We start from the raw sequence: 45,261 nt of genomic DNA, 5'->3' as shown, positions 1-45,261 counted from the left end.
CTGAACGCCTCCTGGGTACCGAGCCATCCAATGGAACCGATTCGTCCATGAAAACTGTCACCATCCACACCCTGCGCGACCTCAAATCCCGGGGAGAAAAGTTTCCGGTCATCACCGCCTATGACGCCTCCTTTTCCCGCTTGATCGAACAAGTCGGTATCGAAGTGGTGTTGGTGGGGGATTCCCTGGGCAATGTTATTCAGGGTCAGGACAGCACCGTACCGGTGACCATGGACGACATGGCCTACCATGTCAGCGCCGTGCGCCGCGGCAACAGCAAGTCCCTGATCATCGCCGACCTGCCGTTTATGGCCTACGCCAGCGAAGAACAAGCGATGATGAATGCTGCCGAGCTGATGCAGGCCGGTGCGCACATGGTGAAACTGGAAGGTGGCGCCTGGCTCGAACACACCGTTTGCCTGCTTGCCGAACGCGGTATTCCGGTATGCGGACATCTGGGACTGACCCCACAATCTGTCAACAAACTGGGCGGCTACAAGGTTCAGGGCCGGGATGAACAGGCAGCGGAAATGATGCTGAAGGATGCCAAATTGCTGGAGCAGTCGGGTATCGACCTGCTGGTGCTGGAATGTGTACCAGCCGCCCTGGCGAAACAGATTTCAGAGGAATTGTCCGTGCCGGTAATCGGCATCGGCGCCGGTGCCGATACCGACGCCCAGGTTCTGGTAATTTACGACATGCTCGGCCTGTCTCCCAAAGTGCCGAAGTTCTCACGTAACTTCCTGGCGGAAACCGGCAGTCTCGAAGGAGCCCTCAATGCCTACGCCGCAGCGGTCCGCGACGGCTCATTCCCGGGACCTGAACACGGCTTCTAGGTCCACAGCAGCGGCCACAGGAGAACACTCCCCGTCGCCACCAGAAATACCAGTGCAGCGCACAGCATCATGCGTTTGGGGTTGGGGCCAATTCGCTGGATATAGACAATCGCCAGCGCCGAAGAGAATGCAAACGGCTTGGCAAGCGTCACCGCCTGCGGCCCCAGCCAACTTCCCAGCACCAATAGCCCCAGCGACAACGACCACAGTAGCGAAGCAGCACGATAGGTGCTGTCGGCGCCGTGGCGCACCGCGAAGGAGCGCTTGCCCGCCTGGCGGTCCGTTACAATTTGTGGCGGCTGGTGGGAAAACAGCAGTGCCGTGGCAAACGCCGAAAATGCCAAGGTACCCAGCAATGCAATTAGGCCCGGCGGTTGCCCACTGACAAACCATAACCCGCTGAATACCCCGCCGTAACAGACTGCCGTAGCCCACTCCCCGGCGGGGCTATAAGAAAGCGGTCGCTTCCCGACGTTATACAACACCCCCAACACCGCCAGGGGCAGGGCAAACCCGAGAATCCACAGCTGCTGAAACAGTAACAGCATCAGCAGCCCCAAAGCGCCGCCGACGGACAGGCTGATCACGCCATGATAGAAGGCTGTGCGCACACTGCCCCCGTGGGCACGCACCCAGGAATCGTACTTTTCGGTATCGGCACCCAACTGCCAATCTTTCGCATCGTTGAGCAGATTAATGCCATGTTGCAACAGCACCACAGCCAGAGTCGCCGGCCACAGCGCCTCGTGATTGACCGACGTCTGCGCCAGCAACCACACCGCCACACCGGGCAAAATGGACACCAGGTAGATGGCAGGGTTGAGCGCCTGCCACCACCGGGTTGGAGAAGGGTCCGCAACGACTACCGTCAAGGCGCGAACCCTACGGGAAGGCAAAAATGAATCAGACTGAGACCTGAGACTGGGATTGCTGCTGGGTACGGAAATTAACCAGGGCCGCTTCGAACCACAGCGCGTGCTCGCGCTCAGAGTCGATCACCTTCTGGTAAACCTCGGCGGTATCGGCATCATTAGCCGCCAGCGCCTGGTCACGGAAACGGGGATAGATATCGCGGTCTTCACGCTCTTCCACGCGAATCGCCACTTCCAGTGCTTTCTCCACCACACCTTCAGGGTTCATAGCAATCAGCTCATCGCAATTGGCACGAATGGTCTCCAGAGCATCGATAGCCCGCTGGGTATCTTCGCCACGCTGGGGCACACCAATATCACTGTACAGCGCCCGCAGCCACACGGCGTGCAGCTTTTCTTCGCCCGCCACTTTTCGAAACAGGGTCGCCAATTCAGGATAGCCCGCAGAACTCGCCCAGCGGGCAAACTCCGGGTACATCACTCGGTTCTCGTATTCCTCCACGTCCACAAACGATTCAGCCGTTTTGGCCATATCGTCAGATTGGCACGCTGCCGCAAAGCATTGAAAAATCATCTCTTCCGTAATGTCTGCTTTGGCCATTTCTTTCCTCCGGAAAATGGTTGGGTTTGAACAAGGGTAAATCAAGGCTGTTACGTTAACGTGTAACAGCGTATTGAAAAAGTGCTTTTTCGACTCCCGATCCTAGACAGGGAAAAGTTGCGGAACATCACCTTCTTTCCACACCGGATACTTGGCCATCGCCGCCAAAAACAGGTCAGAAAGCAGTAGCCTTTGCAGCCACGCTTGCAAGTGGGGGTATGGCGCACTGTCGAACCAGCCCTTGTCCACAAAGGCGAACTGGCGGACAAAGGGAAAGATCGCCACATCGGCAAAACACAATGTATCCCGCAGCAGGTAGGCGTGTTGCTGCAAGCGTGTTTCCAGCCTCTGCAAAAATAGATCGCCTTGGCTACGGTAGTACTCGGCAGAATATTCCGGATGGCGGTCCGCATACTTATAGCGGTCCAGCCACGGTTTGAACTCAACATCATTCTGACGCACCAGTTCGTCAATCTGCTCCACCAGCGAATCGTCCCAGCAACTATCGGGGTCATTTTGTGCCAACGCCCAGCGCATCACATCATAGCTTTCGTCCAGCACCGTACCATCTTCCAGCACCAGCACCGGCACCGTGCCTTTTGCCGAGGCTTCCAACATCGCGGCGGGTTTGTCCTTAAGCAGCACCTCCCGCAGTTCGACCTGAATTTCGGCATAGCAGAGCGCCATCCGGGCACGGATGGCATAAGGACAACGGCGAAAAGAGTAGAGAACAGTAAACATAATATAGAGAAATCAGATATGAAATTAATCTTCTGACTTTAAATATCCTTCATATTTTTTGATATACCAGCATAAAAACGGCGTACCGAAGATAACAAACCACCCGATAGAGAGAACGAAACCAGCAAATGCTTCCAGGCTGCTTTGAAATATGGCCAATACCAAAAGAAACAGGCTACCAGCAAACCAAAACAAAAAGAGGAACAAAATACGATCAAGCATTATCAACTCGGCGGACTCTTTACTCCATCGATCATCGCCAGAACATTCAATGTTAAACATGGCAGCCTTTCTTACTTTGTATAGTTTTTTAATCATGTATATTTTTTCGACTTGAAATCAAAGTTCCTTTTTCTCAATACCTTCCTTTTGAAACCATTCTTCTTTATCTGGCAGGCCTCCATCGTTCTCTTGTCGATAATGAATCGTTAGCTGCTCGTCGGGATCAATCGCTCTCCTAGCTCTAAATCTGAGAATTTTATTTTTATCATCCGCCTCGTAAATCAAGTTAGGCCTGTCGCTATGGTTATAGATACTTCCATACCCTAGAGCAATAGCTATTCCAGCATCAGTTCCTGTCATCATGCCCCACCTAAATACACGATTCTTGAACTCCTTAGGAACATCGGGATATTTCTCTTCCAATATAAAAACCGGTGCTTCTTCAACAAGCTCTCCTTTGAAAAAGGCTCTTATGGCAAAAACACCTCTCCCAACTTCTGGATCGACCATTCCAACATAAACGTGCGGGGGCTTGATCTTCTTCATTCTCTGCAAGAATCCATCTAGTTAACAACCAAAAAACGAACTAAAACTTCATCAAAACCACTGAACATAAAAACCTCTTTAACTCTTATCACAACCGGATATTCTCTGGACAATAAACACCGCAACCCCAACCTCCACCAAACTCCATGGCACCGCTATCTTTAACAATTCAAACGGCAGCACATTCATATTTCCCACCACCAGCCACATCAGTACGAAGCCCATCAGCCAGCCGATTGATAGCGTTTCCATAAAGCTCAATTTGCTACGCAGGTAAACGAGGCAACCGGCAAACAGGAAGCCCCACAATCCCCAGATGGCGCCATTGAGCGGATCAGATGGAAATTCAAGCCCTAGGGATGCGTATTTATCTAACCAATATTGTTTGAAGAGAAATTCGTTGCGGACAAATTCTGAAAAATTCACCCAAATTCCTGACACCAAAACGGCGAGCGCGAACTTTTTCATGTTCATATCTCTTTTTTATTTCTAGCTGTTTTACTTTTATTCCGGCCTGACAAAGTGTTTGCGGGCGGCTTCCACTTCTTTCCTGATGGCGCAACCCTCGGTATGGTCGTTGATCAAGCCCATTGCCTGCATAAAGGCATACACGGTGGTCGGGCCGACAAATTTCCAGCCAAGTTTTTTTAATGTTTTGGAAAGTGCCACGGATTCTTCCGAGGTGGACTGTGTTTGTGGTGCCGGCAGTGTTTCTATGTCCGGTTCAAAGCGCCAGAAGAAAGCAGCCAGGGAGCCCTCGGATGCAGCCATCTCTCTGGCCCGCTGGGCGTTGTTGATCACCGACTGAATCTTACCGCGATGGCGAACGATGCCCTTGTCCTGCAACAGGCGCTCCACATCCAGCTCGGTGAATTCAGCGACTTTGTGAAAATCAAAGTGCTGGAACGCGGCGCGGAAGTTTTCCCGCTTGGCGAGTATGGTTCGCCAGCTCAAGCCAGACTGAAAACCTTCGAGACAAATTTTTTCAAACAGGCGAACGTCGTCGGCAACCGGGAAGCCCCACTCCCGATCGTGATATTCAACATATTCCTCAGTGGCGGCACACCAGGCACAACGCGGTTTGCCATCGGGGCCAATAAAGTTTGCAGACATCTCTAATTCCTTTTTCCTAACGGGTATCGAGACATCCTCAACGTACTGTCTCAGGACCTCTACCCGAACGCCGTGCGACGCCGAAACAGAGGGCACACTCAAGACTAGAGCATCCGGGTATCAAAGCAAGTCATAACCCCTATAATGCCGGTTCATCCAATTCATTTTAATTTGAGGGCTACCCATGAGTCTTTTGCCCTGTGTGGAAGTTGAACCCGCACAACCTGCCACCGCTGCGGTGATCTGGCTACACGGCCTCGGTGCCAATGGCCACGACTTTGAACCCATCGTTCCTGAGCTGCGACTGCCCGCGGACTTGCCGGTACGCTTCGTATTTCCCCACGCGCCGCAACTGCCGGTGACCATCAACGGCGGCTATGTGATGCCTGCCTGGTACGACATCCTGGAAATGAGCCTGGAGCGCAAAGTCGATGAAAAGCAATTAAAGGCCTCCGCCCGCTGTGTGCATGACCTGATCGACCGCGAGATTCAGCGCGGCATCGACAGCAATCGCATTGTGATCGCTGGATTTTCCCAAGGCGGCGCGGTCGGTTTTGAGGCAGCACTGAGCTATCCCAAACCGCTGGCAGGACTGTTGGCAATGTCGACTTACTTCGCCACCGCCAATTCCGTCCAAGTTAATCCGGCCAATGCCAAACTGCCGATTCAGATTTTCCACGGCAGCTACGATGACGTGGTACCGGAATTCCACGGCCAGAACAGTGTGAAGGTACTCACTGATAAAGGCTTCGAGCCTGGCTATCAGACCTTCCCCATGGACCACTCGGTATGCATGGAGGAGATCACCGCCATTTCCGACTGGTTGCAAAAGCTACTGAAGTAACCCATGAACAATAGCCCGAAGTATCCATTTTCCAATCCACCCGAACAGGGCCAACCACAGCAAGTAGCCGACGGCGTCTACTGGCTACGGATGCCGCTGCCGTTCCGCCTCGATCACATCAACCTGTGGCTGCTGGAAGAGGACGATGGTTGGACGATTGTCGATACTGGACTGGCCTCCGATGACACCACCGAACTGTGGCTGAAGCTGTGCCCGATGCTTTCCGAGGAGAAACCGATCAAGCGCCTCATCGGCACCCATATGCACCCGGACCATATCGGCCTAGCGGCCTGGCTTTGCAAACACAGCGGTGCGGAATTCTGGATGTCGCGCGGCGAGTACATGCACTGCCGCATCCTGTTGGAAGACAGTACCCGGCAAGCGCCGGACGAGGCCGTCAATTTCTATCACGCCGCCGGTTTCAACGACGAACAGCTTAACTACTACCGCTCAAAATTTGGCGCCTTCGGCAATATGATTCGCGGCATGCCGAGCATCTACCACCGGCTGCGGGACGGCCAGATTTTTACCATCAACAACCGCGAGTGGCACATTGTGATGGGGGAAGGCCATTCACCGGAGCACGCCTGCCTGCACTGTCCGGAACTGGGGCTACTGATTTCCGGCGACCAGTTGCTGCCCACTATTTCATCCAATGTCAGCGTCTGGCCCATCGAGCCCGCTGGCAACCCATTGCAGGACTGGATCGATTCCTGCCACAAACTACGGAACCTGCTGCCAGAAGATACCTTGGTGTTGCCTTCCCACGGCTTGCCGTTCACGGGAGCGCTGCCAAGACTGCAAAGCCTGATCAACGAACACGAGCGGGATTTGCAGACTGTGTTGGATAACTGCGGTGAGGCAAAGCGGGTGGTGGACCTGTTCCCGCTGATTTTCAAATCATCAATACCCCATTCCATGCTGACGCTCGCCACCGGTGAGAGCTATGCAAACCTGCACTGCCTGATGGCACGGGGTCAGATCAAAATGGAAAAAGATGCCGACGGAGTAAACTGGTATCGGCGTAGCTGAAGCCGTCAGCGCCCGCTCACCAGTGCGATTTGTCGATGGTGGAGTCGCCCCAGCAATAGTTGGGCTGCAATAGCGCCAATCAATGCCATCATCATGTCCCACTGGGCATCCCAGACATCCCCTTGGGTGCCAAGGAACTCGATGGAGCCATCCCCACCGATCAGCGCCGTCCACCACTCAATCAACTCATAGAAAGCACTGAATGCCAGACAAAAACAGGTGGTAAGGAAAAACAGCCAACCTCTGCGAGTGACGGCATCGGCACGCCAGAGAATTTCACGGACCAGAATGGCCGGCACAAAGCCTTGGGCCAGGTGACCTATGCGGTCGTAATGATTACGTGAGAAATCAAACCAATCCGCCATCCAGAAGCCCAGCGGCACCCGGGCATAGGTGTAATGGGCGCCCACCACCAGAATGACGGCGTGCACAAAGATCAGGTAGTAGGCGAGCCGGGTCAACGGGAAGCGATTGCGGGTACAGGCCAGCAGGGGAATAGCCACCACCACGGGAATGGCCTCAAGCCACCAGGTGGCGCGATCGAAAGGGCCAATCCAGGACCAGGCCATAACGGCCAGTAACAATACCAGTAGAGCCAACAGCTCACGGTTGGATGCCATCAGCTGCCCCAGCGCGGCAACAGGTTCTGCTCAATATCCAGATGATCGAGAATGCGTGCCACCACGAAATCCACCAGGTCGTCGATGGTGCGGGGGTTCTGGTAAAAGCCCGGCATGGCGGGCAACACGGTCACCCCCAGTCGCGCCAGCTTGAGCATGTTTTCCAGGTGAATCTCCGACAGCGGGGTCTCCCTGGGCACCACAATCAGCTGCTGTTTTTCCTTGATGGCGACATCCGCTGCCCGCTCGATGAGGTTATTGCTGGCGCCACAAGCTATCGCAGAGAGCGTGCCACCGCTGGCGGGACAGATGACCATGGACGACGGTGCCGAGGAACCGGAAGCCACCGGGGAAAACCAGTCGCGGGAACTGTTCACGATGATCTGGCCCGGTTCTGCATCAAAGTTGAGGGTGAGAAATTCCTCAAGAATGTCATCGTCGGGCAATTCCAGATCGGTTTCCGTATCCACCACGATACGGGCTGCCTCTGAGACCAAGAACTGTACCTGGCAGTTAGCCTGCACCAGACACTCCAGCAGACGCAACCCATACTGGGCACCGGATGCCCCGGTCATGGCCAGGGTGATGGAACGGTCAAAATCAGCCACGGGATTTTCCCTCCAGCAGGTCTACCAATCGACGGTGGAATCCACTGAAACCGCCATTGCTCATGATCACCACATGGCCATTCTCACCGGCTTGCTCAAGGGTTCGCAGCAGCAGGCGGTCAATACTATGTACCACTTCTGAAGGAACAGCGCTGCGATCAACCACATCCTGCAACGACCACTCTATGTTGTCCGGCTGGAACCAGAACACCTTGTCAGCATCCATCACGGACTCGGCAAGCTGGTTTTTATGCACACCGAGTTTCATGGTGTTGGAGCGAGGTTCAATGACCGCAATGATCTTTTCGTCCCCAACGCGCTTGCGCAAACCCGCCAGGGTTGTGGCAATGGCCGTAGGGTGGTGGGCAAAATCATCGTAGACACGAATGCCGTTCACGGCGGCGATCTGCTCCATCCGCCGCTTCACCCCCTGGAATTCACTCAGTGCCTCGCAGGCTACTTCTGGGGTGACTCCCACATGCCGCGCCGCCGCAATGGCCGCGAGCCCATTAAACATATTGTGCTCACCCGTCTGATCCCAGCTGACAATACCCCGTTGCTGGCCCTGAAAACTGACACTGTATACGGAACTGTCCTCTTCCAGAGGCTGGGCTTCCCAACTGCTGGCGAGCCCTAACGGCTGATATTCCGACCAGTGCCCCATTGCCAGCACTTCCTGCAAATGGGCATCGGCAAAGGGTGCCACGATCAGGCCATGGCCAGGAATGGTGCGCACAAAGTGGTGGAACTGGGTCTGAATGGCTTTCAGGTCGGGGAAAATATCCGCGTGGTCGAATTCCAGATTGTTGAGAATGGCGGTGCGAGGACGGTAGTGGACAAACTTGGAGCGTTTGTCAAAAAATGCGCTGTCGTACTCGTCGGCCTCAACCACAAAAAAAGGCGAACCCCCAAGGCGGGCAGAAACACCGAAATTGTTGGGCACACCACCGATCAGAAAACCCGGCTCCATGCCTGCCCACTCCAGAATCCAGGCCAGCATACTTGACGTAGTGGTCTTGCCATGGGTACCGGAAACAGCCAGCACCCAACGATCGCGCAGGAAAAAATCACCCAGCCACTGGGGGCCGGAAGTATAGGGAATAGCGTTGTCGAGTACGTATTCCACAGCGGGATTCCCCCGGGATAGTGCGTTGCCGATCACCACCAGGTCCGGCGGCGGATCGAGCTGTTCTGTGCCATACCCTTCGGTGAGTTCAATACCGGCATTTTCCAGCTGGGTACTCATGGGTGGATAGACATTGGCGTCACATCCGGAAACCTCATGACCCGCAGCTTTCGCCAGCTGTGCCAGCGATCCCATGAACGTGCCACAAATACCCAGAATATGAATATGCATTGTTACTTCCCTACTCGCTTTCTTTATTTGTCTTACTCGGCGGTACTCGCCCTTTTATCGCACACAACATAGCCTAAATTGGCGTCACTGCATATCCGGTGCCTCCTACAACGGGAATTTGGCCATAAAAAATGAAATCCCCGCCGCTTTCCAGTATTATTCGCGGCTGCTGAAATGGGCGGTACGACGAGGATATCCATGCCAAAAAAGAACGCGTTTTACGCCCAGTCTGGTGGCGTTACGGCAGTCATTAACGCCAGCGCCTGCGGGGTGATTGAAACGGCTCGCCAACACAGTGACCTTATCGGCAAGGTCTATGCTGGCCACAACGGCATTATCGGCGCCCTGCGTGAAGACATGATCGACACCAGCCACGAGTCAGATGCCACTATTGCAGCTCTGCGCCACACACCTTCCGGGGCTTTTGGCTCCTGCCGCTACAAACTCAAAAGCCTGGAAGAAAACCGCGCCGAATACGAACGTCTGATTGAAGTATTCAAGGCCCACGACATCGGCTACTTCTTTTATAACGGCGGCGGCGACTCGGCCGACACCTGCCTGAAAGTCTCGCAACTTTCCGAGAAAATGGGCTACCCGATTCAGGCCATACATATTCCCAAAACCGTCGACAACGACCTCCCCTTTACCGACAACTGTCCTGGCTTTGGCTCAGTAGCCAAATATGTGGCCGTGTCCACCAAGGAAGCCAGCTTGGATGTCGCCTCCATGTGCGAGTCATCCACCAAGGTATTCATTCTGGAAGTGATGGGCCGCCACGCCGGCTGGATTGCCGCGGCCAGCGCTCTCGCCGCTGAAGAGACCGGTGAACCACCGCACATCATCCTGTTTCCGGAAGTCCCATTTAACGAGAAAGAATTCCTCGCCCTCGTGGACGAAACCGTCAAAGAAAAAGGCTTCTGTGTAATCGTCGCCTCAGAGGGCGCACAGTACAATGATGGCACCCTGATCGCCGGCTCTGCCCATACCGATGCCTTCGGCCACAAACAACTGGGCGGCGTGGCCCCCACGCTGGCGGCGCTGATCAAACATGAGCTGGGTTACAAGTACCACTGGGCTCTGTCGGACTATCTGCAGCGCTCTGCACGTCATATCGCCTCCGCCACCGATGTCGAACAAGCCTACGCGGTCGGCAAAGCTGCGGTGGAGTATGCCCTGGCAGGGAAAAACTCCGTGATGGTCACCATCGAGCGCCACAATGGCAACGGCTACCGCTGGGAGCTTGGGGAGGCCCCACTGGACCAGGTGGCCAATATTGAAAAGAAAATGCCCAGCGACTTTATCAGCCGCGACGGCTTTGGCATTACTCAGCTGGCCCGGGATTATCTAAGCCCTCTGATAGCCGGTGAGGATTATCCACCCTACAAAAATGGCGTACCGCAATATGCCAAACTAGCCAAGGTAGTGGTGGCGAAAAAGCTCAACACACCGTTTGACATCTAAAGGGTGGTAAAGACAATTGTCATTCGCGTCTCTGGCCGACTGAAACTGCACATGGATCTATGGATACGTGAAAATAAAGGAGTCTGTTGTGACTGTCAGTAAACGTTCTTTTTTTATCTGTCTCATCCTCGCGGCGACCAGCCTCATCAATCCAGCAATCGCCGCTGAGAAACCCTGCGTAGCCATCGCACCACCCAAGGCCCAACTGGGACAGGGTGCAACCGGTCAGGATGTGTCCGCGCCGGTACAAAACATGCTTATCTCCTATCTGAGCGGCCCGATGCTGGAGGTGGTCAACCTGCAATCCAGACTGCCGGCGCAGCTGGAAGCCGAAGCGAAACAATCCGGCTGCTCATACATGCTGTCCACCGATGTTGAGTACAAGAAGAAAAAGAGCTGGGGCAAGGCGCTGTCCATTGGCGCCGGAGTGATTTCTTCAGCACTACCCTATGCGGGTGTCGGCGGTGGCGTAGGCACCTTTGTGGCCGCAACAACAGCAGCAAACGTGGCTAATACCGCAGCCAATGTGCAGATGCAGCAGGAATCCATGGAAAAACTGACGGCGGCCCAGGGCACCATCCGCAAGGGGGATTCAATCGCTCTCAGTTACAACCTGAAAAGTATCTCCAACGGTAAAAAAGTTATCGGCAATGATCTGCAAACCAAGGCAGAGCAGGATGGTCAGGACTTACTGATTCCGATGATCGAGCAAACCGCCACAGAAGTGTTCAACAAACTGACCCAGTAACACCGAAATATTCGATCAACCCTAAAAGGGCGCTATCTTGTTGGATGGCGCCTTTTTTATTCTGGATTTTTATTCTGGGCTTCAGCCCTCCAGCAAAAACGTCACCGGCCCGTCGTTGCACAGGCTGACCTGCATATCGGCGCCAAAAATGCCCGACGCAACATCCGGGTAGAGGTGCTCTACCCGGTTGATGAAATAATTGTAGAGTTTCTCGGCCTGCTCGGGAGCCGCGGCAGACGTAAAACTGGGACGCAGCCCCTTGCGGGTATTGGCTGCCAGGGTAAATTGCGACACCACCAGCAGTCCACCACCCACCTGCTCCACATTCAGGTTCATCCGGCCCTGCTCATCGGGGAAAATTCTGTACTGCAACACCTTGTCCTGAAGACGGTCGACATTTTCTTCCGTGTCGCCCACCTGGATGCCCAGCAGCAATAAAATACCGTGACCGATCTCCCCAACCTTGTCGCCGTTGACTTCCACATGGGCATAGCTGACACGCTGAATCAAACCCAACATCTACTCACCACCCTATTCTTTTTTATTCACCACGTTGACCGGCTGACCGGCCTGAAAGGCCCGTAAATTATCGGCAGCCTGCTGCACCAGCCGCTGCCGGGACTCCCGTGCTACCCAGGCACTGTGAGGTGTAACAATCAGGTTTGGCAGTTCAGGGTTCAGCAGGGGGTTGCCATTAACCGGGGGCTCCTCAGTGAGCACATCCACACCGGCTCCGGCAATCTCACCATCCTCCAGCGCCTCGGCCAGGGCCGTCTCATCCACCAAGCCACCGCGGGCACAATTAATCAACAGGGCCTGGGATTTCATCATCGCCAGTTGGCGGCGACCGATCAGCCCCCGGGTCTCGTCGGTCAACGGACAGTGCAGGCTCAATACATCCACTTCCCGCAACAGTGTTTCCAGCGGTACCCGGCCAGGCTGGTCACCGTGTCGCCACGGCAGGGATGCCACATTGACCTGCATCCCAAATGCCCGGCCAATCTCTGCCACGGCCTTGCCCAGTTGGCCATAGCCAATAATACCCAGAGTTTTCCCCGCCAACTCCGTCACCGGGTAATCCATCAGGCAGAAGCGGCCGCTGCTGGACCAGCTGCCATCCAGTGCGGCCACATTGTAGTCCGGCAAACGGGTAACCAGTGCCAGAATCATCGCCCAGGTGTGCTGCACCACTGACCCGGTGCCGTAATTAGTGACGTTGCTGACAACCACACCCCGGGCGGTGGCCGCTTCAAGATCAACCACGTTGGTGCCCGTGGCCAGTACGCCGATATATCTCAGCCCTGGAGCTGAATCCATCTCCTTGGCACCAATGATGACCTTATTGGTCAACACTACGTCAGCATTGGCCAGGCGTGCGTCAACCTGCTCGGGATCGCTGGTCTCATAAACGTTCCACTGCAGCGGCTGACCGGTGAGGGGTGCCAGGCTGACATCATCGTTTCCCAGCGTATCTGCATCGAGAATGACCGCTTTCATCTTGGCTGCCCGGAGGTTATCTTGACCATGCTTTTTACTTTCCACCCTGATACCCGGAGTGTACCCGATGTCCGCAAAACCGCGCATTGTGATCGTCTACTGCCCGCGCTGCCATTGGTTGTTACGTTCTGCCTGGCTCGCGCAGGAACTGTTGACCACGTTTATGGATGACCTGGCAGAGGTTACTCTGGGGCCCTCTGAAACCGGTGGCGCTTTTGAGGTTTTTCTCGACGAACAATCCATCTGGGAGCGCGTTCGCGATGGCGGCTTTCCCGACGCCAAAGAGTTAAAACAGCGAGTACGTGACGTGATTGACCCGGAACGCTCTCTGGGCCACAACGACCGATAGGGCCTGTTAATAATCGTGGGGGTATCACTGCTGGGAGTCATTTTTGCTTCCAGCAAGGCAAAATGAGAGACGCTAGTGATTCTAAATGAACGAATTTCAACGCAGTTGGGGACTAAAATGGCCCCAGCCCTCCGGGTTGAGTCAAAAAAAGCGCTAACCCCACGAGTATTAACAAGCCCCCATAATTCCATCGCCGACAGTGCACGCAATTTGCCCAGTTCTGGCATAATACGGCGCTTTCGCCCACTCCATAGAATAAGAAGGAAATAGTCGGATGTCTGAGAGGCTTCTGGGAATCTACGAAAAACTGGTTTTGCGCCATCCGCTGGCAGCAATTATCTTCATCATTCTGCTGGCCGTTGGCATGGCGTTCGGGCTACCCAATTTCAAATTGGATGCTTCTGCCGACTCCCTGACCCTGGAGCACGACACCGCCCTCGATTACTTCCGGGAAACCCTGCAGCACTATGGCAGCAGCGACTTTCTGGTGGTGACCTACACCCCAAATGAAGGTGACCTGTTTGATGACGCCTCACTGAACACACTGGCTCAAATGAGCGATGAATTGAAAACCATCAGTGGCGTCGCCAACGTCACCTCGATTCTCGATGTACCGCTACTTTACAGCCCCAAGGTCACCGTATCCCAGCTCAAGGAAGAACCCCGCACACTTAGAAACCCGGACACCGACCGCGATCTAGCCCGCAAGGAATTCCTGGAAAGCCCGATTTACCGCAAACTGATTCTCAGCCCCGACGGCCAGACCACCGCATTGATGGCCACCATGGAACTGGATCGGCAATACCTCACGCTGGTTCGTCAACGGGATTCCCTGCGTCTCAAGCGGGACACCGAGGGCCTCACCGCCGAAGAGGAAGTTGAACTGGAACGGGTGAGTAAAGAGTTTTTAGACTACCGCACAGCACGGGCAGTGGAAGAGCACCAGCGGGTAGCGGAAATCCGTGAAAAAATGGCCCAATTCAAGGACCGCGCACAAATCTTTCTGGGTGGCCCCAGCATGATCACCGCGGACATGATCGAATTTATCAAAAGTGACCTGAGGGTGTTTGGTACCGGCATTGTGCTGTTCATCATCGCCACCCTGGCCATTATTTTCCTCCAGATACGCTGGGTTGTTCTACCGTTGCTGACCTGTGTGCTGTCGGTGGAAATCATGCTCGGCTACCTCAGCTGGATCGATTGGCGCCTGACCGTCATCTCCTCGAATTTTGTCGCGCTGTTGCTGATTATCACCCTGGCCCTAACGATCCACTTGATCGTGCGCTACCGCGAACTGCAGACGGATAATCCCGAGCAAAGCCAGCTGGAACTGGTACGCGGCACCGTGTCCTATATGGCTCGCCCCTGCCTGTACACCGTACTCACCACCGGCGTTGCCTTTGTATCGCTGGTGGTCAGCGATATCCGCCCGGTCATCGACTTTGGCTGGATGATGACCATGGGTATTGCCCTGGCATTGACCCTGGCATTTATCGTGATTCCCGCCGGCATGATGCTGATTGGCAAGGGTAAAAATAATGACAAGGGCGACAACTCCGCCGCCTATACCATGATTTTTGCCCGCTTTACCGAAAACCACGGCAAGCTGGTGCTGACACTGGCATTACTGGCCGGCGTCATCAGCTGCTGGGGCATTTCCCAACTGCAGGTGGAAAACCGCTTTATCGATTACTTCCGCTCCGACACCGAGATCTATCAGGGTCTGTCCGTTATTGATGAAAAACTGGGTGGCACCACGCCCCTGGATATCATCCTCGATGCACCTCCGGTTCCGCCCATGCCCACCGTAACTGAAGACGATCCGTTTGCGGAGGAAGACCCCTTTGCGGCCGATGATCCGTTCGCCGCGGATGATCCATTTGCCTCTGACGACCCCTTTGGTGATGAGAGCCCAACAAGTAATGATGACAAGCCCAACAGCTACTGGTTTACCGGCGTGGGCCTGCAGGATCTTTCAAAGATTCACAATTACCTGGATTCCCTGCCGGAAGTGGGCAAGGTCAGCTCGCTGGTGACCATTGCCGATGTCGCTGAAGACCTGATGGAACACAAGCTTAACGACCTGGAACTGGCGTTTGTGCGCAGAAGCCTGTCACCCGAAAACGCGGCACTGTTATTTGACCCCTATATCGATGACGAATTGAATCAGGCACGCATCACCTTGCGCATCAAGGAAACCGGCAGTGAGCTGAAACGTCCCGAGCTGTTGGCCAACATCCGCAGCTACATCGTCGATGAAGTGGGCCTGCAGGACGACCAGGTACATTTCACCAGCCTGCTGGTGCTTTACAACAACATGCTGCAAAGCCTGTTCCGCTCACAGATCCTCACTCTCGGTGCGGTATTCCTGGGCATCATGGTGATGTTCATGGTGCTGTTCCGCTCCATTTCCATCTCGCTGATTGCCATGCTGCCCAACATGCTGGCAGCCACCGTAGTACTGGGAGGCATGGGCCTGGCGCGTATCCCGCTGGACATGATGACCATCACCATCGCTGCCATCACCGTGGGTATCGGAGTGGATAACTCCATTCACTACATCACTCGCTTCAAGCGGGAATTCGCTGTCGACAGGGATTACCTGGCCGCTATGCATCGCGCCCATGGCAGTATTGGTCGCGCACTGTTCTATACCGCCATTACCATCATCGTCGGCTTTTCCATTCTGTCGTTGTCGAACTTTATTCCCTCGGTCTACTTTGGCCTGCTCACCGGTCTCGCCATGCTGACCGCCCTGCTGGGCTCCATGACCCTGCTGCCCAAGCTGATCCTGATTTTCAAGCCACTGGGCAAATAAACCCTCCAATCCCCGCGGCAGTCTGTCTGCCGCGGGTAATTGGCCCTTCCCACCGCCGAGCTGACTGCTAAACTTTCCTCAAGAGTCCGATCGGGAAAACGCATACAGATCATGCCGCCGGATATACCGAATTTTGAACCTTGGGAGCTGGTGGCAGGGCTGGGCCTGTTCCTGTTTGGCATGACCATGCTGGAGCAGGCACTGAGAACGCTTGGTACCCGCTCCTTCCGACACCTGCTGCGTGATTACACCAAAACCCCGGTGCGGGGGGTATTCATCGGCATTATCAGCACTGCCTGCCTGCAGAGCAGCTCCATGGTTGGCCTGTTTGTCCTGGCTTTCGTGGGCGCGGGCATCCTGTCCATGACCAATGCACTGGGTGTGATTTTTGGCGCCAACCTCGGCACCACCTTTACCGGCTGGATTGTCGCGACCATTGGTTTCAAGATGAGTCTGACGGAATACGCCATGCCGTTGCTGGCACTGGGAACACTGGGCGTGGTATTTCTCAATCCCGACTACCGCCGCCACAGCCAGGCAAGACTGCTGCTGGGGCTGGGGTTGTTGCTGATGGGCCTGGATTTCATGAAAACCAGTATGGGCTTTCTATCCGATCACATCTCCCCGTCGGTTTTCAGCGAATACCCGATACTACTCTACGTTCTTGGCGGCGTGCTTTTTACCGCATTGATCCAGTCCAGTTCCGCCACCATGATGATCGTACTAAGCGCTATCCATGCCGGTGTCCTGCCCCTCACCACCGCAGCGGCCATTGTGATTGGCGCTAATCTCGGCACCACCAGCACAGTGATCATAGGCGGCGTGAAGGGTTCGTCCGACAAGCGCCGGGTCGCCCTGTCGCATTTTATTTTCAACCTGGTCGTCAGCGCCGTGGCTCTGCTGCTGATGTACCCACTGCTGAACTTCATCACCGACAGACTGGATGTAACCGATCCCATGTATGTGCTGGTGCTGTTTCACTCTCTCTTCAATGGCCTGGGCATTCTGATGTTCCTGCCCATCGTGTCACCTTTTGCCAAATGGCTGCAGGGTCGTTTCGCCGATGATGACCTGATTGGCTGTCAGTACATCACCAAGGTATCGCCCACGGTCAGCGATGCCGCTAGCGAAGCAATCCGCCAGGAAGTGATTCGGCTCTATTACAAGGTGACAATTCTCAATCTACGGGTGTTGCGCATTCGTCCGGAAGAATTGCTGCTTGGCTTCAATGGCCTGGAAGTCTACGAACAGATCAAGCAGGCTAAATCCAGCTACGATGATCAGTATTCCGAAATCAAGCATACCGAGCAGCAGGTTCTGCAATATGCCAACCGCGTCCTGCGTGAAAAGTCAGGGGAAGGGGTCACAGCTAAGGTCTCTCAACTGGTCCACGCCTCCCGCGATCTGGTCTACGGTGCCAAGAGTCTCAAAAATGTGCGTCAGAATATTGTGGAGCTGCGCACTCAGTCCGACGATGAGGAGTTGATCGAAACTCTGCGTCATGACACCCGCAATATTTACCGGCATTTACTCAACCTGGTGGAACATACCGACCCAGTACTTCTGGAAGAAAAGCATGTTCAACTCCAGGAAGAAATCAACCTATCCCATGACCGGCTGCACCAGTTGATGACCCGCTATGACAGTAGTGATGCCATTGGTATTCCCCTGTCCTCACTGCTTAATATCAACCGGGAACTGTTGGTCTCCAATCAGATGCTGGCCAGCGCTGTCAGGGACCTGGTGATGATCAAGCCTTAAAATCCACACCAAAATGGCATTTACTAACCCGCTGGCAACTGTCTATAGTCAGCCAACCGTAAATGTCGACTCAATCAGGAGTACAGAATGAAAACACGTGCGGCGGTCGCTTTTGGCGCAGGAAGTCCACTGGAAGTGGTCGAAGTAGATTTACAGGGACCCAGGGCCGGTGAGGTTCTGGTGGAAATCAAGGCCACTGGTGTTTGCCACACAGATGCCTTCACCCTATCCGGCGATGATCCGGAAGGCGCGTTTCCCGCCATCCTCGGCCACGAAGGTGCCGGCGTGGTTGTCGACGTTGGCCCCGGCGTCAAAAGCCTCAAGCCCGGCGACCATGTGATCCCCCTGTATACACCGGAATGCCGGGAGTGCGACTACTGCCTGCACCCGAAAACCAATCTCTGCCAGGCCATCCGCAGCACACAGGGCCAGGGCCTGATGCCCGATGGCACCAGCCGCTTTTCCCTGGATGGCAAACCCATCCTTCACTACATGGGCTGCTCCACTTTTTCTAACTACACCGTGCTGCCGGAAATCGCTCTGGCCAAGGTCCGCGAGGACGCCCCTTTCGACAAGATCTGCTATATCGGCTGTGGCGTCACCACCGGTATCGGCGCCGTGGCTTTCACCATGAAAGTGGAACCGGGCTCTACCGTGGCGGTATTCGGGCTCGGTGGCATCGGCCTGAACGTTATTCAGGGAGCCAAGATGGTCGGCGCCACCCGCATCATCGGCATCGACCTGAACCCGTCCAAGGTGGCGTTGGCGAAACAGTTCGGCATGACTGACTTCGTGAACCCTTCCGAGGTGGATGACGTGGTGGGCCACCTGGTTGAAATCACCGGCGGCGGCGTTGACTACAGCTTCGAGTGCATTGGCAATGTCAATGTCATGCGCCAGGCACTGGAGTGTTGCCACAAGGGCTGGGGAGAAAGCTGCATTATCGGCGTAGCCGGTGCTGGTCAGGAAATTACCACCCGGCCATTTCAGCTGGTCACCGGTCGTTCCTGGCGAGGCACGGCCTTTGGTGGCGCACGTGGTCGCACCGATGTACCGAAAATCGTCGACTGGTACATGGAGGGGAAGATCAACATTGACGCGCTGATCACCCACACCATGCCCCTGCAGGACATCAACCGCGCCTTTGATCTGATGCACAGCGGCGAAAGCATTCGCTCTGTAGTGCTCTACTGAGGGCAGGGATAACCAATGGAACAGATCGACGTCCACCGCTGTTTCGGCGGCCAGCAACTGCGCTTTCGGCACCCCTCTGCGGTGCTTAACTGTGACATGACCTTTTCCATCTACCTGCCGCCGCAGGCGGAGCAGGGGGTTGTGCCAGTGCTGTACTGGCTGTCCGGGCTCACCTGCACGGACGAAAATTTTGTTACCAAGGCTGGCGCCCAGCGCTATGCGGCAGAACACGGCATCGCCATCGTAGCGCCGGATACCAGCCCACGCGGGGAAGGGGTACCCGATGATCCTGAAGGCAATTACGATTTTGGCCTGGGCGCGGGATTCTATGTCAATGCCACCCAGGCGCCCTGGTCCAACCACTACCGCATGTACGACTACGTGGTGGAGGAACTACCAGCCCTGATTAACGAGCACTTCCCGGTGGATGGAGACAAGATGGCTATCAGCGGCCACTCCATGGGTGGCCACGGCGCGCTGACCATCGCCCTGAAAAACCCCGGCCGCTACCGCTCGGTATCGGCCTTTGCCCCCATCTGTTCCCCCATGCACTGCCCCTGGGGTGAAAAAGCCCTCGCTAACTACCTGGGAAGTAATCGTGAAACCTGGAGCGACTACGACAGCAGCGAACTGATGAGGAGTGCGCAGCGACAGCTCCCCATGCTGATAGACCAGGGGGATGCCGACAACTTCCTGCAGGAACAGCTCAAGCCAGAGCTATTACAGCAAGCGGCAAAGGAGGCGGGTTACCCCCTGCAGTTGCGAATGCAGCCAGGCTACGACCACAGCTACTTTTTCATCGCCAGCCTGATCGGCGACCACCTGCGTTTTCACGCGCAGTACCTGTAACGCACAGTCGTCATCATGAGTCGCCAGCCGCCCAGAACCCCATCCGATCATATTGTTGGCGGTGGCCCAAAGAAGGTGCTCTACACCCTCAGTACCGTTCGCAAAATTGGTCTGCTGAACTCATCCAAGGCTCTGCGTGCCAATAATGCCTGCAAGGCCTGCGGGCTGGGCATGGGCGGTCAACAAGGTGGGATGACCAATGAGTTGGGAGAATTTCCCGCCGTCTGCAACAAGAGCATTCAGGCGCAATCCACCGATATCCAGCCGGCCATTCCTTCAGAGATTTTCGATCACCCCCTGGCGCAGCTGCGGGAATTGAGCGGCCGCGAGCTGGAACACTTGGGGCGGCTCGGCAAACCCATTTACAAGGGGGCCGATGAGACTCGCTTCCGTGAAGTGAGCTGGGACTGGGCGCTGGATTATGCCGCTGGCAAGTTTGCCGAGACCCTGCCGTCACGCAGCTTCTTCTATTCCTCCGGACGTTCCTCCAACGAAGCCGGATTTGTGTTGCAGTTGCTAGCGCGACTCTACGGCACCAACAACATTAATAACTGCTCCTACTACTGCCACCAGGCCACCAGCGAGGCCCTGGGCAGTACCATCGGCACCGGCACCGCCACAGTGGAGTTGGAGGATTTGAGTCATTGTGACCTGGTGTTCCTGATAGGTGCCAACCCCGCGTCCAACCATCCCCGACTGCTGCACCAATTACAACGATTGCGGGAGCGCGGCGGCCAGGTCATTGTGATCAACCCGGCAAAAGAACCGGGGCTGGTCCGCTTTGCGGTACCCAAAAGCGCCAAATCCATGGCCAGCGGCGGCACCTGGATCGCCAATCAATACCTGCAACCGGCCATCGGCAGCGATATCGGCCTGTTCAAGGGCATCGCCAAGGCAGTTTTGGCGGGCGGCCATCAGGACAGGGCCTATATAGAGCAGCACACCGAGGGCTTCGAGGCGTTTCTGGATGATATCCAGCAGACCGACTGGGAGGCCATCGAACGGGATACAGGCATTGCCCGCAGCCAGATCGAGCAGGCCGCCAGTGCGTATGCGGCCTCCGAACGCACAATCTTCGCCTGGGGTATGGGTATGACCCACCATCGCCACGGTGTTGAGAACATTGAATACATCGCCAACCTGGCGCTGTTGCGCGGCATGGTGGGCAAACCCGGTGCTGGATTACTTCCTCTGCGCGGCCACAGCAATGTGCAAGGCATCGGCACCATCGGTGTCAAACCGGTGCTCGCAGCGGAAGTATTCGAACGTTTGGAAACAGAACTGGGGGCCAGCCTACCCACCGGGCCCGGCATGGATACCCTGGCCTGCATGAACGCCAGCTACCGCGGCGACATCGACGCAGCACTGATCATGGGCGGTAACCTGTACGGTGCCACTCCACACGCCAGCTGGGCTGGGGAGTCACTAGACCGGATCGGTTTCAAGTTGTTCCTCACCACCACCCTGAACCTGGGCCACATTCACGGCTGTGACCACAGCGAGAGCCTGATCCTGCCGGTCACCGCCCGGGATGAGGAATGGCAACCCACTACCCAGGAATCCATGTTCAACTTCGTGCGCCTTAGCGACGGCGGAATTAAACGACATGATCACACCCGCCCGGAGGTGGAAATCCTGGTGGGGCTGGCGGAACGGCTACTGCCCAGCAGCCCGGTGGACTTTGAGCGCTTTCGCCAACACCGCACGGTGCGCGAAGCCATCGCCCGGGTGATTCCCGGCATGGAGGATCTGGCAGATATCGACGTGGCGCGCAAGGAATTCCATATTCGCGGACGGCTGAAACACCGCCCAGAGTTCTCCCGTCCCAACAGTCGCGCCCGCTTTGCGGTACATCCATTGCCCGGTGCCGTGGCAAATGAAGACTATCCGTTTACCCTGATGACAGTGCGCAGCGAGGGGCAGTTCAACACCATCGTCTACGAGGAACGGGACAGCTACCGGGATACCGATGACCGCTGGGCGGTGCTGATGCACCCAACCACCATCGAGCGGCTCGGTATTGCCAATGTGGTGGATCTGGTGTCAGAGCATGGCCGTATGGACCGGGTACGGGTCTACCCCTTCGACCTACCGCAGAACAACCTGATGGCGTACTTTCCCGAGGCCAATGTTCTGGTAGGTACCGACAGCGACCCGCGCAGTAAAACCCCGGCCTTTAAATCAGTACCCGTGCGGGTAGAACAGCCTTGAGGGTATAGAAAGCCTTGAGCGGCTATAAACAGCCATGAGCGTATAAAAAGCCCCGAGTGACTCTAAGCAAATAACTAGATTACGGATTCAAAGCCTTCAAACTGCGGCGGACCCAGGTAGATTTCCTTCCTGCTGCCGCCCGCATTGGCGTGGGCTTTCCGAAAGGCTTCCGAGTTGGTCCATTCTTCAAATGCCTGGCGCGATTCCCAAACGGAGTGAGAAGCGAACAGTGTGTATTCTTCTGTGGTTGGGCCCTGTAGCAGATGGAATTCCTTAAAACCCGGCACTGTTTCCAGAAAAGTTTCCCGGTTCTTCCAGATACTGACGAATTCGTCTTCACTGCCCAGGGCGATTTTAAAACGGTTCATTGCGATAAACATGGATGCCTCAATGGTTTTTAATGGCGTCACTGACTAAATGCCCTATAGACATCATGCTTCAGGTTTCGCCTATGATTCTACCTAGGCTTTCCTCAGCGCTTTTGTATCCAAGCTCTATCATTTCAGCAGCACAATCAAAATCTATAATCCCACATGCATTTCTGGGTATCTCAATTAAATAATCAGCCGGGTAAGCCGCCAACTTCTGCCTCGCAATTGCACCTTGCATCGTATCAAAAGCCTGATTGGCGATATCATACGCACCCCAATCTTTGCCGACGTTGTTTACTGTCGAATCCTTAAAGCCTTTCACGAAAGAGGAAACCTTCTCTATCAGGGGAGACCTCTCTTCCTCTGACGAATCTTCACTTGCCGTTGGCTCGCTCTTTTTATCCACCCTGCCACCAAGATTCACGGCCACGGTTAAATCTGTTTGGTCATTAAAGGTAGGCGCTATCGGCACAGGGTTTAACACACCGCCATCAATGAGTTCGACTCCCTCATATCTGAACGGCGTAAAAAGAAGGGGCAATGAGATAGACGCCCGGATAGCATCAAACAGTTTTCCTGAATTCATCCAGACTTCTTTTTCTACTGACACATCGGTGGCCACAGCAGTATAGGAGATAGGCAAGTCCTCAATAGCCACATCGCCCACAAGGTCCCTCAACGTATCAAACAGTTTATCGCCTTTCACAAGACCACTTTTATCCCATGAAAGATCGAGCAACTTAAAAACATCAATCTTGGTTATTTGTCGTACCCAGCTCTCGAAATCATCCAACTTTCCAGCGGCGTAAATGCCACCCACAAGAGCACCTATTGAACAACCAGAAATAGATTCTATTTTGAAATCATTTTTTTCAAGCCAATCAATGACACCGATGTGAGCCAGGCCGCGAGCACCGCCACTCCCCAGAACCAGGGATACCGTTTTTTGGGACTTTTCCGATATCATTTTTTATCGCCTTTCTACGATCAGTCAGTTCTCTCAGTATTCACACCCAAGAATGGATTCACAGGCACAATGGCAACAGCACAGCCATACCAATACCCGGCACTTTCTTTATCATCTTACAGAAGCCCTGACTGAAACTGCCAGCTCCTCCATTATCCACCCGTCAACCTCTCTACTCGACCCGGCAATCACATCCAGTCAACTTGCCCCAAGTTTTGATGTTTTTCTATGGCGTCATAAAAAAAAGAACTGGAAGCCACCGAGATACGTAGAGTAAAAACAACCCATTATGGATCAATGTCTATGTTTTCCCTCTTTAAAAAAGACCCCGCCAAAAAATTACAAAAAAGTTATGAAGCAAAGCTGGAGCAAGCCATGCACGCCCAAAGAAAAGGCGATATAGAATCCTATTCAATGATAACGACTGAAGCCGAAGTCATCAGGCAAAAAATAAATGCACTGGAAAATGCAAAAAAAGCCTAACGCCCAAAAAAGCTACCGCAATTCTTTCTTCCATAACACGTTAAAATCTCATTGACATGTATCGGACACCTCAGCGCCGACACTGCGAACAGTGCCGACGCACTTCGACAATATACCCTCAGGCTGCGGCTGATTGTGCACCCACCCGCTCCAACACTACCGGCACCGGGCTGACACCGAGCCAGTACCGGCGCATGTTCCAGCCGGTGCTGGAAGAGGCGGATACATCGCCGTTGCGGAGGAGGTAAGCGTGGCCAAGATACTGATGGTATTGGGGGCTGTCCTGCTGGCGCTGGGAACCCTTTGGCATTTTTTTCCCGGCGCGCTGAACTGGTTCGGCAAGCTGCCCGGCGATATCAATATCAAGACCGAGTACAGTCAGGTTTTTATTCCTATCACCTCGATGCTGATTGTCAGTGCCGTGCTGAGCCTGCTGATGTATTTTTTCCGGCACTGATTTTTCTTTCCGCTTGAATACTGTTTATTTATACAGTATTTTGACTGTATGAAAACTGCCCCCCTGAAACCGGCCGCCGACGTGCCGCCCGACACCCTGCCGCTGTTCGCCACGGCAGTGCGCGCCGGCTTTCCCAGCCCGGCGGACGACTTTGTGGAAACGCCGCTGGATATTCACGACTACCTGGTGAAACATCCGGCGGCCACCTTCTTCGCCCGTGCCGAGGGGGATTCCATGACCGGCTTCGGCATTTTCAGCGGCGACCTGTTGATTGTCGACCGCGCCCTGCAACCCCAGCACGGGGATGTGGTGATCGCCGCCATCGACGGCGAGCTAACCTGCAAGGTACTGGATCTGCACAACCGTCTGCTGCGGGCCGGCAACCGTCGCTATCCGCCCATCGAACTGCACGACAACGCAGAATTACTGATTGAAGGGGTGGTGATTCATTCGGTGCGCCATCACCGATGTTCGCGCTGGTAGACTGCAACAGCTGCTACGCCAGTTGTGAACAGATTTTCCGCCCCGACCTGCGCGACAAGCCGGTGGTGGTACTAAGCAACAACGACGGCTGCGTGATCGCCCGCTCGAAGGAAGCCAAGGCCCTCGGCATTCCCGACCTGCATGCCTATTTCAAGATTCGCCACCTGCTGGAACGCCACCGGGTAGCTGTATTCTCTGGCAACTTCCGGCTCTACGGCGATATTTCCCGGCGGGTGATGGATTGCCTGCGTCACTTCAGCCCGGATATCGAAATCTACAGTATCGATGAAATGTTCCTGTCGCTGGATGGCATCTGCCAACCGCTGCAGGACTACGGCCAAACCATCAAGCAGAATGTCTGGCGACAGGTACGCATGCCGGTGAGTGTTGGTATTGCCCCCAGCAAAACCCTGGCAAAGCTGGCCAACTACGCCGCCAAGAATATCCCCGGCCAGCACGGTGTCTGCCTACTCGACGCCCCCCACAAATGGCAGTGGCTGCTGCGACGGGTACCAGCCACCAAAGTATGGGGCATCGGTCGCCGACTGGGGGCACGGTTGGCGGACATGGGAATCCACAGCGCCTGGGAACTGGCCAGCAGCGATCCTAAAACCATCCGCCGCCGCTTCAATGTCTGTGTAGAACGCACGCTGGAAGAACTGAACGGCAGCCCCTGTCTGGCACTGGAGGAGGTAACCCCGGATAAAAAACAGATTTACTGTACCCGTTCTTTCGGAGACAAACCCACTGAGCTGGACCCCCTACTGCGGGCCGTCGCACTCTACGCCAGCCGGGCGGCGGAAAAACTGCGCGCCCAGCAACACCTGGCGCTGACCCTGCACGTGTTCATTCACACTTCGCCCCATCGGCCCAACTACTACAGCAACAGCACCGTGGTGCAATTGCCCTACGCCACTGACGACAGCCGGGTGATCGCTGCCTGTGCACAGCAGGGCGTACGCCGTATCTTCCGACCGGGACATGCCTATCTGAAAGCAGGTGTGGGGTTAATCGAGCTGGTGTCGAAACGCTACCACCAGGAGGATATCTTCGAGGTGGGGCAGAGCCCTCGCGCGGATGCGCTGATGCAAACCCTGGACGGCATCAATCGCCGCTACGGCCGGGGCACCGCTGTCCTTGCCAGCGAAGGCAAAAAACGGGGTTGGCCGATGCGCCAGCAGTACTGTTCTCCGGCCTATACCACCCGATGGACAGACATCCCCATCATTAAAAGCTAAATCAGGCCACCTGCTGTCGTTGCAGTTGTGGCGGCGCGATATCGGACTCGGACCAGAGCTGATGACACAACGTTTCGACGGGTTCTGCGCAGCCTTCGCTGATCCAACGCGCCAAAGCCTCCGCCACATTCGGGTAACAGGGTCGCGCCGCGTTCGGTTCGCAGTCAAACCAGAACTCCAGGGCACGCCGGTCGATACGCTCTTCAATGGACGCATATCCCAGCTGTTCCAGGGCAGCGGCGTTGGACAGCTGCTCCATCTGTCCACTCAGGGGTTTAGCCATAATGCGTTTGCCCAGTTGCAGCGCCTCACTGATCAGTTCAAAACCGGCATTGCAGATGACCCAATCGCTGTCTGCCAGATCGCGACGGAATCCATCGCGGCTCAGGGGGCGGGTATGCAGATTGTCGTCGTCCCGCCACTCGTGGACAGAGGCATAGATATGGAATTGAAAGTCGGGGAACTGCCTGAACAACGCCAGCAACGGTGCCTGGTCTTCAAACGGCAGATATACAAGTACTTTGTTTTGCTCACAACCACCTGCTAAGTCATCGTGGTCGATATCCACAATAGGCGGCAAAATCGGCTTGTCAAAGTGGTGCCAGTGCAGGCCCACCGCAGTGGTCACTGGGGCAAACTGCTGCAAAATGGCACGTGTGAACGGGTTGCCACCGCGCTCGGGAACATCGTGACAGAAGGCATACTGATGGCCAATACCCACACAGGGCAGTTGCTGGCGACGTGCGGCCCTGGCGGTGATGGGTTCATAATCGCTGATCACCAGATCGTAACCGCTGAGATCCAGACCTCGGATATCCCGGCGCAGGCCCAACAAGTCGACATTGCGGAGGGTTTTCAGTGGTTGCACCCGCCCGGCTTCAGAGTGAAACGTGAGACCGGAGCGGCAATGGAAGTCACCGAAGAGCTCCATGTCAAAATAATGCTCCCTGGGCCGCCCGGAAAACAACCATTCGATTTCGATATCGGGATATTGTGAAAGTGCACCGGCCATGGCACGGGCGCGGGACAGATGGCCATTACCCGTCCCCTGAACTCCATAAAAAATTTTCAAATCGGATTCTCTTATAGGGTTATGAGTTGTACTGCCCACCAGCCAATACTGCTACCAAGCAGGGCTCCGGCTACGGTATCCAGGGGAAAATGAACCCCCAGAACCACACGGGACAATGCCACCAGAGAGGCCCAGACATAGAGGTAACCGGCAACGTTCAGCGGCAATAACAGCACCAACACCGTGGCAACCAGGAAGGCAGCAGAGGTGTGACCTGAGGGAAAGCTGAATTCATCCGATGCGGTAATTACGCTCTGAAAACCGGGAATCACATTGGGTGGACGGTTGCGCTTGAAGCTGTTCTTCAACAAGTAGTAGCTGAGTCGCTCAATCGCCAACCCCGTCACCAATGTCGCTGTCAGCGGCCATATAATCTCTGGCCACAACAGTCCCAGCAGCAGGGGAATCAACAGATAGAACCAGCCATCGGCGCTGGTGGATACCAGCCTGGCCATGCGACACAGACTACGGCGGGTATTCCACTGAACGATGCGCGTGAAGGTGGCAACATCCAGGGAATGTAGGGTTTGCAATGCTTTTATCGTTGTCATAATTGGCACAGTAGCGCTGCCCTGTGACAGCCCTGTGTACAAAATATGACCATTCTGTGACTTTTTCGTCGTACAACTTTATGGTGGCAAGAGTGTCAAATCCAATAAGAAGCAGGCGTAGAAGTCGCCGGGACGGGCAATGAAAAAAATAGGGCTAACACTGCTGATAATGGTGGCCACCGCTACACAGGGACAGACCATTTACAAAGCCATCGACGCCAATGGGAATATCGTCTACAGCGATACCCCGATGGAAAACACCCTATTGCTGGAAACCCTGTCACTGCAGACGGATGCCTCCAATAACAGTCCCGAGGAGCAATCCCAGGCCCGTATCGACCAGATGGCGGAGACCACCGAGCGCCTGAAAGGTGACCGGGAAGACCGTGAACAGCTGCGCCCGGAAGAGGAAGAGCAACTGCGCGCAAGACAGCGGGCGGCCACACCCCCTCAAATCTACCGGGAAGAGTATTACCACGACTATTATCCCTACAGAAGCTACTACCCATATACAGACCGCTACCCCTACCGGCACCCGCACCCCAGGCGCCCCCATTATCCCCAGGAGATGGAAAGTGGCCGCTACCTGAACAATGATGCCATTCTGATCCCCCGCTCAAAATTACTGACACCCGGCACCCGTCGGTGAGACAATCTGTGCTTCACGGGGTGCTGTAACCCCCTTGCCGGACAGACCATGACCACCACCCAGATACCACTGTTTCCCCTGTTACAACCGCTATTTCCCGGTACGCGCCTCAACCTGCAGATTTTTGAGCAGCGCTACCTGCGCATGATCACCCAGTGCCTGAAGACAGAAGGCACCTTCGGCGTGGTGCCTATCCTGGAAGGTGGCGAAGTTGGTGCCACACCTCAGGTGCACCCCTGGGGCGTCACCGCCAGCATCATCGACTGGAACCAGCTGGACAATGGTTTGCTGGGTATTGCCATTGAGGGCGATCGACGCTTTCAGCTGCTCAGCAGCAGTATCGAAAATGATGGTCTGGTGGTGGGGAAAGTCAGTTTCTGCCCCGAGGAAGTCAGCGTGCCGCTGGAAGAAGACAGTGAAGACCTGCAGGAATTGCTCACCGATCTGGCAAAAGAGTTTTATCCGGCAGATGCCCAATGGCAACCACCGGAGGACAGCAACGCCCTGGGTTGGCAGCTGGCACAACTGCTGCCGGTGGAGCCAGTGCTGCCCATGAGCCTGCTGGAGGTCGACGACCCTCTGCTGCGCCTGGAACGTATCCGCGACTGGCTGGATACCGTCATCCAGAGCCAAATGAGCTGATTTAGCTCCCACCTTTCAACGCTGCCACCAATGGCGGCAGCACTGCGTCACAGGGCATGTCCACCTTCAGTGACAGCATGTCATCTGCTCGAGTAGTTCCCTGGTTGATCGCCACTATCGGCTTTTGCTGATCTGCAGCCCAACGGCAGAAACGAAAACCGGAGTAGATCATCAGCGAGGAACCCACCACCAGCAGGGCATCGGACTGCTGCATCGCTGAAGCGGCCCTGGCCACCACCTCAGAAGGCACACTGCCCCCGAAAAACACCGCATTCGGTTTCAGAATCCCGCCGCACCGCTCACAATCACGCACCTGCAGACGGCTAAAATCCAGATCGTCCACATTGGCATCGCCATCCGGACCAATGCTCCCTGCCTGTTCTGCAAAACCCGGATTGTGTTGCTCCAGCCATTGCTGAATATCTTCCCGGTGGATCTCCTCACCACACGTCTGGCAGCTGACCCGGTCAATGCGACCGTGCAAATCAATCACCTCTCGACTTCCAGCGCGCTGGTGCAATCCGTCCACATTCTGTGTCACCAGCGACTGCACATAACAGAGGCTCTCCAGCTCTGCCAGGGCATAGTGGGATACACTGGGTCGGGCATCGCGCATAAAACGCCAGCCAACCATGTTGCGGGCCCAGAAGCGCTGCCGGGTCAGGAGGTCGGCTAGAAAATCCGCATGTTGTACAGGAGGTTTTCGCTGCCACTGACCATTGCTATCGCGGTAAGTGGGCACCCCCGCTGAGGCACTGATCCCCGCCCCGGTCAGCACCAGCAGGCGCGGGTGAGCAAGAACAAATTCCATCAATTGCCGATGTGCTTGATCATTATCCATGATGGGAGATTGTGCACCTGAGGGGCCGGAGCGGCAATGGCCACACAACGGCACTCAACCGGCTTCGGCACGATGAAAAATTGTCTATAAATAATCAGGACTTATCGATATTGCGGCGATATAATGCGCGGTCCTGAAATTACTACCTGTACAGAAAGCATGGATATCACGTCTTACATGACTGAGCTTGGCAAACAGGCCAGGGCCGCTGCCCGGCTGATTGCCACAGCCAACAGCGACACCAAAAATGCCGCACTGCTGGCCATTGCCCGCGCCATCGACAGTCATCGCAATGATTTACTGGCCGCCAATGCCAGGGATATGGAAAACGGTCGCGCCAATGGCCTGGATGCCGCACTGCTGGACCGCCTGGAGCTGAACGAGGCCCGTATCAATGCCATGATTGAGGGGCTGAAACAGGTGGCGGAGTTACCCGACCCAACCGGTGTCATCAGCGACCGTCAGGTACGCCCCAGCGGCATTGAACTGGCAAAAATGCGCGTGCCTCTGGGCGTCGTGGGTATCATTTACGAATCCCGTCCCAATGTCACTGTGGACGCCGCCAGTCTGTGCCTGAAATCCGGAAATGCCACCATCCTTCGCGGCGGCAGCGAGGCTATTCACTCCAATCGCGCCATTGCCGAGTGCATTTCCCTCGGCCTGGCGGAAACCGGCCTGCCGGAAGCTGCGGTACAGGTGATCGAGACTACCGACCGCGCCGCTGTCGGCGAATTGATTACCATGACTGAGTATGTCGATGTCATCGTACCCCGCGGCGGCAAGAGCCTCATCGAGCGCATCAGCCGCGAGGCGCGCGTGCCCGTGATTAAACACCTGGACGGCATCTGCCACGTCTATATCGACGACAAGGCCAACCTGGATATGGCCTTCAATATTGCATTGAACGCCAAAACCCATCGCTACGGTGTGTGTAATGCCATGGAAACCCTGCTGGTTGCCGAGGCAGTTGCCCCCGACATTCTGCCCCGGCTGGCAGATGCCTATCGAGCCAAAGGCGTAGAGTTGCGCGGCTGTGAGAAAACCCGGGCCATCATCGACTGCCTACCGGCAAGCGAAGAGGACTGGAGCACGGAATATCTGGCACCTATTCTTTCCATTAAGGTGGTGGCGAACATGGACGAGGCGATGGACCATATTGCCAATTATGGTTCCCATCACACGGAAGCCATTGTGACCAATGACGAAGCCCGCAGCAGCCGTTTTATCACAGAAGTGGATTCCAGTTCGGTGATGATCAACGCCTCAACCCGGTTTGCCGATGGTTTTGAGTATGGACTGGGTGCCGAAATTGGCATCTCCACTGACAAAATTCATGCCCGCGGCCCTGTCGGGCTCGAAGGTCTCACCTCACAGAAGTGGGTCGTTTATGGCCACGGTGAAATTCGCCAGTAGCGAGAGAAATTCTTGAACGATCTATCAGCAGAATTTCAGGATACTGGCATCGGTATCTTTGGCGGAACCTTTGACCCGGTACACATCGGTCATCTGCGTACGGCTTTGGAATTAAAGTACACGCTGGGACTGGCCGAAATGCGGATGATTCCCAGTGCCCGCCCCCCACACCGGGCTCAGCCACAAACCTCGGCGGACCATCGCCTAACCATGCTGAAGAGGGGCCTGGGTGATGAACCGGGCATGGTGGCCGACGACCGGGAGCTGCGCCGCGAGAGACCTTCCTTCACACTGGACACCCTGCTGGAAATCCGTTCAGAGGTAGGACCCGACACCCCCCTGTGCCTGTGTATCGGCATGGATGCCCTGGGTGAACTCAACACCTGGCATCGCTGGGAAGAATTTATGGGGCTGACCCACCTTGTGGTGGCCGCCCGCCCGGGCTGGCATCTGCCAACATCCGGAAAATTGGTGGATTTTGTGCATGAGCACCGGGTGCAGGATCACACATCGTGGAAAAACAGCCCCGCCGGCAAATTATTGATCGTTGAAATGACCCTGTTGCCCATTTCCGCCACCGGCATCCGCCAGGCGCGGGCACGAGGTGAATCCATCCGTTATCTGGTACCGGACAGCGTGATTGAGTACATTAACCAGAACCAGCTGTACAACACATAGGTATTGAATGAGTAATGAACTGATCGACATCGTGATAGACGCGCTGGAAGGCGTGAAAGGTAAGGATATTGTCACCCTGGATGTGAGCGAACTCACGGATGTCATGGACCATATTGTCGTCGCCAGCGGCACCTCCAACCGCCAGGTCAAGGCACTGGCCGACAACGTCGTGGAAGAAGGCAAAAAGGCCGGCTTCCGACCCATTGGTGTAGAGGGAATGGACACCGCCGAATGGGTGCTTGTGGATTATGGCGACCTGGTCGTGCATGTGATGCTGCCCACCACCCGCCAGTTTTACGACCTGGAAAAACTCTGGTCTGTCCGCCCGGCCGACCTCAAGGCCAGCGGCCACGAGGAATAATTACTCCATGCGGCTGAGAGTGCTTGCCGTGGGCACCAAAATGCCCGACTGGGTTTACACCGGCTGCAGGGAGTACCTCAAGCGACTGCCACCTGAACTAAACGTCGAAATCGTCGAGCTGCCCATGGGTCAGCGTGGCAAGGGCGCTGACATCCAACGCGCCATCGCCCGCGAAGGCGAAGCCATGCTCAAGGCCATTGGCGATCACGACCAGGTCATTGCGTTGGATGTGAAGGGCAAGCCCTGGGGAACAGAGGATCTTGCGGATCGGTTGCAGCAATGGCAGCTATCCGGCGACAACTTCAGCCTGTTGATTGGTGGCCCCGACGGCCTCGCACCGGAATGCCTAGCCCGGGCGAACATACGCTGGTCACTGTCCGCCCTGACCCTGCCACACCCGCTGGTGCGCATTGTGCTCGCCGAACAACTGTACCGCGCCTGGAGTATCAACGCCGGGCATCCCTACCACCGTTGACTAAATTTCTACTATACGATCAGAAAATTCAGGAAATTTTTCAATAAACCTTCGTTTATATCCGCTAGCTAGCACAACCGTTTTTACTTCTTCATTTTTGAACATCATATTCCCAAATTTACGCCACTCCCTTTCCATGTAATAGCTGTCTACATGGCCCACTGGCAAACTTAGATTAAATGGCTTTATAAAAGCCAAAATATGCATATTAAAAACCACGTCTAAGTTATAGATAGCCTCTGCCCTGTTTTTTGGTGCAGCGGGCATATAGCGCTCCGAGAGTCTGTAGCTTGCGTCTTTTTTTATAAAATGCTCGTAAATTCCTTTGTATGTGTTTTCGATATCTTGAATCAAAACTCTTCCAGCATTGCTCGTCCAATCGCCATCAAAATAGGGTATATACGTAACTGGCCTTGCATGCCTTTCAGCAAGTAGCTTTTTGGGAAGGGACAAACCAAATTTACCGTATTTTTTTGTATGCCAAGATAAACCTTTAAAAGGAATATCGGCATAACAGGTCATATTAGGCATGACCAAATTTTCGGTTAATACACTACCCGTATAATCAGTTGTTATAGTCACTTCTCCCCAACCGACCCTGTGAGGGGGATGAGAAATACATTTTAAGGACAATATTTTTATTAAAGTTGAGAAGTTTTCCTCATCGGATAAAGGATTTTTTTGTCCACAAAAATGGAAGAGCTCATCTGAAGTGTAAGGGTTATCTATATTGTTAACTTCATCCATGAATTTTTGCTCACAACCGTGGAATTAAAACCTACCTCCATCCTAGCAGACAGAGCAACAGCGCTAACAATAAAACCACTCCCCAAAATATCACTAATTGTCCAGTGTATCTTGATGGACGCATAGCTGACACCATTCCCATAAGGCTGACAATACCCAAAGCCATCCCCCCTATGCGGGAAACACCGGCGGCGATATCCGCACCACCAGCCATAGCGTAGTAACCCGCACAGGCAATCAGCGGGACCATCAGAATGACCGCTATTTTCAACAGGTTTTCCAGCCACACTGATCGGCTCACAACGATGCCTCAGGTGTTCGATGAACCATCAGAAAGCGGACCTCGACCGGGGCTGTACGGGTTATCGTAAAAGACATTAATGGACTCTCAGTCACGGCAAATACAGCAAACTTTGCTGCGCCAATCATTCCTCTTCATCGGGCACAAAAATCAGTGCATCGGAATTAATGCAATAACGCAGACCGGTGGGTGCCGGGCCATCATTGAAGACATGGCCAAGATGTTCGCCGCAGGCGGAAAGCACTTCGGTTCGCTTACCCAGCCATGACCAGTCATCTTCCAGCAGAATATTGCCCTTGTCGGACACTTCCCAAAAACTGGGCCACCCGGTGCCGGATTTAAATTTTTGTTCAGAGCGAAATACAGGGATACGGCAGCCAGCCGTCACATAGGTACCCTTGCGCTTGTTGTTAAGCAGCTCACCGGTGAAGGCCCGCTCGGTACCCTGGCGCCAAAGAATGTTGTACTGCTCCGGGGTCAACAGTTGTTTCCAGATGGCTTTGGGAATGGTGTCGAGATCACGACCAGTCTCAATCAGCTGTTTTGCCTGTGCCACCGTCATATCGGCGGCCTGGGAGGGTAAGGCAAAGAGGGACAGCATGGCAAACAGGGCAAAAATCAGATTCTTCATAATAACGCTCTACGGGTTAATCTGAAGTTTTGACCACACTGAAGCGGCGGTGTTCATGCACCGGCATTTTTTGTCTGAGCTTACGCAAATAATTGAGGTTAATATCCGCACTGACCACACCCGGGCCCTCCGCCATATCGGATAACACCACCCCCCAGGGATCAATAATCGCTGAACCACCCCAGGTGGGGCGTTTCTCGTGATAGCGATCGCCCATATTCGCCCCCACCACATAGCAGAGGTTTTCCACCGCCCGTGCCCGCAGTAATAGCTCCCAGTGCGATTCACCGGTGGCCGAGGTAAAAGCCGATGGCACCAGAAGAATCTCGGCACCCCCGGCCGCGAGGTGGCGATACAGTTCAGGAAAGCGCAGGTCGTAACAAACCGTCAATCCCAGCTTGCCAAGCGGCGTATCAACCACCACCGGTTCACTGCCATGACAGTAATCATCCGATTCCCGGTAACTACCTCTGGCATCATTCACATCGACATCAAACAGGTGGATTTTCTGGTAGCAGGCCACTTCCTCGCCCTGCGGATTGACCACAAAGCAGCTGGCTGCTGCACGATTGTCCCCACCCGTTTCCGCATCAACAGCCACCGGAATCGTGCCGCCCACCAGCCACACGCTGTGCTGCCGGGCCATGCGTGCCAGAAATTGCCTTGCCGGGCCGGAGGCATCGCGTTCGTTCCTGGCAATCTCCGCTATGTCGCGGCAACCGTGGTAGGCAAAATACTCGGGAAGGACCAGCAGCTCTGAACCCTGCTCCACTGCCTGCGCAATTAATGCCGCCGCCTGCTGCAGGTTGCTGTCCAGGCTGCCGCCACTGGTCATCTGCACTGCGGCGATACGGCTCATATTATTTGCCTCCACCGTCACTGAAGATTTTTTCCACATCCACCTCTGGATCATCCCAGGGCCCGGTGATGTGATAGCTGATGCTCGACAATTTATCGACCTGCTTCTCAAAAATCTTACCGGTGATATAGACCCCGGCAGCAGCGGGCAAACCACCCACCAGCGCTGCCACCCAGGGCAGGTTGGTGCCCACCGGCAAAGTGGTCACCAGATTGGCATCTATGTCCTCGCGGATAAGGTTGGCAGTGCCGTTCATCTTGAAACGGCCGGAGGGCATTTTTACCACCAGCGGTGGATCAAAGCTCATGTTGCCGGCGTCGAATACCAGACCACCCTTCATCTCATCAAAGCTCATACCTTTTTCAAACAGGTCGGAAAAATCCAGGCTCAGGCGGCGCAACCAGTTATCAAAATTAAACAGGCTGATCAGCCTGAGCAGGGCATTGGCAGCACCGGCGGGCGATTTGTAGAAGCGCCCTTTTTCTATCTGCAGGGACATGGCGCCATTGAGCTGAGAGGGCTTGATTTCCCAGGGTTTGCCGCTCCAGCCCAAGTCGGCAAAAAAGAGGGCATCTTTACTTTCCAACGCCGCGGGCGTGCCCCAGGCCTCCATAACCTCCCCCACATCCCCAGCCTGCAGCATGCCGCTGAACTGACTATAGTGAACGCCCGCCTGACGCTCCCACAACAACGTGGTCTCGACCTCGTCACCGCCCAGACGCAGCCCTTTCAGGTTGGCATCAATCCCCGAAAACAGCACGCCGTGAGGAGTCGGTTCAGATCGAAATTTCGCATAACCTAGGCGGAAATCACCTACGGAAAAGTCCTGAATGGAGGCTTCCATTAACGGGAAGCTGGAGGGATCCAAGTCCTGTGCTTCAGCCTCTCCTTCGGGGGGCGAAGGCAATACCAGTTTTTCGAGATCCAGCCTGATCGGTCGAGCGGTGTCTGTGGGTACCAAAGCCTGACCTGCCGCTTCATTGCTGGCCAACACCACCTGCCAGTCACCATCCACATAGCGTCCACTGGCGACTGCCCCCGTGACTTCAAGGCCAGCCACTTCCAGACTGGCTATGCGCCCGTCGAACAGGGTCTTAAGCGACTGTTCCTGATTGGTTTTTTCACCCACCAGTTCAGCAAAGTAGGGCATCCACTCTGTCAGGGAGAAATGCTCCATTTCACCAGTAATGCGGAATTGCCCCTCTCCCGGCAGTTCCGCATCCTCACTGTAGACAGCTAGCAGGCTTCGTCGCAACGAACTACCGCGCAATTGCAGGTGCGCACTGACACCGCCTTCCGCGGTAATCTGGATATCCTGAAGATCACTGATGGCTACATCCACCTTGATACCCCTGGAAGCTGAAGCGACCTTGGCAAAGGGTGCAGGCAAGTCAATGGTTGCGCCTTGTAACTGGCTGTTGACCTGTAAGCGGATGGGCGCGCCAGCGTCTATCAAAGGCACATTGAGCCGAGCCTCCACATCCGTTTTACCCTGTAGAATGCGCTTGGAATCCAGCTTAATAAACTCACTCAGCGCCTGCATGTCCAGCTGCCCACGACCGCTCACTAGCAGGTTATCCTTGCCGGTGGTGATATCTGCCACCAACGGCTCACCCCAGAACTGCCCTTGCAACCCGTTGGCATACAACCCTTTCCCGTCGCGGTAGCTCAACCTGCCCCGTAGCTGGGAAAAGCGGATATCGGTATCCGGCAACCCCAGATAGGCGTCGCTCAAATCGGCATCGACTGCGTAGTCACCTTCCGTACCATCCTGTGATAGTGGAATACGCAGATCCAGATCAATTTTTGAGGGACCGGAAATATCCCAGTTGACCACACCCGCCACCCGGGAGCGCAGGGGCGACTTTGCCAACACGGCCACGGCTTCCCCGGCATCGGCATCGATATTCGCCCTGACAAAGAGCTGTTGCCCAGTGTCTCCCGGTGTTGAGCGCAACAGCACTTCCCCGCGTTTGACGCGGGTGTTGCCAAGGGTGCCACCGACAATATCTACATTGAGTTCACCGTTATCCAATGTCATGGCGCTACTGAGATGCTCCAGGGGCGGCCAGTCCGGTTGAAACTGCAACGTGCCATCGGCTACCCGCAGGTAGAGCTGGATGGATCGCATCCCTTTTTCGCCACCGATCAGGGGACCGCGCCAGACAAACCCCACTTCCGGAACGGCCATCTCACCCAGCGCACCATCGAGCCAGTCCAACAGTCCCTGGTTGAGAGTGGCAGGCAGGTAGCGCTGACGGTAGCGGCTATGGGTATCTCGCACCCCCACCATCAGGTACATTTCCGGCTTCAGTTCAGGTCGGGCTATGGGAATATCCAGGTAGAGATGGGCGTTGCCTTCACCTTCTTCGCCACCCATGTCGATCCTGCCACTGGCAATTTTCAGCCGATGGTTTTCCCCATCCCAGAGCCAGCGCAATTGCCCCCTGAAGCTGCTGTGCTCCATGTAGTCATCAAAGACTTTGGGGTAATACAATGCCAGCCCATTGGGGCTATCCAGATCGAGGAATCCACTGGCGTTGACCGTTTCCACATAACCATTCAACTGACGCGCCCCCGGTGCACCATGCCAGGAGTGGATAGCGACATTCTCCAGATTAGCCTTCACTTTCACCTCTGGATGTTCGCCGTCGAGATCGAGATCGAGATGCACTGCCCGCAAGGCGCCACTGGGCTGTGTATCCAAGAGCATCTCTTCCAGCTTTGGTGAGGCGAGCCCGGTCTGAACCATCAGGTCGTCGACCAGTGACAGGTTAATCTGGCTCAACGCCATGGAGCCCTGCCCCCAGAGCGCGCCAACTTTCTGTTCATAGTTGACCGTTAAGGGCTCAATCGCCACATCGCCCCAGTCAAAATCCAGTCCCTGCAGGCGCAAACCCCAGCTCTCGCCCGGATCAAACCAGCCCGTGATATCCGTTTTGAACTGAGTCACTGGCGGCACATCTTCCAGCCAGTTAAGGGGAATTTCTGCGGCGGACAGGCGTCCCACCAGCTCCGCCTTGCCACCCTTGGTCAGATCAATCCAGATATCGCCTTCGATATCAGTTTCAATATCTCCAACCCGCTCCACCAGGTCGGGGAACCAGCTTTTGGCCAGGGCGCTAAACGAACCGCTGAGGTCCACGCGATTGATACTCAAGTAACCCGCCGCCTTGAGTTTATCCAACTTGGCCGGATTGCCCTCCGCCTCCACAATCAGGCTCGCTGCCTGCTCGTGACCGGTGAGGCTCAGGCCGGCCATTAACCGGTGAAAGTCGCCGCTGTTTTCCAGCAGAATATCGCGGCCTTCAAGGCTTGCGTGCGTGCCGGAATAAAAATTCAGGTGGGCGATAATCTTGTCCACTCCCAGCAAGTCACTATCAAACAGCATGTTCAGGAGCGTACTGGGATCTTTCTCCGATTGTTTTTCCGGCAGGGTGAGATGGCTGATGGACCAGCCTCCAGTGGCATCCTCCTGCAGTGACAACTGCACGCCACCCACCCACAGTTCCCGCCACACCAGCTGCCTTGCCAGCACACTGCGCAGCAGGTCCACTTCCAGGGTAATGCGCTCCAGTTGAATGGACGGCTCTGGCGCCCCCGGGGTACGTATTGACAGATCCAGCGCCGTCACCCTGGGTTTCAGGCGCCGCCATTCACCCAGCAACTGCTGGCTTTCCACCTGCAGACCCAGCTTTTCCGAGGCGAAGTAGTTAATTTCGGCACGATAATTATCGAGGCTGCCAATAGTTTCTCGCCCCAGTGACACGAGCACAGCAATGCCAATGACCGACAGAGCAGTCAACATCAATAAACGTCTGGTCAGGAATTTCAGAACCCGGCTGCCGTTCAAAACCAGCTCCGGGCAATGGCTTTAATATGGGTCAGTGTCATGCTGTCTGCCGGGTCCTTGGAAGCACACCTTTCAGGTGGTAGATAGTTACCATGGCACCCATGATACTCGAGCAGCATAAAAATAAAATAACAGGCATATGGCCTCAAAAAATCTGCTTCGAACCGTGGTTCTATATCGGAATAATGTCGTATTGGTCGCGGCTATACATAGACTCCACACGGAACTGGATAGTTCGGCCCACGAAGCCTTCCAGGTCCGCCACATAGGCTGAGTCCTCATCCAGCAGGCGATCGATCACCACCGGCGCGGCCAGCACCAGAAAACCCTCGCATTCAAAGGTCCGCGCTTCTCTCAGCAGCTCCCGGAGAATTTCATAACAGACGGTTTCCGCCGATTTCAGGCTACCCTTGCCATCGCACACCGGGCAGGCCTCGCACAGCAATTGGCCCAAGCTCTCACTGGTTCGCTTGCGGGTCATTTCCACCAGCCCCAACTCGGACACACTGACAACTGCCGTTTTGGCGCGATCCCGGGACAGGGCTTTCTCCAGTGCCCGCAGTACCTGGCGCCGGTGTTCCGGGTCCTGCATATCAATAAAGTCGATGATGATAATGCCACCCAGATTGCGCAGCCTCAGTTGCCGGGCAATGGTCGCCGTAGCCTCCAGGTTGGTATTGAATATCGTCTCTTCCAGGTTGCGCTTGCCGACGAATGCACCGGTATTGATGTCGATGGTGGTCATCGCCTCGGTCTGATCGATGACCAGATATCCCCCGGATTTCAGCGGCACCTTTTTCTCCAGGGCACGGCTGATTTCATCTTCCACCCCGTAGAGGTAAAACAGTGGTCGGTCCGCCGAGTAGCATTCAATCAGCCCCACCATGTCCGGGTTGAACTGAGCGGCAAAGTCGCACAGCTTGGCATAGGCTTCACCTGAATCCACCCGTACTTTTTCCACTAATGGCTGGGGCATGTCACGCATGGAACGCAGGTAAAGGGGTAGATCTTCATAGACAGTAGCTGGCGCCTGTACCTGCCCGGCTTTGTCGTGTACATGGGACCAAAGGCGATGCAGGTACTGAATATCCTTGCCCAGTTCCTCCACATCGACCCCTTCGGCAGCCGTACGGATAATGTAGCCACCCCTGGTTTCCATACCCGTCAACGCTTGCTCCATGCCACTGATCAAGCGTTCGCGCTCGGCTTCATCCTCAATGCGCTGGGAAATACCGAGGTGGTCGACTTCCGGCATATAGACGAGGTATCGGGAAGAGACCGTGAGACGGGTGGAAAGCCGCGCGCCCTTGGTACTGATGGGGTCCTTGATGACCTGCGCCACCACCGACTGACCTTCGCGAAGGCACTGCACGATGTCCCATGAAGCCCCGTTGTCTCCAGGGGCTGAAGGTTTGTGAATATCATCCACGTGAATAAAGCCGGCCTTTTCCAGACCAATATCCACGAAAGCCGCCTGCATGCCCGGCAGCACGCGCACCACTTTTCCCTTGTAGATATTACCAACAATGCCACGGCTGGAGGTGCGCTCCACCATCACGTCCTGAAGCACGCCGTTTTCCACCAGCGCCACCCGGGTTTCCATGGGCGTGATATTAATGAGAATTTCCGAACTCATGTCGACTCCCACCAGGACAAATCAAACGCCGATAACAGGTCACAGGTCTCAGCCAGCGGCAGTCCCACAACCCCCGAATAACTGCCCTGAATCGACGTAATAAAGACCGCGCCATAACCCTGAATGCCATAGCCCCCGGCTTTGTCGGCGGGTTCGCCGGTATCCCAGTAACGCTGGCATTCCGCTTCGTCGATTACCCTGAATCGAACCTCCGTTTCCGACAGGCGGGATTCACAGCGGGATGCATCGCATAGTGCAACAGCCGACAGCACGTGGTGACTTTTGCCAGACAGGCGTCTCAGCATAACCACGGCCTCATCCCGGTTAGCCGGTTTACCAAAGATTTCTCCCTCACACACCACCGTGGTATCGGCAGCCAATACCGGTTTGCCCTGCTCCCGACTGGCATTCCAGCCAGCCCTGGCTTTTTCCAGCGCCATTCTCACCACGTAGTGCTCCGGTAACTCTCCGGGCATGGGTGTTTCATCAAGATTCACCGGCGCGACCTTAAAGTGGCAACCAATCTGCTGCAGCAGCTCCCGGCGCCGGGGGGAAGCCGAAGCCAGAACAAACTCAGCGCTGGACTCTGTGCTTACCATGGCAAATTCTCTCCCGACACCCGGTTCAGGATGAGGAAATTTCTTCATCTTCGTAGGCTTCCGATGTACCAAATTTGGCTAACACCCAGGCCAGCAAGGGCCAGATCAGCAACGAAGAAACCGCAGGTGCCATCACCAGCTCACCCTGCCAGGTGGGCCTCAGCATTAACGTAGTGCTGTGTACCAGCAGTTGATGCAGCAACACCAGCGGAAACACCAGGAACAATTGATGAAAAATAGTCATGTACTGAAAGCGCTGCTGCAACAATCGAAGCAGATAGGCGCAGAGGGCAAAAGACATGGCATGCCGGCCAATCAGTTCACCCATCACCAGGTCCAGCATCAGACCGCACATCCATGCGAAGGCAATACCGTGGAAGGACGGTGCCCTGAACAGCCAGTAGATCGCCACCAGGAACACGAACTGGGGGCGCCAATGTGCCATCGCCACAGACAATGGCAGAATTTGCAGCATCAATGCCAGCACAAGACTGAGTGCGCTCCAGAAATAGATAGACGGATCAGTCTCTTCCAATTTCACCGTCTCCCAAGGTTTCCACTTCGGAAAACAACAGTAATAAATGACGGCTGCGACCAATGCGCGCAGAGGGCTTAAGCTTGACGGACAAGTAGGGTTCGCCGGCAACGGTCTGCACTTCCGTGACCTCACCCACCGGGTATCCCACAGGAAAGCGCCCGCCCAGCCCGGAACTGACCAACCGATCACCTACCACAATATCCATGGTCGGAGGCACATAGCGCAGAGATAATTGGTTGTAATCGCCACTGCCTTCGGCGATTGAACGATCGCCGTTGCGCAATGTCTGTACCGGCAGCGCGTGGGCCGTATCTGTCACCAGCAGCACCTTGCTGCTGCTGCGGTGTACTTCCACCACCTGCCCCATCAGGCCATCGGCATCAAGCAGTGCCTGACCAACATACACACCGTTTTCCTCACCACGGTTGATAAGGATGGTGTGCCGGGTCGGGTCCGGCGACACGCCGATCAACTCCGCCACCAGCACCTGATCTTTGAGCATTTCTGTGGCATTAAGCAAATTGCGCAGGCGCACGTTCTCGGCCACCACTTCCGTGGTGCGCTGCATACGACCATTGAGGATGAGCAACTCGGTACGCAGCTGTTCGTTTTCCTCTTCGAGCTGCTGGCGACTGACCACTGACTCATCGCCAAACTCACTCAGGCGGGCGGGAATATTCGTGATCCAGTAGAGGGGCACTGTGGCCTCGGCCACCCACTTGCGGGCAGGCTGAAGCCAGGGCGTAAAACTGTCGATTGCCAGCAGCAGCAGGGACGCGGCTACCAGAAACAGCACTCTACGCCCCGAGGAAGCACCCTTGGAAAACAGGTTTTTAATAGTGACACCCCTTCATTATTGGAGATATTCCCGGGGCCGGAACACAGACAGGCCGGTCAGTGTGAGGACGACATGACATCCATACGGCGTTTGTCCATGATTTCCAGCGCCTTACCGCCGCCACGGGCAACACAGGTCAGTGGATCTTCGGCCACAATCACCGGCAGGCCGGTTTCATGGGTCAGCAAGCGATCCAGATCGCGCAGCAGTGCGCCACCACCTGTCAGCACTATACCGGTCTCGGCAATATCTGATGCCAGTTCCGGAGGTGACTGCTCCAGAACCCGCTTGACCGCCTGAACGATGGCCGCCAGCGGTTCCTGCAACGCTTCCAGAATTTCATCGCTGTTGAGCGTAAAGCTTTTTGGCACACCTTCGGCAAGATTACGGCCACGCACGTCGATCTCGCGCACCTCACTGGCCGGGTAGGCACTGCCAATTTCCATCTTGATGCGCTCGGCGGTGGTATCGCCGATCACGCTGCCATATTTGCGGCGCACATAGTTGCTGATGGATTCATCAAAACGGTCGCCGCCAATGCGAACGGAATCGGAAAACACAACGCCGTTTAATGACAGAATGGCAATTTCGGTAGTACCGCCACCGATATCCACCACCATGGAACCGCAGGCTTCATCCACTGGCATCCCGGCACCAATCGCCGCAGCCATTGGCTCCTCGATCAGAAACACCTCGCGGGCACCAGCACTATAGGCAGATTCGCGGATGGCGCGCTTTTCCACTTCTGTCGCCATACAGGGCACACAGATCAGCACCCGGGGGCTGGGGGGAATCAGACTGTGGGAATGCACTTTCTTGATAAAGTGCTGCAGCATTTTTTCTGTGACCTGGAAGTCGGCGATCACGCCGTCTTTCATGGGGCGAATCGCTGTAATGTTGCCAGGCGTCCGGCCCAGCATGCGCTTGGCTTCCACCCCAACGGCTTCCACCACTTTCTGACCATGATGGTGACGAATCGCAACCACTGATGGCTCGTTGAGAACAATGCCCTTCTCGCGCACATAAATCAGAGTATTGGCGGTGCCCAAATCGATGGACAGGTCGTTGGAGAAAACACCGCGCAGTCTTTTCAGCATCTATCTTTTCCCTTGTTGGCACAGCACTTCTTCGCGTGCGGGCCGATGGTTCCGAAAACTCGCGACTCTATCAATCGGAGCAGTTGAGGGCAAGGTTTAAGTCCTTGATCCCGTAGAAAAATCAGTATCAAAATGCCGTTTCACAGTACCCCTGCCGAAACGGATGTGGTAACTTACGCCCCCTCATTTCGTCAGGCCGGAAAACCGGCACTGGCCGTCTCTGTCAACAGCGCAGAAACTATACCATGACTATCGAACGTGCAGACATCGAAAAGCTCGCAGAACTGGCGCGCATTGAACTGAATGAAGCGACTATCACCGAGACCACCCGCAGTATTGCCGACGTGCTTGCCCTGGTGGACCAGTTGCAGGCTGCCGACACCGACGGTGTGGAGCCCATGGCTCACCCCACAGATGCCGTGCAGCGCCTGCGGCCCGACGAGGTCACAGAAACCAACCAGCGGGAGGCTTTCCAGGCCATCGCGCCCGCAACCGAAGAGGGCCTGTACCTGGTCCCCAAAGTGATCGAGTGAGGCAGCCGGTCCATCATGCATAACAAAACCCTTGCCGACATCATTGTCGGCCTGAACAATGGTGACTTTTCCAGCGTGGAAGTCACACAACATTTTCTTGGCCGTATCAAGGCAATGGACGGTCAGTACAATAGCTTTGTGACCGTCACCGAAGATGCAGCCCTGGCCAAAGCCGCCGCGGCAGACCAGCTGCGGGCTTCGGGCAATAGCACCGTCCTGTGCGGTGTGCCCATTGCCCACAAGGACATCTTCTGTACCAACGGCGTACGCACCAGTTGCGGCTCGAAAATGCTCGACAACTTTGTGCCACCATACGATGCCACCGTGGTAGACAACTTCTCCCGCGCCGGTACGATCGTGCTGGGCAAAACCAATATGGACGAGTTCGCCATGGGCTCCTCCAACGAAACCAGCTACTACGGGGCGGTAAAAAACCCCTGGGATACCAACTGCGTACCCGGCGGCTCCTCAGGCGGCTCTGCAGCCGCAGTGGCGGCACGACTAACACCAGCGGCCACGGCCACCGACACCGGCGGCTCCATTCGCCAACCCGCCGCCCTGTGTGGCATTACCGGCCTGAAGCCCACCTACGGGCGGGTATCGCGCTGGGGCATGATTGCCTTTGCCTCCAGCCTTGATCAAGGCGGCCCCATGGCACGCACTGCCGA

At 55.4% G+C, this 45,261-nt stretch carries 50 protein-coding genes; 23 read left to right on the top strand and 27 right to left on the bottom strand.

The features are described 5' to 3' along the window. Positions 1–47 precede the first annotated feature (47 nt). Positions 48–836, top strand: a complete 789-nt coding sequence (panB, locus tag ACYZYZ_RS04465; protein WP_305169875.1) for a 3-methyl-2-oxobutanoate hydroxymethyltransferase — start codon at positions 48–50, stop codon at positions 834–836. Here the strand turns inward: panB and ACYZYZ_RS04460 are convergent. The 7 genes from ACYZYZ_RS04460 to ACYZYZ_RS04430 form a co-directional block, all read right to left on the bottom strand. Beyond that, positions 833–1,708: a UbiA family prenyltransferase gene (locus ACYZYZ_RS04460; protein WP_461483398.1), complete on the bottom strand. Its 876-nt coding sequence runs from the start codon at positions 1,706–1,708 to the stop codon at positions 833–835. The genes panB and ACYZYZ_RS04460 overlap by 4 nt on opposite strands. Before the next feature lie 31 nt (positions 1,709–1,739). Next, complete coding sequence (locus ACYZYZ_RS04455; protein WP_461483397.1) at positions 1,740–2,309, bottom strand: ferritin family protein; 570 nt, start codon at positions 2,307–2,309, stop codon at positions 1,740–1,742. A gap of 102 nt (positions 2,310–2,411) precedes the next feature. Beyond that, entirely contained in the window at positions 2,412–3,050 is a 639-nt protein-coding gene (locus tag ACYZYZ_RS04450; RefSeq protein ID WP_461483396.1) for a glutathione S-transferase, read from the bottom strand. Positions 3,051–3,074: 24 nt separating this feature from the next. Then, on the bottom strand, positions 3,075–3,332 hold the full coding sequence (locus ACYZYZ_RS04445; RefSeq protein WP_461483395.1) for a hypothetical protein: 258 nt from the start codon (positions 3,330–3,332) through the stop codon (positions 3,075–3,077). Between the two features lie 57 nt (positions 3,333–3,389). Further along, complete coding sequence (locus tag ACYZYZ_RS04440) at positions 3,390–3,818, bottom strand: SET domain-containing protein-lysine N-methyltransferase (RefSeq protein WP_461483394.1); 429 nt, start codon at positions 3,816–3,818, stop codon at positions 3,390–3,392. A gap of 78 nt (positions 3,819–3,896) precedes the next feature. Next, on the bottom strand, positions 3,897–4,286 hold the full coding sequence (locus ACYZYZ_RS04435; protein WP_461483393.1) for a hypothetical protein: 390 nt from the start codon (positions 4,284–4,286) through the stop codon (positions 3,897–3,899). 36 nt (positions 4,287–4,322) lie between these two features. After that, on the bottom strand, positions 4,323–4,931 hold the full coding sequence (locus ACYZYZ_RS04430) for a DNA-3-methyladenine glycosylase I (protein WP_461483392.1): 609 nt from the start codon (positions 4,929–4,931) through the stop codon (positions 4,323–4,325). A 184-nt stretch (positions 4,932–5,115) separates the two neighbouring features. Here ACYZYZ_RS04430 and ACYZYZ_RS04425 point away from each other — a divergent pair, with 184 nt between their 5' ends. Together ACYZYZ_RS04425 and ACYZYZ_RS04420 are read left to right on the top strand one after the other, a co-directional pair. Continuing rightward, positions 5,116–5,775 carry an alpha/beta hydrolase gene (locus tag ACYZYZ_RS04425; RefSeq protein WP_461483391.1) on the top strand — a complete coding sequence of 220 codons (660 nt, stop codon included), beginning with the start codon at positions 5,116–5,118 and terminating at the stop codon, positions 5,773–5,775. Between the two features lie 3 nt (positions 5,776–5,778). After that, positions 5,779–6,807, top strand: a complete 1,029-nt coding sequence (locus ACYZYZ_RS04420) for an MBL fold metallo-hydrolase (protein WP_461483390.1) — start codon at positions 5,779–5,781, stop codon at positions 6,805–6,807. Between the two features lie 5 nt (positions 6,808–6,812). Here the strand turns inward: ACYZYZ_RS04420 and ACYZYZ_RS04415 are convergent, their stop codons facing one another. The 3 genes from ACYZYZ_RS04415 to mpl are packed head-to-tail and all read right to left on the bottom strand — an operon-like array spanning position 6,813 to position 9,392. Further along, on the bottom strand, positions 6,813–7,427 hold the full coding sequence (locus ACYZYZ_RS04415) for a DUF2238 domain-containing protein (protein ID WP_461483389.1): 615 nt from the start codon (positions 7,425–7,427) through the stop codon (positions 6,813–6,815). Then, a complete protein-coding gene (locus tag ACYZYZ_RS04410; RefSeq protein WP_461483401.1) occupies positions 7,427–8,002 on the bottom strand; it encodes a flavin prenyltransferase UbiX in 576 nt (191 codons plus the stop codon). The genes ACYZYZ_RS04415 and ACYZYZ_RS04410 overlap by 1 nt, the downstream gene beginning before the upstream one ends. 25 nt (positions 8,003–8,027) lie before the next feature. Then, the gene (gene mpl / locus ACYZYZ_RS04405) at positions 8,028–9,392 is read right to left on the bottom strand and encodes a UDP-N-acetylmuramate:L-alanyl-gamma-D-glutamyl-meso-diaminopimelate ligase (RefSeq protein ID WP_461483388.1); all 1,365 of its coding nucleotides are present in this window, start codon (positions 9,390–9,392) and stop codon (positions 8,028–8,030) included. Positions 9,393–9,590: 198 nt separating this feature from the next. On the opposite strand from mpl, the gene ACYZYZ_RS04400 reads away from it, so the two are divergent. Both ACYZYZ_RS04400 and ACYZYZ_RS04395 read left to right on the top strand, forming a co-directional pair. Beyond that, the gene (locus ACYZYZ_RS04400) at positions 9,591–10,853 is read left to right on the top strand and encodes a 6-phosphofructokinase (protein ID WP_461483387.1); all 1,263 of its coding nucleotides are present in this window, start codon (positions 9,591–9,593) and stop codon (positions 10,851–10,853) included. A gap of 88 nt (positions 10,854–10,941) precedes the next feature. Then, a complete protein-coding gene (locus ACYZYZ_RS04395) occupies positions 10,942–11,601 on the top strand; it encodes a hypothetical protein (protein WP_461483386.1) in 660 nt (219 codons plus the stop codon). Positions 11,602–11,682: 81 nt separating this feature from the next. Here ACYZYZ_RS04395 and dtd read toward each other — a convergent pair whose 3' ends face one another. Together dtd and ACYZYZ_RS04385 are read right to left on the bottom strand one after the other, a co-directional pair. After that, positions 11,683–12,120, bottom strand: a complete 438-nt coding sequence (dtd, locus tag ACYZYZ_RS04390; protein WP_305169861.1) for a D-aminoacyl-tRNA deacylase — start codon at positions 12,118–12,120, stop codon at positions 11,683–11,685. Between the two features lie 12 nt (positions 12,121–12,132). Then, positions 12,133–13,098 carry a D-2-hydroxyacid dehydrogenase gene (locus ACYZYZ_RS04385; protein ID WP_461483385.1) on the bottom strand — a complete coding sequence of 322 codons (966 nt, stop codon included), beginning with the start codon at positions 13,096–13,098 and terminating at the stop codon, positions 12,133–12,135. Between the two features lie 67 nt (positions 13,099–13,165). Between ACYZYZ_RS04385 and ACYZYZ_RS04380 the strand changes: the two genes are divergently transcribed. The 6 genes from ACYZYZ_RS04380 to ACYZYZ_RS04355 all read left to right on the top strand — a co-directional run bounded on the left by ACYZYZ_RS04380 (position 13,166) and on the right by ACYZYZ_RS04355 (position 22,280). Further along, positions 13,166–13,447, top strand: coding sequence for an Rdx family protein (locus ACYZYZ_RS04380; RefSeq protein ID WP_461483384.1), 282 nt, complete (start codon positions 13,166–13,168; stop codon positions 13,445–13,447). 274 nt (positions 13,448–13,721) lie between these two features. Further along, positions 13,722–16,265: an efflux RND transporter permease subunit gene (locus ACYZYZ_RS04375; RefSeq protein WP_461483383.1), complete on the top strand. Its 2,544-nt coding sequence runs from the start codon at positions 13,722–13,724 to the stop codon at positions 16,263–16,265. Positions 16,266–16,376: 111 nt separating this feature from the next. Continuing rightward, positions 16,377–18,026 (top strand): Na/Pi cotransporter family protein, encoded by a 1,650-nt coding sequence (locus ACYZYZ_RS04370; RefSeq protein WP_461483382.1) that lies wholly within the window; start codon positions 16,377–16,379, stop codon positions 18,024–18,026. A gap of 87 nt (positions 18,027–18,113) precedes the next feature. After that, positions 18,114–19,220, top strand: coding sequence for an S-(hydroxymethyl)glutathione dehydrogenase/class III alcohol dehydrogenase (locus ACYZYZ_RS04365; RefSeq protein ID WP_461483381.1), 1,107 nt, complete (start codon positions 18,114–18,116; stop codon positions 19,218–19,220). Positions 19,221–19,235: 15 nt separating this feature from the next. Then, on the top strand, positions 19,236–20,069 hold the full coding sequence (gene fghA, locus ACYZYZ_RS04360; protein WP_305169855.1) for an S-formylglutathione hydrolase: 834 nt from the start codon (positions 19,236–19,238) through the stop codon (positions 20,067–20,069). Between the two features lie 15 nt (positions 20,070–20,084). After that, positions 20,085–22,280: an FdhF/YdeP family oxidoreductase gene (locus ACYZYZ_RS04355; RefSeq protein WP_461483380.1), complete on the top strand. Its 2,196-nt coding sequence runs from the start codon at positions 20,085–20,087 to the stop codon at positions 22,278–22,280. Positions 22,281–22,354: 74 nt separating this feature from the next. On the opposite strand, the gene ACYZYZ_RS04350 is transcribed toward ACYZYZ_RS04355, so the two are convergent. Continuing rightward, positions 22,355–22,690 carry an antibiotic biosynthesis monooxygenase family protein gene (locus ACYZYZ_RS04350; RefSeq protein WP_461483379.1) on the bottom strand — a complete coding sequence of 112 codons (336 nt, stop codon included), beginning with the start codon at positions 22,688–22,690 and terminating at the stop codon, positions 22,355–22,357. 28 nt (positions 22,691–22,718) lie between these two features. Beyond that, complete coding sequence (locus tag ACYZYZ_RS04345; protein WP_461483378.1) at positions 22,719–23,618, bottom strand: patatin-like phospholipase family protein; 900 nt, start codon at positions 23,616–23,618, stop codon at positions 22,719–22,721. Between the two features lie 303 nt (positions 23,619–23,921). On the opposite strand from ACYZYZ_RS04345, the gene ACYZYZ_RS04340 reads away from it, so the two are divergent. The 4 genes from ACYZYZ_RS04340 (at position 23,922) to ACYZYZ_RS04325 (ending at position 26,279) form a co-directional block, all read left to right on the top strand. After that, positions 23,922–24,101 carry a DUF6435 family protein gene (locus ACYZYZ_RS04340; RefSeq protein WP_461483377.1) on the top strand — a complete coding sequence of 60 codons (180 nt, stop codon included), beginning with the start codon at positions 23,922–23,924 and terminating at the stop codon, positions 24,099–24,101. A gap of 250 nt (positions 24,102–24,351) precedes the next feature. Continuing rightward, a complete protein-coding gene (locus ACYZYZ_RS04335; protein WP_461483376.1) occupies positions 24,352–24,558 on the top strand; it encodes a DUF2905 domain-containing protein in 207 nt (68 codons plus the stop codon). Positions 24,559–24,606: 48 nt separating this feature from the next. Beyond that, positions 24,607–25,041 carry a LexA family protein gene (locus ACYZYZ_RS04330; protein WP_305169849.1) on the top strand — a complete coding sequence of 145 codons (435 nt, stop codon included), beginning with the start codon at positions 24,607–24,609 and terminating at the stop codon, positions 25,039–25,041. Next, complete coding sequence (locus ACYZYZ_RS04325; RefSeq protein WP_461483375.1) at positions 25,026–26,279, top strand: Y-family DNA polymerase; 1,254 nt, start codon at positions 25,026–25,028, stop codon at positions 26,277–26,279. The genes ACYZYZ_RS04330 and ACYZYZ_RS04325 overlap by 16 nt, the downstream gene beginning before the upstream one ends. Position 26,280: 1 nt before the next feature. Here ACYZYZ_RS04325 and ACYZYZ_RS04320 read toward each other — a convergent pair whose 3' ends face one another. Then, positions 26,281–27,351: an MJ1255/VC2487 family glycosyltransferase gene (locus ACYZYZ_RS04320; RefSeq protein ID WP_461483374.1), complete on the bottom strand. Its 1,071-nt coding sequence runs from the start codon at positions 27,349–27,351 to the stop codon at positions 26,281–26,283. Between the two features lie 11 nt (positions 27,352–27,362). Next, positions 27,363–27,902 carry a phosphatase PAP2 family protein gene (locus tag ACYZYZ_RS04315; protein WP_305169846.1) on the bottom strand — a complete coding sequence of 180 codons (540 nt, stop codon included), beginning with the start codon at positions 27,900–27,902 and terminating at the stop codon, positions 27,363–27,365. A 139-nt stretch (positions 27,903–28,041) separates the two neighbouring features. On the opposite strand from ACYZYZ_RS04315, the gene ACYZYZ_RS04310 reads away from it, so the two are divergent. Together ACYZYZ_RS04310 and ACYZYZ_RS04305 are read left to right on the top strand one after the other, a co-directional pair. After that, positions 28,042–28,551, top strand: a complete 510-nt coding sequence (locus tag ACYZYZ_RS04310) for a DUF4124 domain-containing protein (RefSeq protein ID WP_461483373.1) — start codon at positions 28,042–28,044, stop codon at positions 28,549–28,551. 48 nt (positions 28,552–28,599) lie between these two features. Beyond that, the gene (locus tag ACYZYZ_RS04305; protein ID WP_461483372.1) at positions 28,600–29,193 is read left to right on the top strand and encodes an LON peptidase substrate-binding domain-containing protein; all 594 of its coding nucleotides are present in this window, start codon (positions 28,600–28,602) and stop codon (positions 29,191–29,193) included. 1 nt (position 29,194) lies between these two features. Here ACYZYZ_RS04305 and ACYZYZ_RS04300 read toward each other — a convergent pair whose 3' ends face one another. Then, a complete protein-coding gene (locus ACYZYZ_RS04300) occupies positions 29,195–30,034 on the bottom strand; it encodes an NAD-dependent protein deacetylase (RefSeq protein ID WP_461483371.1) in 840 nt (279 codons plus the stop codon). 159 nt (positions 30,035–30,193) lie between these two features. Here ACYZYZ_RS04300 and ACYZYZ_RS04295 point away from each other — a divergent pair, with 159 nt between their 5' ends. The 4 genes from ACYZYZ_RS04295 to rlmH are packed head-to-tail and all read left to right on the top strand — an operon-like array spanning position 30,194 to position 32,961. Beyond that, on the top strand, positions 30,194–31,447 hold the full coding sequence (locus ACYZYZ_RS04295; protein WP_461483400.1) for a glutamate-5-semialdehyde dehydrogenase: 1,254 nt from the start codon (positions 30,194–30,196) through the stop codon (positions 31,445–31,447). Between the two features lie 12 nt (positions 31,448–31,459). Beyond that, positions 31,460–32,125 carry a nicotinate-nucleotide adenylyltransferase gene (nadD, locus tag ACYZYZ_RS04290; RefSeq protein ID WP_461483370.1) on the top strand — a complete coding sequence of 222 codons (666 nt, stop codon included), beginning with the start codon at positions 31,460–31,462 and terminating at the stop codon, positions 32,123–32,125. Between the two features lie 7 nt (positions 32,126–32,132). Next, on the top strand, positions 32,133–32,486 hold the full coding sequence (rsfS, locus tag ACYZYZ_RS04285) for a ribosome silencing factor (protein ID WP_305169841.1): 354 nt from the start codon (positions 32,133–32,135) through the stop codon (positions 32,484–32,486). Positions 32,487–32,493: 7 nt separating this feature from the next. Beyond that, entirely contained in the window at positions 32,494–32,961 is a 468-nt protein-coding gene (gene rlmH, locus ACYZYZ_RS04280) for a 23S rRNA (pseudouridine(1915)-N(3))-methyltransferase RlmH (RefSeq protein WP_461483369.1), read from the top strand. Here the strand turns inward: rlmH and ACYZYZ_RS04275 are convergent, their stop codons facing one another. The 10 genes from ACYZYZ_RS04275 to ACYZYZ_RS04230 all read right to left on the bottom strand — a co-directional run bounded on the left by ACYZYZ_RS04275 (position 32,962) and on the right by ACYZYZ_RS04230 (position 44,060). Continuing rightward, entirely contained in the window at positions 32,962–33,708 is a 747-nt protein-coding gene (locus tag ACYZYZ_RS04275; RefSeq protein WP_461483368.1) for an abortive infection system antitoxin AbiGi family protein, read from the bottom strand. A gap of 31 nt (positions 33,709–33,739) precedes the next feature. Next, the gene (locus ACYZYZ_RS04270; protein ID WP_461483367.1) at positions 33,740–34,009 is read right to left on the bottom strand and encodes a hypothetical protein; all 270 of its coding nucleotides are present in this window, start codon (positions 34,007–34,009) and stop codon (positions 33,740–33,742) included. A 124-nt stretch (positions 34,010–34,133) separates the two neighbouring features. Then, a complete protein-coding gene (gene msrB / locus ACYZYZ_RS04265) occupies positions 34,134–34,640 on the bottom strand; it encodes a peptide-methionine (R)-S-oxide reductase MsrB (protein WP_461483366.1) in 507 nt (168 codons plus the stop codon). Between the two features lie 16 nt (positions 34,641–34,656). After that, positions 34,657–35,499, bottom strand: a complete 843-nt coding sequence (locus tag ACYZYZ_RS04260; protein ID WP_461483365.1) for a carbon-nitrogen hydrolase family protein — start codon at positions 35,497–35,499, stop codon at positions 34,657–34,659. A 1-nt stretch (position 35,500) separates the two neighbouring features. Further along, positions 35,501–39,352 carry a YhdP family protein gene (locus ACYZYZ_RS04255; protein WP_461483364.1) on the bottom strand — a complete coding sequence of 1,284 codons (3,852 nt, stop codon included), beginning with the start codon at positions 39,350–39,352 and terminating at the stop codon, positions 35,501–35,503. A 172-nt stretch (positions 39,353–39,524) separates the two neighbouring features. Continuing rightward, a complete protein-coding gene (rng, locus tag ACYZYZ_RS04250; protein WP_461483363.1) occupies positions 39,525–40,988 on the bottom strand; it encodes a ribonuclease G in 1,464 nt (487 codons plus the stop codon). Continuing rightward, the gene (locus ACYZYZ_RS04245; protein ID WP_461483362.1) at positions 40,985–41,587 is read right to left on the bottom strand and encodes a Maf family protein; all 603 of its coding nucleotides are present in this window, start codon (positions 41,585–41,587) and stop codon (positions 40,985–40,987) included. Before ACYZYZ_RS04245 ends, rng begins: the two co-directional genes overlap by 4 nt. A 25-nt stretch (positions 41,588–41,612) precedes the next feature. Beyond that, complete coding sequence (gene mreD, locus ACYZYZ_RS04240; RefSeq protein ID WP_461483361.1) at positions 41,613–42,122, bottom strand: rod shape-determining protein MreD; 510 nt, start codon at positions 42,120–42,122, stop codon at positions 41,613–41,615. Beyond that, a complete protein-coding gene (mreC, locus tag ACYZYZ_RS04235) occupies positions 42,109–42,954 on the bottom strand; it encodes a rod shape-determining protein MreC (RefSeq protein ID WP_461483399.1) in 846 nt (281 codons plus the stop codon). Before mreC ends, mreD begins: the two co-directional genes overlap by 14 nt. Before the next feature lie 65 nt (positions 42,955–43,019). Next, a complete protein-coding gene (locus tag ACYZYZ_RS04230; RefSeq protein WP_461483360.1) occupies positions 43,020–44,060 on the bottom strand; it encodes a rod shape-determining protein in 1,041 nt (346 codons plus the stop codon). Between the two features lie 245 nt (positions 44,061–44,305). Between ACYZYZ_RS04230 and gatC the strand changes: the two genes are divergently transcribed. Both gatC and ACYZYZ_RS04220 read left to right on the top strand, forming a co-directional pair. Continuing rightward, a complete protein-coding gene (gene gatC / locus ACYZYZ_RS04225) occupies positions 44,306–44,593 on the top strand; it encodes an Asp-tRNA(Asn)/Glu-tRNA(Gln) amidotransferase subunit GatC (protein WP_305169830.1) in 288 nt (95 codons plus the stop codon). A 15-nt stretch (positions 44,594–44,608) separates the two neighbouring features. Beyond that, positions 44,609–45,261 (top strand): amidase (locus ACYZYZ_RS04220; protein ID WP_461483359.1); only part of this gene is annotated, 653 nt, incomplete at its 3' end.

The sequence above is a fragment of the Porticoccus sp. genome (genome assembly GCA_023261185.1).
Classification (GTDB): Bacteria; Pseudomonadota; Gammaproteobacteria; order Pseudomonadales; family Porticoccaceae; genus Porticoccus; species Porticoccus litoralis.
The sequence above is the reverse complement of the archived record's forward strand: the minus strand, read 5'-3'. Positions and strand labels throughout refer to the sequence as shown.

Excerpts from the sequence above, each read along its gene's own strand:
- panB (WP_305169875.1), top strand. The coding sequence starts at position 48 with ATGAAAACTGTCACCATCCACACCCTGCGCGACCTCAAATCCCGGGGA.
- ACYZYZ_RS04455 (WP_461483397.1), bottom strand. The coding sequence starts at position 2,309 with ATGGCCAAAGCAGACATTACGGAAGAGATGATTTTTCAATGCTTTGCG.
- ACYZYZ_RS04450 (WP_461483396.1), bottom strand. The coding sequence starts at position 3,050 with ATGTTTACTGTTCTCTACTCTTTTCGCCGTTGTCCTTATGCCATCCGT.
- ACYZYZ_RS04445 (WP_461483395.1), bottom strand. The coding sequence starts at position 3,332 with ATGTTTAACATTGAATGTTCTGGCGATGATCGATGGAGTAAAGAGTCC.
- ACYZYZ_RS04440 (WP_461483394.1), bottom strand. The coding sequence starts at position 3,818 with ATGAAGAAGATCAAGCCCCCGCACGTTTATGTTGGAATGGTCGATCCA.
- ACYZYZ_RS04435 (WP_461483393.1), bottom strand. The coding sequence starts at position 4,286 with ATGAAAAAGTTCGCGCTCGCCGTTTTGGTGTCAGGAATTTGGGTGAAT.
- ACYZYZ_RS04430 (WP_461483392.1), bottom strand. The coding sequence starts at position 4,931 with ATGTCTGCAAACTTTATTGGCCCCGATGGCAAACCGCGTTGTGCCTGG.
- ACYZYZ_RS04425 (WP_461483391.1), top strand. The coding sequence starts at position 5,116 with ATGAGTCTTTTGCCCTGTGTGGAAGTTGAACCCGCACAACCTGCCACC.
- ACYZYZ_RS04420 (WP_461483390.1), top strand. The coding sequence starts at position 5,779 with ATGAACAATAGCCCGAAGTATCCATTTTCCAATCCACCCGAACAGGGC.
- ACYZYZ_RS04415 (WP_461483389.1), bottom strand. The coding sequence starts at position 7,427 with ATGGCATCCAACCGTGAGCTGTTGGCTCTACTGGTATTGTTACTGGCC.
- ACYZYZ_RS04410 (WP_461483401.1), bottom strand. The coding sequence starts at position 8,002 with ATGACCGGGGCATCCGGTGCCCAGTATGGGTTGCGTCTGCTGGAGTGT.
- mpl (WP_461483388.1), bottom strand. The coding sequence starts at position 9,392 with ATGCATATTCATATTCTGGGTATTTGTGGCACGTTCATGGGATCGCTG.
- ACYZYZ_RS04400 (WP_461483387.1), top strand. The coding sequence starts at position 9,591 with ATGCCAAAAAAGAACGCGTTTTACGCCCAGTCTGGTGGCGTTACGGCA.
- dtd (WP_305169861.1), bottom strand. The coding sequence starts at position 12,120 with ATGTTGGGTTTGATTCAGCGTGTCAGCTATGCCCATGTGGAAGTCAAC.
- ACYZYZ_RS04385 (WP_461483385.1), bottom strand. The coding sequence starts at position 13,098 with ATGAAAGCGGTCATTCTCGATGCAGATACGCTGGGAAACGATGATGTC.
- ACYZYZ_RS04380 (WP_461483384.1), top strand. The coding sequence starts at position 13,166 with ATGTCCGCAAAACCGCGCATTGTGATCGTCTACTGCCCGCGCTGCCAT.
- ACYZYZ_RS04375 (WP_461483383.1), top strand. The coding sequence starts at position 13,722 with ATGTCTGAGAGGCTTCTGGGAATCTACGAAAAACTGGTTTTGCGCCAT.
- ACYZYZ_RS04370 (WP_461483382.1), top strand. The coding sequence starts at position 16,377 with ATGCCGCCGGATATACCGAATTTTGAACCTTGGGAGCTGGTGGCAGGG.
- ACYZYZ_RS04365 (WP_461483381.1), top strand. The coding sequence starts at position 18,114 with ATGAAAACACGTGCGGCGGTCGCTTTTGGCGCAGGAAGTCCACTGGAA.
- fghA (WP_305169855.1), top strand. The coding sequence starts at position 19,236 with ATGGAACAGATCGACGTCCACCGCTGTTTCGGCGGCCAGCAACTGCGC.
- ACYZYZ_RS04355 (WP_461483380.1), top strand. The coding sequence starts at position 20,085 with ATGAGTCGCCAGCCGCCCAGAACCCCATCCGATCATATTGTTGGCGGT.
- ACYZYZ_RS04345 (WP_461483378.1), bottom strand. The coding sequence starts at position 23,618 with ATGATATCGGAAAAGTCCCAAAAAACGGTATCCCTGGTTCTGGGGAGT.
- ACYZYZ_RS04340 (WP_461483377.1), top strand. The coding sequence starts at position 23,922 with ATGTTTTCCCTCTTTAAAAAAGACCCCGCCAAAAAATTACAAAAAAGT.
- ACYZYZ_RS04330 (WP_305169849.1), top strand. The coding sequence starts at position 24,607 with ATGAAAACTGCCCCCCTGAAACCGGCCGCCGACGTGCCGCCCGACACC.
- ACYZYZ_RS04325 (WP_461483375.1), top strand. The coding sequence starts at position 25,026 with ATGTTCGCGCTGGTAGACTGCAACAGCTGCTACGCCAGTTGTGAACAG.
- ACYZYZ_RS04315 (WP_305169846.1), bottom strand. The coding sequence starts at position 27,902 with ATGACAACGATAAAAGCATTGCAAACCCTACATTCCCTGGATGTTGCC.
- ACYZYZ_RS04310 (WP_461483373.1), top strand. The coding sequence starts at position 28,042 with ATGAAAAAAATAGGGCTAACACTGCTGATAATGGTGGCCACCGCTACA.
- ACYZYZ_RS04305 (WP_461483372.1), top strand. The coding sequence starts at position 28,600 with ATGACCACCACCCAGATACCACTGTTTCCCCTGTTACAACCGCTATTT.
- ACYZYZ_RS04300 (WP_461483371.1), bottom strand. The coding sequence starts at position 30,034 with ATGGATAATGATCAAGCACATCGGCAATTGATGGAATTTGTTCTTGCT.
- ACYZYZ_RS04295 (WP_461483400.1), top strand. The coding sequence starts at position 30,194 with ATGGATATCACGTCTTACATGACTGAGCTTGGCAAACAGGCCAGGGCC.
- rsfS (WP_305169841.1), top strand. The coding sequence starts at position 32,133 with ATGAGTAATGAACTGATCGACATCGTGATAGACGCGCTGGAAGGCGTG.
- rlmH (WP_461483369.1), top strand. The coding sequence starts at position 32,494 with ATGCGGCTGAGAGTGCTTGCCGTGGGCACCAAAATGCCCGACTGGGTT.
- ACYZYZ_RS04275 (WP_461483368.1), bottom strand. The coding sequence starts at position 33,708 with ATGGATGAAGTTAACAATATAGATAACCCTTACACTTCAGATGAGCTC.
- msrB (WP_461483366.1), bottom strand. The coding sequence starts at position 34,640 with ATGAAGAATCTGATTTTTGCCCTGTTTGCCATGCTGTCCCTCTTTGCC.
- ACYZYZ_RS04260 (WP_461483365.1), bottom strand. The coding sequence starts at position 35,499 with ATGAGCCGTATCGCCGCAGTGCAGATGACCAGTGGCGGCAGCCTGGAC.
- rng (WP_461483363.1), bottom strand. The coding sequence starts at position 40,988 with ATGAGTTCGGAAATTCTCATTAATATCACGCCCATGGAAACCCGGGTG.
- ACYZYZ_RS04245 (WP_461483362.1), bottom strand. The coding sequence starts at position 41,587 with ATGGTAAGCACAGAGTCCAGCGCTGAGTTTGTTCTGGCTTCGGCTTCC.
- ACYZYZ_RS04230 (WP_461483360.1), bottom strand. The coding sequence starts at position 44,060 with ATGCTGAAAAGACTGCGCGGTGTTTTCTCCAACGACCTGTCCATCGAT.
- gatC (WP_305169830.1), top strand. The coding sequence starts at position 44,306 with ATGACTATCGAACGTGCAGACATCGAAAAGCTCGCAGAACTGGCGCGC.